This is a genomic window from Ochrobactrum sp. RH2CCR150 (genome assembly GCA_014138095.1).
In the GTDB taxonomy this organism is placed as follows: domain Bacteria; phylum Pseudomonadota; class Alphaproteobacteria; order Rhizobiales; family Rhizobiaceae; genus Brucella; species Brucella gambitense.
The window spans coordinates 230,687-273,588 of record JACGXE010000006.1; the positions used below are offsets into that span (position 1 = coordinate 230,687).

Consider the following 42,902-nt stretch of genomic DNA (forward strand, 5'->3'; position numbering starts at 1 on the left):
TCAAGTCGCACCACAATGTGGGTGGCCTGCCCGAGCGCATGAAGATGCAGCTCGTCGAGCCGCTGCGCGAATTGTTCAAGGACGAAGTGCGTATGCTCGGCAAGGAACTCGGCCTGCCGGACAGCTTCATCGGCCGTCACCCGTTCCCGGGTCCGGGCCTTGCCATCCGCTGCCCGGGCGGCATTACCCGCGACAAGCTGGAAATCCTGCGCGAAGCCGATGCGATCTATCTCGACGAAATCCGCAAGGCTGGCCTCTACGATGCCATCTGGCAGGCTTTCGCCGTTCTGCTGCCGGTTCAGACCGTTGGCGTGATGGGCGATGGCCGCACCTACGAATTCGTCTGCGCACTGCGCGCGGTGACCTCGGTCGACGGCATGACGGCTGATTTCTACCACTACGACATGAACTTCCTTGGCAATGCGGCCACCCGCATCATCAATGAAGTCCGCGGCATCAACCGCGTCGTCTACGACGTGACCTCGAAGCCGCCCGGCACCATTGAGTGGGAATAATTTGGCGTCTGGTAAAGACCAGCACCAAAGAGCATGAAATAGCAGCTAAGCCCGCGTAATTGCGGGCTTTTTTGTTTTTTGGTGCTGCATTGTCTGGCACTGTTTAGCACGTCCAAGAAGAAATTTTTCATGGCATGAAAAATGGTATTTCGCAGCCCGATGCCATGCTATCAGCAAAATACCATGACGACCAAATCCCTGGCATCATGGTATTGAAATTGACTAACACGCTGATATTAAACGAGATAAACGCTCTAATTTGCCGGTTTTCAATCATGGTATTTTCAGAGCGTTGAAAGGCCGTGTCGTGCTGACCGATACCAAGTTGCGCAACCTGAAACCGCAAGCCTCGCTCTACAAAGTGAATGACCGTGACGGGCTCTATGTTGCTGTAACTCCTGCGGGTTCAATCTCTTTTCGCTACAACTACGCTATCCACGGACGGCAGGAGACGGTCACTTTCGGGCGCTATGGCGCGAGCGGTATCACGCTGGCCGAGGCCAGAGAGCGGCTGAACGAAGCGAAGAAACTCATCGCGGCCGGGAAATCTCCGGCCAAAGAGAAAGCGCGAGATAAAGCACGTTTGCGCGGATCTGAGAGCTTTGCGGAATGGGCCGAGAAATGGCTACGCGGCTATCAGATGGCAGAATCGACGCGTGATATGCGCCGTTCGGTCTTTGAGCGCGATCTTAAGTCCAAATTCGGGAGCTGGAAGCTCGCAGAAATTACCCATGAAGACCTACGCAACCATCTCGATGCGATTGTAGAACGGGGAGCACCGGCGACAGCAGTCCACGCCCGCGAGGTTGTATCTCAGGTGTTCCGGTGGGCTATCGAGCGCGGCCAGAAAGTCGAGAACCCGGCCGATTTGGTTCGCCCAAATAGCATCGCCAAATTTGAGCCGAGGGACCGCGCACTAACACCGGAAGAGATCGGGCTGATGTACCAGTATCTTGAGCGGGTTGCGACGGGACCATCGTTCCGCGCTGCCGCCAAGCTTCTGCTGCTGACGATGGTGCGCAAAAGCGAGCTGACCAATGCCAACTGGAGCGAAATCAGCTTCAGTGATGCGCTTTGGACCATTCCCAAAGAACGCATGAAGCGCCGCAATCCGCATCTGGTTTTCCTTTCGCGGCAAGCGCTGGACATTTTCATTGCGCTTAAGACGTTCGCAGGTGGCTCCGATTACGTCTTGCCATCTCGATATGACACTGACGCCCCCATGAGCAGCGCCACGCTAAACCAAGTGCTTACGCTTACCTATAAGGCCGCACAGAAGGACGGAAAGCGGCTAGCAAAGTTTGGCCCTCACGACCTGCGCCGCACCGCCAGCACGTTGCTGCATGAGGCGGGTTACAACACGGATTGGATTGAAAAGTGTCTTGCTCACGAGCAGCGCGGCGTTCGTGCCGTTTACAACAAGGCTGAGTATCGGGAGCAGCGCACCGAAATGATGCAGGATTGGGCCGACATGATTGATGAATGGACAAGTAAAAATCGGAGCTGATCAGCAGCCGTGATTTGCTCATTCTGACAAATAACCCGCAATTTTCTCGCCGCATGGCTGACTCTAGGCGGCATTTTCGTGTCCGTAAAACCCCCGTTTTCCGGACAGTGGATAACTTTTGCACGCCTAAAATTAATCACCAATCAAAACAAATGCATGCATCGTTTTTTCTGTCCGGAAACTGACGTTTTACGGACAGAAGACATTGAAATAATTAGATAATTTTTGATGAAATGCCTGGCTTGTCCGGGCAGATGCGAGCAATAATCGAACCTCAAATATACGCATACGAGGTATTCGAAATGAAAAAGGTAAACAGAAACGGAGAAAAGACGCTTATTAATCGCAAGACCCTCCTCGATATAGTACCGCTATCCGACAGAACTATTTACAACATGGAGAAGCGCGGAGATTTTCCGCGTAGAATTGCTCTCACAAGCCGTAATGTTGTTTGGGTTTTAAGCGAGGTCGAGCAGTGGATCGAAGCTCGTAGAAATTCTGGTGCGCAAGCTCCCCGTCCGGGAATGGGAGTGTGATGCATGGCAATCAAGCCCGAAGGGCTTCGCCAGATTGATGCCTCGACTCTAATAGGCCGAATTGAGAGCGCTCGCCGTGCCAACGCGGCGCGCGGGCAATCCATTTCGCAGGGCGCTGAGGGAGCAGGCCAGCATGAGTTTGATAGTCACGCGACTATAAATTCTTCCAACATATCGACCGTTCATGAGCAGATGGCGCGGCTTAAAGAGCGTGACAAGGCGCTCTCTCTTGTTCGAAACGCACCAAAAGGTGACGATCAGGCTGACTTTTTTGTGCCTGGCTTATTTGATGTTGGCGGACGCGATAATCGTTCAATTATGGACGTAGCGCCATTTCGCCTTTCAAAGCGCGATAAGCGTGCAGGGGAGGTTATCCGCCATGAATTGCCAGACGGCTATGTTGAAGTAAAATCTGGTCCCGACGGAATGGCGTCCGTATGGGATTACGACATCGTTTTGATGACAATTTCTCATCTCACCGAAGCCGTGAACCGCTGGCGCGACTGTAAGGGTGAAAAGCCTTCCCGCACCTTCACGCCGCACGTTTCCGACATTCTGAAATTTGCCAGAAGGGGCGACGGAAGCCGTCAGGTTGAGGAACTGGAGGCCGCGTTAGACAGGCTTAAAGGGACTACCATCAAAACCGTTCGTGACCGTCAAACCAGTGACGGAAAAACTATGCGGGAGGTTGAAGCCGAAGGACTTATCAGCAGCTATCGGGTTGTGTCCCGGACGGACACTAAGAAGCTTAGTATCGTTGAGATCGAAGCTCCTAAGTGGATCTATCGCGAGATTGTAGAGGGTAAAAGCCCAGACGTGCTAACCGTTCACCCCGATTATTTTCTGATAGATCCGGGCATAGGCCGGTTCTTGTACAGGTTGGCTCGGCGGGCCGCAGGAAGGCGAAATGCTAAGTGGTCGTTCCGCACGCTATATGCGCGCAGTGGCAGCACCGGTAAGTTTAAGGATTTTTCTCGTCATCTCCGAAAAGTGATAGCTGCCAATGATTTACCTGAGTATCTCCTTCGTGAGGAGCCGGGGAAAAGCGGACCACAGGTCGTAATGATTTATCGTGAAATGCCCGACACCCAGCCGCCAAGCAGGAACGAGGGTGGTTAATAGACGGAAGATAACTGCGATTGATGTTCAGGTAGAGTTGATGACGGTCCTTCGGGGCCGTTTTGCATTTGGAAAAGATTATCAGTTTAAGTGGAGAGCGGTCTGTGGATAGTCCGTCTATTAACCACCCTGCCTCCGTCTATTAACCACCGAAACCCGTCTATTAGCCACCCGATGCCGTCTATTAACCACCGGCCTCTCTCGTAACCAATTGTATATAAATGGTAATTAGGCGATTATTTCGCCTAAATCTTTTAAAACTAATTAAAACTTATATTCTTAAAACCCGCTTGCATGTGGATAAGTCGTAGGCGCTAGACGCCGCATGGTTACTGGTTTATTCGGCCGCAACCTTTTTATGCGGTCTTATGTGACCGTGATATTGTCGAGAGATCCATCGTGGCACGGCCTCTTCAAGAGAGTACAAATGTTCGAAAAAAAGCATAACCGCCAGCGCCAACATCTTCTTTGCATGATTGCGGGCGCGCTCTGTGCTACATCTATGAATATCAAATCGGTCATAGCCGAGCCGATAGACATGACGGCGGAAAAGCTTTTGGATATCTGTTCTTCATCCACGGTGCAGATGGCAGGGACAAAGGGTGACGTTCTTGGCTGGCAGAAGATGACAGATGCCGAAAGAGACGAACTACGTAGTACTTTAGGGAATCCAAGCTCGACTGAAATTGTGGGCTGGCGCCGCAGCGGAACCGGCCGCCCTGAGTTCCTGTGGTTTGCCACCCATGCAGCTCATGTCATGACTTGCTGGTATACAAAGCCGGACGCTACAGGCTTACTCGACAGTTTATCTGAACACTTGGGTTCCCCTGATGAACTCGATAGAAACGATGCCGCAAATAGCATCACAGCATTATGGTTGCGAAACGAGCTCGAATATTCATTCGTCCAGTTCCGATCCTCGGCAATTGTCACGATAGGCTCACAACGCTAAAGCGATAAGCCGCAAGCCTAGGAGAAGGCCTTACGTGAAGAAATCAGCTATGTTGGCAGGAGAATGGCAAGCTCCACGTTTAGGCGGTGACGTCGTGGAGATGATCATATTCCTTAGTTGACGCAAATAAGTTGGCACCAAAGGAAAAGCAGGTGAAGCAGATCAGGACGATGACAGCGCTTGAGCAGGCTTTCGAGCGGAACGACAACAGCGAAGCATTAAGGCTTCTCAGTGAAGGATATCCAATCGTCTACAGGGAGCCAGAAACGCCCGCAGGTCATGTTATTCAGCGCTACCCAGACGGGAGACGCGAACTGGTGAGCTACGAAAGCGGCAAGCCGGTTGTAGTGGCCGAACTATCGCCCGATTCCCCGGAGCTTAAACCCGCGAAATACGATCCCAGAGACCTGATAAGCTGCGATGACGATTAAAGCGCCTGAGAGCTACGGAGAGCCGTTTTCAGGTCTAAGGCATGCGTTGGGTCGGGTGAGGACAGAAAAACCGCTTTGGAGCCGTACAGGCGCGAATTTGGCCCGTCTATTACCCACCGACACATTCAGGGATGACGCAGAGGCTTAACCGGAAACCCAAAAAACGCGTTTTTTCGCTTAAACGCAATGTGTTATCCGGGGACGGCCAAAACCCCGCGAGACCGCGCCACAGGCGGCGTGAGGCGGTGGGTAATAGACGGTATCGCTAATTTCAGGCACAAAAAACCCCGCGTGTGGCGGGGTAGGTTCACGGAATACGTTATTCTGCACCATTACCGCGACGATAAGCGGCCTGCATTTTCTCCGCCATTTTCGTATGAGCTGCGGTAGCGCTTTTGCTTCCGATAAGTGGAGCGCGGGTTAGAGTTGACGCACCACCGAGAAGTGACATTCCTATCCCAAAGCGAACAGCGTTGATCTTGTGTTCATTGGCTTCGAGATAGGCGTTTACCCTGTCCAGTTGGGGACCATATCCTGCTTTTAGCAAGACCAAACGCAAGCCCACCATACCGAAAACGAAAGCGATGCTGACTGCGGTAAAGATTGAAAATTTGATAATTGGGTCCATGGTCTGTCTCCTAGGTCGTTAGATGCACGGCTCGATGGCCGTATTGCTTATTTCTCTGGTTCCGGTTTTTCAGGATGAATAATGTTGCTGTTCTCACTTGCTGGGTCATTGCCGGTTTCTTCCTGCTCAGACGTGTCCTCAAAGCCGTTAGACGGCGCGGATGAAATGTTTCCAACCGAAGACGCGCTTTCCATGCCCGGGACGCTTAGAGCGACCATAGAACCAGCGGTTTTCATTGCAGCTCCAGCCAGCTTCCGTCCTTTCTCGCCGGATTGGCCGGATGTATTCGGAGCATTGGAAGGCGAGCCGCTTGAACGTGCCGGACTGCCACCGCCTCCGGTCATAGTCGAGGCTGGACTTGTGTCGGCATCGCTCTGAGGGGGGTGCGGAGCATTACCAGCAAGACTGGAGCCAAGACTTTTGGCTAGACTGCTAATACCGCCACCGGCCGAACTTGCGGCACCGCCTGCGAGCGCGCCTGCCCCTACGGCGAGGCCAGCAGCACCGGCTGCACCCGCCATTGCAAGCCCGCCGATTGCAGAGCCGCCGCCTAGTGATGTTCCGTTTATCATTCCAGCGATCAATTCCGGTATCGTCTTGGTCAGATAAGCGCAGATGATCGCCAGTCCCGCAATTGTCAGGGAGGATGCAGAATCCTGCGTGTAGGCCTCGACCCAAGCGTCGGCGCTGGCCGAGATCACAGAAACTATCAGCGTCAGAACAAACAGCTTTGCACCAACAGAGACGATGTATTTAAGCGGTGAAGTAGCAAACTCACGTGTCCAGGATGAGCCGCCGAAACCCATCAGAAAAACGCCTGCACAGATGATGATGTAGGATTCAACGAGCGTTACAAACATGAATGCCGCTATGAACGTGAAGCACAGGAGCACGATAACGGACATGAAGGAGTTGAAAACGGCCGTACCCGGAGACAGGGTGAAAATGCCATCAGCCACGGTATTAGACAGCGTTACGGCGATTGCCAACACGTCGCCGGGATAGAGCATTTTGCCCATCCCTCCCGCACGCCCTGCCGCTTCTCGGAAGCTATCGACCATCAGTCCGCCCCAACTTGGAAGGTACGTTATCATCATGGAGAAAAACGATGTGACCATGATTAAACGTAGAAGGTCGGCGATAACGCTGCCAAGCTCCAGATTGCTATCAAGCGCCTTTAATCCAAAGGTCCAGACCAGCTGGATGAGAGCGAGACTGAAAAGCAAATAGGTGGCATACTTGCCAAGTTCTCCAGTCCAGCTATTCGCCGTTTCGTGTAAGAGGTTGAGGAGCGAACTCGCTTCGGCGCTAGGGTCAGCCAATCCACTACCTTCTGCTGCAAAAGTGACCGTGCTCAACAGAAGTAAAGGCAGGATGAGAACAATCCAAAATGCGTTCTTCGTCATAATTAAAACCCTCGTTTAGGGCTGCGAATAGGTTCGCGAGAGAAGAATTCTTGGTCTGCTTTGGTGTCATTCATCGAAGCATCACAGGTTGCGACGCTCGCGCCTGAAATGACCGCTATCGCTCCACCCAAAAGGGCCGACGAGAGACACAGCAGTAAAAGAAATACCTTTGGAATAGTCATAGTCAGAACCCTACTTTTTCACTTCGTACAGGCTTCCGATCAAAATACTGCTCATCGGCTGCCGCCTTGGCAGTTTCCTTTTCCGTTGTCGCTGCGAGGTAGTTGCTTTGCAGCGTGATTTGCGTTGCGGTCAGATCTCGCAGCTTCTGGAGCTGTTGGACGTTCTGCGCTGCAATCTCGTTCCCCGCTTGAATGGCTTGCAGCCGTCCGGTGGCGTTCTGCGATTGCTGCACAACGCGATTGAGTGCACGATCTTCCTGCTCAAACGCGCCCACGTTCATTCCTGCTGCCCGCATGGCAGAAGTCGCATTTTCGAAGCCCTGCTCAGACCATTTGCGCTGGCGTTCGCTGATGTTGCCGCCGTCAAACTCACCGGCCGATTTCAGATAGGCGTCGTAATCCTTGAATTGTTCACGGAAGCGCTTGTCCAAATCGCTGATGTCGCGACCCAAGGTTTTCGTATTGGTGTAAACATCTGCTACGCGTCGAAGGTCGCCAGTGATGGACTGATAAAGGCTTTCAGGCAGCGCAATGCCCTGCTTAATCATGTCGTCGTACTGGCGCATTTGAGTTTGCAGTTGCTGCGCGGTGTTCAGCGCCGTCTCAACATCTTTCGCGTATTGCAGCGCCTGCTGCATGGTAGTTGAGCAGTTGGTGCAATAGACCGTGAATGCTTCTGCTTCCGGGGCGTAAAAAGCAGTAACTGGAATAAGAGTGGCAGTCAGCGAAACAGAGAATGCAGCGCCTGCTAAAAATCGAAGTGATGTTTTCATTTTGTTCTCCTGAGTATTGGGCCTGTCACTTGAGGCCGGGTCATAATGTTTTGGATTTTTCCTGACGCACGCGGCTCAGGTAAGTGCTCAGCTTGGCGGGCGTCATCTGGACGCCCCGTTTTGCGAGAATCTCGGTGATGGCTTTCAGGGGAAATCCCTTCGCCTGCAAGGATGATATTTCATCCTGCAACTCACGAATGACGTCCATCTGGCTCATCCATTGCGGGCCGGGTGTTGCATCCGCCGCTTCCCTGAGTTGGACTCTCAAACCCTCGATCACTTTGTTAGTGATACGCGGGGATATGCTCATATAAACTCACTCCTCGTAGATATGAATGTTATCAAAAATCATGAAATAATCTTACAGAATTGAATATAAAAATCGACTTGTGTGGCGTAAAGTTATGTAAATCCAAATATTGGATTGTGCAATCCAATATAATTTTCTTTTTTCAAAATATTAATTACGCGATTATTTGCGATTAAATGCAATTATCCGCGATGATGCGCGATTTGATGCGATCATATGCAACGATGCGCGAATAAATGCGATTTAACGGTTTTTCGGTACTAAAAATGGAAAGTCGGTTGCGCATCGCGTAAAATCGCACGCAGAATGATGGCAAGATGTGTATTGTACCGGTACAAGCTGCGCCTTTCCCTGTCCAATACCGTGCCTTACTCGCCTGCGGCTCGACGGAATCTTGCTCTGCGAGGCTGGCAGTCGCTACCGCACAATGACAAATCTGACAATTTGGAGGCTCTATGAAGAATGTGGCTGACCCTGAACAGGCACCGGTCGGAGCTAGAGGTGGCCGCCCGCGTAACCGGCGCATTGAGGTTTGGTTGACACCAAACGAGGAAGCGAAATTGGCGGAAAGAGCCAATGTAACCGGACATTCGCGCTCGGCATACCTTCGCAATGTTGGCCTTAACCACCCGATACGATCCGTAGTCGATTTGAAGGCTGTCGCAGACCTAGCCAAAGTGAATGGAGACTTGGGCCGCGTCGCGGGCCTGCTCAAGCTCTGGTTGGCCGAGAAGCGCGGACAGGGAGCGAGGTCAATAGAAGTCGAAACGATGATGCAAGATTTTCGGAAGCTCCAAGAACAAGTTCATCAGATTATGGGGCAAATCGTTCGCGAAAAATAAAATGCGATGAACGCATTCACTATACAAGCTGAGCATAGAACTTGGGGACGGTACCGCGATCTGGGGCAGGATCACGACGAAGGTCTTACTATACGGTTAGCAAACTCAAAAAGCGCGAAAGCGGCGGAAGATGTGAGTTGGAAAACTTGTGAGTGCACGACGATTGCCAATGAAGTGTCTGCGGTTTACAAGTACCATTGGGCCAGCAGGCGTTTGCTTGAGTTCAACCGCGCGCAGCCTCTGTGTGTCGTGCTAGGAGAATGCGGCGTTGATGTTTGGTTAACCAGGCGTTGATAATTTCAAGCTGAGCGAGGCTAAAGCAAATGGCGCGTAGTGATCTCTTGTTGTCTATTGTCCGTGCGGGAGCGGAAGGCGACCAGACCACGTTGCGTGCGTCCGTTGAAGCGCTTGTTGCCGACGAGAAAGCCAAAAATCATAATGTACTTGCAGACCGTCTAGAGCGCGTGCTGAATTCGGTTGCGGTATCAAGCCGCCTTGAGCAGAAGCAGCTATCCGCTCCCGGTCGAGAAATCGTCATCGAAACTAACCCGCAGCGTCAGTTGTCAGAGCTAATCCTTCCCCTGCCGGTGACAGCGCAAGTTCGTAATCTTATTGAAGAGCAGTCACGGGCTGACTTGTTAAGAGCCCATGGCGTTCAGCCGCGTCACAAGCTTCTTCTCTCTGGGCCTCCAGGTAACGGTAAGACATCTGTGGCGGAAGCAATAGCTGAGGCGCTAGCGCTGCCTTTGTTTACTGTTCGTTATGATGCCCTGGTGGGTTCTTTTCTAGGTGAAACGAATACGCGGCTTCGTAAGCTATTCGATTACGTTAGAACCAACGCCTGTGTGCTCTTTTTTGATGAGTTTGATGCTATTGGTAAGGAGAGGGGAGACACCCACGAGACAGGAGAGATCAAGCGTGTTGTATCTTTTCTGCTCATGCAGATAGATCAGCTTCCTAGCTACGTAGTCGCTGTCGCAGCAACCAATCACCATGAGCTATTGGACCGTGCTGTATGGCGTAGATTTCAGATGCGGCTAAATGTGCCGCAACCTGATTGGCGGCAGGTGGCCGTTTTGTTATCGCGATACTTCGATGCATGGGACGAAAATATAGCGTTATCGCCAGAGAGCCTAGCCAAGCAACTAGAGCCCGTGAGTTTCGCGGAGGCGGTTGAGTTTTGTCAAACCATTAGGCGCAGGCAGATACTTTCTTTGGGGGCGCTGTCCATGGAGCAAATAATTAGGGAGGAGCTTCGGCATTGGTCGGAGCAAGTGGGGGACGTTAGTGCAAGCCGATCTGACAAAGCCGATATTGAAACTCGACGAGGCGCAGCCAAGCGCAAGGCAACCGGGGCACGGTAACGCCACGCCGTCGCGTGTGATTGAACGAGACGTTCAAGGTCAAAGACTCGGACCGAAGCTCCAGCGTCTTCAAGATTTCTTGGCGGCTGGACCTCAAGCAGTGCAAAATCAAGCCGACGGGTTGGCGCCAGAGCGTCTCCTCGTGTTCGAGGTTACGGGATCAGTAACGGACTTCGCGAAAGCCGTAAGCAAGGTAGAAGGCTTAGCTTTTGCGGGCGAGGATTTGCTCGATCCTGATGAGTTGGACGACGATCCACAAGTCTACCTGCTGGTGCCTAACCTCGCTGCGTTGAGACAAATAGTAAATCTTTGGCAAAACTGGCAGAGGGGTGTTGATTTACCCCATGGTTTTGCCCCGTGGAAACATCTCTTTTCTCGCCTGCGCGACATTCGTCCGTGGGGACCGCGTGACCGTGTGCGCCCCATGGATCAATCTCTTTTGCTGGATGCTGTAGGAGCTATCGAGCCCGGAGCGATGCTTCGTCTAGAATGTGAATTGGTTTACCGTGCTTCGGCCGGTACGGCTCAGGCTGCTCGTAATGCCGTCGCAATTGCGGTGGAGAGTGCAGGCGGACAGGTTGTCAGTTCTGCGAGGCATGAGGCGTTTTCATACGACGCTCTATTGATAGACATGCCTCGTGAAGAGGTTGTCAAGATCGCAGAGCTGCGCGACGACACCTTAGCCGGACTAGATCCGATAATGTCGATCATGCCGCAGAGCATGAGCACGACTGTCGAAGAAGGGGAGACGGAAACAATTGGAGTGCCGGATGCCCACACTCCGTTTGAAGAGCCGATAGCTGCGATTTTCGACGCGGTGCCTCTGTCATCGCATCCTTGGCTAGCTGATTGGCTCACCGTATCAGATCCTCACAATCTTGAGGTACTTTCGGTTGGCCCTCGTGTTCATGGTACAGCCATGGCTTCGATAGTTGTGCATGGGGATAAGAATGATGCCTCGACGCCTATTGGTCACAAGCTATATTTTAGGAATGTCATGTATGCGCCTCCTCCGGGTCCGTTCGGACCAATGCAGGAGCGATTTCAGGATAACCGCCTAATTATCGACTTAATGGTAGAGGCCGTTTTGACAATGCGGCAGGAGGGGTTTGCGAACGTCGTTATCGTAAATCTATCACTGGGTGATGCAAATAAGCAGTATAGCGATCGGATGTCGGCTTGGGCGCGAGCGATAGACTATCTCTCATATCAGTATGGAGTGCTGTTTATAGTATCCGGCGGAAATGTTGCTTCTCCATTGATGCTTAGTGCTTACGTCCATCCGGATGATTTTCATGCTGCGGATGATATTGGAAAAAAATCTGCAATCTTGAATGCGATTGATGCGGTGAAGGCCGATAGACGCATCCTCGCTCCGGCTGAAAGCATTAATGCACTAACCGTAGGGGCTTGGCACGAAGATGGTCTCGCTGCGCTGCCGCTACCCCATGGGAGATACCATGCCTTTCCTAATTGTAGCATGCCGAACGTCTCATCGGCATTAGGGCATGGCCATAAGGGTGCGATTAAGCCTGACATCCTTCTGCCGGGAGGACGAGAGCATCTTATTCTCTCCCCCGGGTCTCCTCCAGCCTCTGTTCGCCCACAAGGACAGGGAACTCGTTTCGGAGGCATCCGCGTAGCAGCACCTCCCGTACCGGGCCAGCCGCAGGACCTGTCTGCCTGGATTTTGGGCTCTAGTCCAGCAGCTGCCTACGCAAGCCATACCGCGCACCACGTTTATGAGACGCTTGAGCGAGAGTACGGCGTTCTGTTTACTGGTCTTCCAAACCAGCAAAAAGCCACGCTCTTGAAGGCTCTTGTAGCTCATCCCGCATCCTGGCAAGGCGCAGACGAGTTCATCACTGCAACTAAGTTCCCTCTTCCCGCAAGTTGGGACCAGATGCGTCGAGAAGTCGCTCGTCATGTCGGATACGGTTTCGTATCCCCTGCAGATGCTATGAGCTGCGCTTCAGATCGGGCGACGCTTTGGGCTGCTGGCCGTTTGCTGCCTAAGCAGGCAATTTTGTTTAGCGTGCCGGTGCCAGACGATTTTAGTAGGACTGCTGATGTTAGAGCCGTAAAGGCCACCCTAGCTTGGCTGTCACCAACTCGGCCGGGGCATCAGGCTTATAGGGCATCCAAGCTGCGCATTATACCTTTATCAGACAATACTAAAAACGCACTCGGTGTGGCGCCCATAGTTGAACCCCCTTGGACGCAGACCGAAGCGGGAACGCTAATTCACCGCCAGTGGTCAGGGCAGGCATTCGGTCATTTGGCAGCGGGTGGCACGCTATCCATTCAAGTCCAGAGGGAAAAGGATCAGGGGCCGCCTCTTGATGACGCCATTCCATTTGGGCTCGTGATCTCTGTCGTGATGAACAACAATGCTAGCATCTATGATGAGGTCTTGGCTCGGGTCGCTGTGAAACCTCGGAGCCGTATTGCGGTTTCTTAAGGCGCTCTTCGCTGTGGCGCCTTGTTCATCTCTCCCACTTAGTTTCGCGCCACTCTCAGTTCGGGTCCCTTACGCGGTGCGATTTGCCTGTTCTGGTATTTTGAATGGAATTCATCGACAACATTGTGTCTAACTAAATGAAATAAAGAGGAAATTTATATCAATCGATAATTGAGTGGGAATGATCCTGCAATAGTCCAAAACAAAACCGCCGGAGTTCAAAACTCCGGCGGTTTTGTTTTGTGGGGTTCACAACAACTGATCAGGGGTATTGCGCGCCGGTTACGGTGAGATACACCGCGTAAAGCGACTTCGTGGCGGCGATGAACAGGCGGTTGCGACGCGGACCGCCGAAGGTCAGATTAGCGACCGTCTGCGGCGTCTTGATCTTGCCGAGAAGCGTGCCTTCCGGCGAGAAGCAATGCACGCCATCGCCCGCGCTGGTCCACAGATTGCCATCCGTATCGAAGCGGAAGCCGTCCGGCAGGCCCTTGTCGATGGTGCAGAACACACTGCCGCCCGACAGGCGCTTGCCACCATCCACAACGTCGAAGACGCGGATATGGCGCGGCGCATTCTCGTCGTGGCTATAGGCACTGTCGGCAACATAGAGCTTGGTTTCGTCCGGCGAAAAGGCCAGTCCGTTCGGCTGGTGGAAGTCGGTGACGACGGCATCGATTTCACCGGTCTTCGGGTCGAGACGATAGACATTCCGCGATGGCTGTTCCGGGTCTGCCTTGTAGCCTTCATAATCCGCCAGGATGCCGTAGGTAGGGTCGGTGAACCACACGGTTCCATCCGAGCGCACGATGACATCGTTTGGCGCATTCAGCTTTTTGCCCTGATAGCTGTCGACCAACACGGTGATGCTGCCATCATGCTCCGTGCGGGTGACGCGACGGCCGCCATGCTCGCAGGTGACGAGACGCCCTTCGCGGTCACGCGTATTGCCATTGGAGAAATTGGACGGGTTGCGGAAAACGGAAACACCGCCGCCAACTTCGCCTTCAATTTCGCTTCCCGGCACCCAGCGCAGGATGCGCTGGTTCGGGATATCGCTCCACAGAAGGCAGTTCAGGTCGTTGAACCAGACCGGACCTTCCGCCCAGCGGCAGCCGTTGTAAAGTTCGTCCAGATCGGCGCTCGGCACGATCATCTGCTTGAAACGTTCGTCGTGGATTTCGTAGATCGAAACAGTCTGAGACAAGGAAAATCACTCCAGAAAAACTATCGTTCGGCCCGTCGGCTGCTGGCGAGGAAGATCACCGCGATGATGGTGACGCCAGTCAGCACGAGACGAACACCGGCGCCGAAGCCGTAGGTGTTGAGCATCGAGACTATGAGGAACATGAAGAGTGCGGCACCCCAAATACCGGGGATGTTGGAATCGCCGCCTGCAACCGCCGTGCCGCCAATGATGACGACCGCAATCGACATCAGGAGATATTCCGCGCCCATGTTCAGCGCTGCGCCGCCAGAGAAACAGGCCAGCAGGAAGCCACAGAGCGAGGCCAGTACCGCGCAGAGCAGATAGGTGACGAAGCGGGTGCCATCGACCGGAACGCCTGCCATGCGGGCTGCGAAGGGGTTCTGGCCGATTGCCGAGATCCAGCGTCCATAGATGCTCTTTTTCAAAAGCACCCAGCCGATCAGCGACAGGATCAGCGCCACGATGGCGACATTGGGAATGCCGAGCGTGGAGGCGGTGGTGAATTGCGAAAGGCTTTCCGGCGGTTTCACGCGCAGGCCGCGATTGCTCCAGATGGCGGTCGACTGGATCAGGAAGCTCATCGACAGGGTGGCGATGATGGGCGGAATGCGCAGGAGCTTGATCAGCGCGTAATTGCAGATGCCGATGGCAAGGCCGATCAGTATGGCGACGGCAAGCCCTGCCAGCACCATGCCGTCCTGCGTATCCATGAGCTTCAGCGCCAGTGTGGCGGCGAGCGTCATGTTGGCCGGGACCGACAGGTCGATATTGCCGGGGCCGAGCGTGATGACGAACATCTGGCCCAGCCCGACGATCACCGAAAAGGATGCGAAAGTGAAGGCTGCATGGGAAAGCCCGTGCGCGCCGGCACCTCCGGTGAACAGGATGGTGATGATCCACACTGCGGCGGTCGCGATAAACGACCATATCCACGGACGGCTGGTGAGTACAGACATGGCGTTCATTGCTTTTTCTCCCTCTTTTCGAGGCGGTTGAGGAAGAGGCGCAATGCCAGCACCACGATGAGAATGCCGCCCTGCGCGCCGATCTGCCAGTCCGGCGAAATGCGCATGAAGGAGAGGAACGAACCTGCAAGCGTCAGCGTCAGCGCGCCGATGACGGCACCGATGGGGGAAACGCGTCCGCCGACGAATTCACCGCCGCCCAGAATGACGCCCGCGATGGACAGAAGCGTATAACGCAATGCGATATTGGCATCCGCCGAGGTGGTGAGGCCAACCAGTGCGATCCCGGCCAGCACGGCGAAGAAGGCGGCCAGCGCATAGGTTGCGGCGCGGATGGCGGTGACGGACCAGCCTGCGCGCTCGATGGAGCGGGTATTGCCGCCCGCGCCGCGCATCAGCACGCCGAATGTCGAGCGCATGACGATGAAATGCGTGACGATGGCAATCACGATGCTGGCAACGATCGCCATCGGGATGAAAGGTGGCTTGGCCGTCATGATCCAGCGCGCCCAGTCCGGCGCCTGTCCACCCGGCGAGGGCAACAGCAACACGGCCAGGCCGCCCCAGACGAAGCTCATGCCCAGTGTGACGACGATGGAAGGCAGATTGCGCAGATGGATGATTGCGCCGAGCGCTGCATAAGCGGCGATTGCGGCTGCGAGGATCAGCACACCGATAAGGGGAGCCGTGTTGAGCCAGGTCGCTGCAACGCAGACGACAAAGCTCACAAAGGTTCCCATCGAAAGGTCGAGATCGTTGACGGCCATGATGAGCATCTGGGAGATGGTCGCCAGAGCGATAGGCACGGCCAGATTGAACAGCAGGTTCAGCCCCGTATAGCTCATGGCGCGCGGCTGCATGTAGAAGACGGCGGCAAGCAGCAGGACCAGCGAGAATACCGGCGTCAGCAGGCGGATGGAGGAAGAGGAAAGGCGCATTATTCGTGACCTCCCTCGAAAGATGCTGCAAGCACGTTCTTTTCCGTAATGTCTTCGCCGGTCAGTTCCGCAACGATAGCGCCGTCGCGGAAAACATAGACGCGGTCACAAAGTTCTATTTCGTCCATTTCGGTGGAGTACCAGACGAAGGTGCGTCCGTTTTCGGCTTCATGGCGCAGGATTTCATAGACTTCCTGCTTGGTGCCGACATCGACGCCGCGCATCGGATCGTCCATCAAAATGGCGTTGGCGCTGGTCGCCAGCGCGCGGGCAAAAAGCACCTTCTGCTGGTTGCCGCCTGAAAGCGACAGGATGCGGTTGCCCATATCCGGTGTGCGGATCTGGATGCGGTCTTTCCACTGGCTGCCGAGCGCGTCTTCGCGCTTCTGGTCGACGAGCTTTGCCGACGACAGCCGGTCCAGCGAGCCGATGGTGAGATTGTGCAGAATGCTCCACAGCGGGAAAGTACCGTTGAGGCTGCGGTCGCCTGCCACGAATGCGATTTCGCATGTGCGGGCCGGAACCCAGTTGGGTCGCCGTGCATAGTAAAGATCGAGCAGCATCTTGGTCTGCCCGTGTCCGGCAAGACCGGCGAGGCCGATGACTTCGCCTTTGAATGCCTGAAACGGCTTGACGTCGCTGGTGCGCTTGGCAAAGGACAGAACGGGCGTGCCGCTCGCATCGGTCTTTGCAACCCGGCGCGCAGCCTTTTCACGTTCGACGCTGCCCATGGCTTCAACGAGGCTGCGATTGGTGAAGTCGCTGGCCGCGCGATTGGCGACGACCTTGCCGTCCTTCATCACGACGATGCGGTCGGAGGTCGTGAGAATTTCGCCCAGCATATGCGAAATCAGGATAACGGAGCCGCCAGTGCCGACGAAACGGCGCACATAGGCCATCAGCTGCGCAGCAATGCCAGCGTCGAGCGAGGAGGTCGGCTCATCGAGAATGACGAGCTTTGGCGCAGTGCCGGGCGCGGTGAAGTTGATGGCGATTTCGACCATCTGGCGCTCGGCGATGGAAAGCTCATCGATGGTGGAAGTGCAGTCGATCTTGTGGCCGGGGAAAATCTCGTCGAGCTTTTTTGCAATCAGTTCTATGGCCTTGCCGCGCCAGCTCGCGCCGGTCAGGTCGCGCTGCATGATGCGGACATTCTCGGCAATGGTGAGGTTTGGAAACAGCGACAATTCCTGAAACACGCAGCGCACGCCGTGCTTGCGTGCCATCGTCACGCCATGTCCCGCTTCGCCATGATAGGAAATGCTGCCCTCATGCGGGGAAAGCCCGCCATTGATGACATTGACGATGGTGGATTTGCCAGCGCCATTATGGCCGACCAGTCCCACACATTCGCCTTCGCGGATCACGAGTTCGGCGCCATCCAGTGCTTTCACCGCACCGAACTGCACGCGAATATTGCGCGCGGCGACGACCTCCTGTTTCTCTGCTGTTTCTGTCATACACTCAACTAACGATTGGACGTTTCCGGCGAAGCCAGCAAAGGGCCAGGCCGTCGGAAAGGCGTCAAAGTAAAGGGATAAAGAAGGGGCGAGGATCAGCTCGCCCCTCATGTTTTGGGTCGATCCGCTTATTTCGCGGCGTCGATAACCTTCTGCGCATCTTCAAGCGCATATTCGACATTGGCAACGCCACCCTTCTGGGTGTTGGCCAGATCCTTGTCGAGCGATTCCTGGCTGACGCTGAGGAACGGAACGACGAGGTCCTTCTTCACTTCCTTGCCGTCGAGAATCTGCTGTGCGACCCAGAAAGCCAGCGTGGACACGCCCGGTGCAATCGAAACCGACATGGTTTCGTAGCCGTTGGCGTCTTTCTGCTGCTTCCACCACTGCAGTTCGTCTTCACGGTTGCCCATGATGATGGTTGGCGTTTCGCGCTTGGCGGCAGCAAAGGCTTGTGCAGCGCCATAGCCGTCGCCGCCCTGCGTTACCACAGCATCGACTTTCGGCAGGCTCGGCAGGATACCGGCAACGGCGCGCTGCGCAACGTCGGCAGCCCAGTCACCGTTGACCGAACCGACGACCTTGAACTTCGGATGCTTCTTCACGCCTTCTTCGATACCGGCATGAATATTGTCATCGACCGAAACACCGGCGAGACCGCGGATTTCAAGCAGGTTGCCACCATCGGGGTAACGCTTTGCAAGATAGTCGATCTGGCCTTCGCCCATGGCCTTGAAATCGACTGCGATGCGCCATGCGCAAGGCTCGGTGACAATACCGTCGAAGGAAACGACGGTGATGCCGGCATCGCAGGCTTCCTTGACTGCGCCGTTCAGCGCGGTCGGCGAAGCGGCGTTGATGACGATGGCGTCATAGCCCTGCAGGATCATGTTCTGGATCTGGGCGGCCTGTTCGGTCGCCTGATTTTCGGCGGTCGTGAACGGGTCGGCGGCAGCCACCACGCCAGCCTTTACGGCTTCCTTGGTGATCTTGTCCCAGCTTTCCAGCATGGCCTGACGCCAGGAATTACCTGCGTAATTGTTCGAGAATGCAATCTTCTTCGATGAAGTGTCGGCGAGCGCGCTGCCTGCCGCAAAAACGCCTGCCAGTGCTACAGACGCAAAAAGGATTTTCCCAAGCTTCATTCTTTCCTCCCGGTTGCAAATATTCCGCCCCGCAGCGCCCCGGCGCTTCGGTTCGTTGAAATTGAGTATGGTGCGAAGCCTCCCGCACCGCCGCTCCTCAACGGCACCAACCGCAATTGACGTGATTTCACTCTTGTCTTGCGGGCAATTTTCTGGTGAAGCGAAGATGGAAGAAGCGGCGCGGTCTGTGAAGGCCGAATGCAGCAACAGAGCTGCGGGTTCCCGCAGCAAAATTGCGGGTTCCCGCAAGACGCGCCGAGGAGGGCGCGGCGTATTATAAGTCTCATGACGATATGAGTGTAACTTGCGTTTGGAGGAGAAACGCTTGGCCGAACGCGCGCCCAGACAGCAGGATAGCAAGCACGATCACGGGCAGGCTGAAAACCTCCTTGATCACTATTTGAACATTTCCCGGCTTCTGGCGGGGCAGCTCGATTTCGATTCCATCATTCAGGCGGTGGCGGCCGAGATTGCCTGCATCCTGCCTTATGACCATCTCGACGTCTGCATCAAGATGCTCGATGGCAAGTTCCACATTGCCTATGAGTCCGGTATTGCGACCGCCTGGAGTCGCAATCCGCCAGCGCTTCTGTCCGGCAGCCCGATCCGCACGCTGTTGTCGGGCGAGGCGGGGTATCTCCTGACTGACGATGCGCGCACCGATCCGCGCTTTCATTTCGAAGGGTCTTTTTCCAGCCCGATCATCGAGCATGATCTCAAGGGCCGCGTCCATGTTCCGCTCAAGGCGCAGGGCGATATCATCGGCGCACTGAGCTGTTCCAGCCTGACACCTGCCTGCTATTCCATGCGCGACGTGGAGAATGGGCAGTCGATCGCTGATCTTCTGGCGCCTTACTTTTTTGCCATTCGCGCTGCCGAGCAGGCCAAGCGTTCGGCCATCGTTGAAACGGAAGCCCGCGCCCGCGAGGAGGGCTTGCGGTCCGGCGCACTGAAACTAACCGAGGCATTGGAGACAGAACGGCACCGCATCGGCATGGATTTGCATGACCAGACGCTGGCCGATCTCACCCGGCTTGCTCGCCACGTCGAGCGGCTCACCCGCGCGCCGGATCTTTCCGGCGAACAGCTGGAGCCGCTGTTTCGCGGGCTCCAGCATTGCATGCGCGATTTGCGGCAGATCATTGAGGAGGCGAAGCCTTCGATTCTCCAGCTGTTCGGTTTCGTGCAGGCTACGGAAAACCATCTGGACCGTTCGGTGCGCGACAGCGATGCCGCGATTGAATGGACGCTGGATGACCAGAGCGACGGCATGGCCGACCGACTGGAAGAAACGGTGGCGACATCGCTGTTTCGCATCGTTCAGGAAGCGATCAACAATGTCATCCGCCATGCCCATGCCAGCGAATTGCTGGTGAAGCTCAGCGACCGCGGCGGGCGGCTTCTGGTGGAAGTGATCGATAACGGCATCGGGGCTGACCGGCCGGTCCAGCGTCCCGGAGCGACTTCGGAACTGAACCCCGAACTTACATTGGGTCACGGCACCGACAATATGCGCACGCGCGCGCGGCTGATTTCGGCGGGCTTCGCCATCCGGAAAAATGCGACAGGCCCGGGAACCAGTGTAACGGTGCTTTTGCCGCCGGAAATGTGCAAACCGATGAATGGAGAGAGCGATGCAGGTTCTGATCGTTGAGGATGACCCGCTGCATCGCACTTATCTGGGCGAGGCGGTACGGGCGGCGCTGCCGGAATGCAGCGACATTTTCGAAGCGGGAAACGGGTCGGCGGGCGAAAAACTGGCGCGCCAGCATCGCGACGCGCATATCGTGATGGACTTGCAGATGAACGGTCGCAACGGCATCGAGGCGGCACGCACCATCTGGAAGGAAAATCCCGAAACCCGCATCCTGTTCTGGTCGAACTATGCCGATGAGGCCTATGTGCGCGGTGTATCGCGCATCGTGCCGGAAGGTGCGGCCTATGGATATGTGCTGAAATCGGCCTCCGACGACAAGCTACGGCTGGCGCTGCGCAGCATTTTCGTCGAGGCGCAATGTGTCGTCGACCGGGAAGTTCGTGGCCTGCAGCAGAAGAGCCTCAGCCATGCCAGCGGATTTACCGAGAGCGAATATGAAATCCTGATCGATATCGCGCTGGGCCTGACGGACAAGATGATTGCGCGCCGTCGCAATCTGTCGTTGCGTAGTGTTCAAAACCGCCTGCAGCAGCTTTATGAAAAGCTCGGCGTCTATCAGGAAAAGAGCGATACCGACGAGGGGCGGTTCAATTTTCGCGCCCGCGCCGTGACCGTGGCGCTGTTGCGCAAACTGTTGAATTACAGCGCGCTGGAGCGCGCGGAAGCCGAGCTCAACGATTGGCTGAGCCGGCAAGTTTCCTAGCTTGGATCACGTCCAGAAATAACGCACGAAGTGAAAGAACACCGGCGCTGAAAAGACAAGGCTGTCGGCGCGGTCGAGCATGCCGCCATGGCCTTCGATCATGTGGCCCCAATCCTTGACGCCCCGGTCGCGCTTGATGGCCGAAGCCACCAGCCCGCCAAAAAAGCCCATGACGCAAGAGACCGCCGCCAGCGCGCCCGCCTGAAGCGGTGAGAAAGGCGTAAGCCAGGCAAGCCCTGCGCCCAGCAGCGATGCGCTGGCCACGCCGCCGACAAAGCCTTCCCAGGTCTTGGATGGCGAGATATTTGGCGCGATGCGATGCTTGCCGAACAGTTTGCCGAACACATATTGCAGCACGTCGCTGCCCTGCACAGTTGCGACCAGAAAGGCGATCAGCAGCAGCTTTTCGCTGTCATAGCCGGGAATATCCAGCGTCATCAGCGCCGGAACATGGCTGATGCAATAGACCGACAGCATGATGCCCCATTGCTGTTCGCTGATGCGTTCGAGAAAGCGCGATGTATCGCCGGAAAGCGCGGTCAGCACGGGCATTGCAAGGAAGCAATAGACCGGAATGAAGATCGAATAGAGGCCGTACCATTCGATCCAGATCAGATAATATTGCACCGGAATGACCAGCAGGAACATGCCGAGCAGGATGCGGTGGTCGCTGCGGCGGGTCTGGGTCAGCGTCACATATTCGCGCAGCGATGCGAAGGATACGAGCGCGAACAGAATGATCACGCCGCCTTTGCCAAACAGGAAGGCAATGCACATGGCCGCGACCATGATCCACCATGCCTTGATACGGGCATTGAGGTTGACCAGTGTGGATGAAAGCGGCTTCGGCGCGCGCCAGGACAGAACGGCGGCGACGAGGCTTGCTGTTCCCAGAACGCCCATAAGGCCGATGAATAATTGGGTTGTTTCGCTCATGGGCGGTTCCCGTTTCTGGGCTGTATATCGAGAAGTTGCTGGCGGGCTCGCGTCAGAAATTCTTTGCGGTCTTCGCCGTCACCAAGCTGCACCGGCGCACCGAACACGACGCGGCACAGCAAAGGCACCGGCAGGGCGGCGCCTTTCGGCAACACGCGCGACATGTTCTCGATCCAGCAGGGGACGAGTTCGACATCGGGCCGCGCCAGCGCGAGATTGTAGAGACCGGAGCGAAAACGCAGCAGCGGTTCGTCCGTCATGTTGCGTGTGCCTTCCGGGAAGATGATCAGCGAATGCCCATCGGCCAGCGCGGTCAGCATCACTTCCATCGGGTCTTGCGTGCGTTCCACCCAGTTCCGTTCAACCAGAACCGTGCGCAGCAGCACTTCGGCCATGAATTGCCGCACGCGATTGGCGCGCCAATAGTCTGCGCCCGCCACGGCGCGGGTGCGCGCCCGTTCTTCCTGATTGAGACAGGAGGCGAGCAGGATGAAATCGCCATGGCTGGTGTGGTTGGCATAATAGATGCGCTGGTTACGCGAGGGGCCCGTGCCGCTCCAGATCGGTCGCACACCGGTGATGCCGCGTGACAGGATGGCGAGCAACGAGCCGAACAAAGATTGCACCTGATGACGAATGATGGTGCGCATGTCAGAACTCCGCGCCCGGCGGCAAAAGCGCCAGCAGGCTGAACAGGACGATAGCCAGTCCGAGAAAAAGATTGAGACGCCGGGCAATGCGGCGCGATCCCGCAATGCGGTTCGACAGCGGGCGCAGGGTCGGTTGTTTTGCGCGCAGGCCCATTCGTTCCAGAATGGAATCGACCTCCGCAAGGGCCGCCTTTTCATCCTCACCAGCGGCGATCATCCGAAACAAGGCGGCGTCGAACAGAAGATGCGCGGCAAGGCCCAGCGCAATCAGGGTGCTTGCCAGTAGCACAGGCCAGATCAGCCAGAAGGCAAGGTCGTGCTGCGCGCGCAGGAACGGCGCGATACCGATCAGAACAATCGCGACGCCAAGCCCGATAAAGGCGTGGCTGCGCAAGGCTTTGGCACTATGTGCGGCTGGAGAGATCATTCCCGCACCTCATGAGTGTGCGGGCGGAGCGGCCAGCCCTTGGCGCGGATGAGGTTTTCGGCCTCACGGGCGCTCGTCGCATGCCCGGCTTGCACCAGCCAGTCGACGGCGACGGTTGCGCTTCGCTGGAAACCAAGCGCGCAGCAAATCAGGACCGGGCCTGTATGACGGGCGGCTTCGACAGCATCGGCGGCGAGCCGAAGCTTTTCCGGCGACGGCGGCAGCAGGTCCATGGAGCAGAAGCTCTTCCAGTTTTCCACACCGGACGGCGCGACCATTTCGGCGGTGAGATCGATGACGGTCGTGAAGGCGCGGGCTTCGCTTTTCGAGGGGAAGCGACCGAGGAATACAGTGTCGGTCAAAGCAACATTGGGCGGCAGTTTCCGCGTCCAGAAACCGATATTGAGGCGTGCAAACAGCCGGTAGGGCGCGAGCAGCCAGCGGCTTGCGAGGCTGACAGTGCCGTCTGTCCGCTTCTGGAAAACGTTCGGACCTGCCCCAAAATAGCCTGCCGCGACGATGGCGAGAGCAAGGGCTGGCCAGAACCAGAAAATCGCATAGCCGGTCAGGCTCAGGCCATGAATGCCAAGCGCGAGTAACAAAAGCGCGCCCGCCAGATAATAACTGCCGAGACGCCGCGCTTTTGCATTGTCAGTCGGATGAAACCCGGCGAGCGGCGATGGGCCGGTACGCGGAAACAGCCAGAGCACGAAAAAACCAAGCAGTGCCCCCGCCGGAATATCGATCGCATGGTGCTGATAGGTTGTCAGCACTGACAGGCCGATCAGCACGCACCAGATATGCCAGACGATACGGACACCGCTGCTCATGACGCGGCGCATCTGGTCCCAGATGACAATCAACAGTGCAATATGCAGCGAAGGCGCCTGATTGAACGGCTTGTCGAAACCGCCCAGCACATCAAACATGAAGCCCGGCAGCCCTGACGTCTCAGGCTTCACAAAAGTCGCGGTCAGCGGAAAGGCGACGAAGCAGATGACGGCAATGATCTGCGCTGTCAGATAGCGTTTTGCCAGACGGTCCACCTGATCCGGGCTTTCATTGACGAAAAGCGCAATGGCGTAGAACAGGTTGACCGACCAGTAGGGCACGATGCTCCAGGCGATGAACGGCACGCGGCTTTCCCAGCCAAGCACCAGATTGGGAACGTCGCCACGCAGCGAAGCGAGCCAGTTGGCTGTGCCATAGGTCAGGTAGAAAAAGGGACCGAGAAACAACAGCCATAGAACGGCGCGCCGGATGACCGGCCGCCGCGATGAACCGTCGATTCCCCCCAATGCTGCTGTCACGCGTCCGGCTCTCCAATGCGCTCGGCAATTGAAACAGAGAAAATGCCCCATTGGTCGATGCGCTGTTCCAGCTTGCGATAACCGGCCTTTTCCACCAGCTGATCCATTTCGCCCTGCGTGCGGCGGCGCATGATCCATGCCTCGCCGCCGCGATGCGACGTCAGGGCGCGGGCGATCATTTCAAGCTGCGGATGCCATGGCTGGTTGGTGTAAATCAGCAGCGAGCCGGGCTTTTGCGCACACGCCAGTCCCGATAGCGAACGATTAATCAGCGCATTGTCGGCAAAAAGCTCATAGAGGCCCGACACGATTGCCAGATTTGGCCGGGGGTCGACGGTGGCGAGGCTTTCCGCATCGAAGGCGTCGCCTTCTTCCATATGGGCAATGGCTTCCAGCCCGCGATCTGCAATCAGCTTGCGTCCGGCAACCACATTGATCGGCGAATAATCGCGCAGATGAATGCTGTCGGGCATGATGCCCGCACGTGCCACCGCATCGATGACATAGCGGCCATGGCCACAGGCAATATCCAGGATATTGGTGGGGCGGCCTTCGCTTTTCAGGCGGGTCAGCGCCTTGCCGATCAGCTCTTCCAGATGCACCTTGCGCTGGCGGATGCCGCGCCAGCCAATGGCGTCGAGGAACTGCCTGTCGATCAGTTTGCCGCCGGGGCCGAACCCGCGTGTCTCGTTTTCATAGACATAATCGAGTGTGGAACCGGAATCGAAACCGGTGCGTTGCCCCACTTTCAGCCCTTCGGAGAAAAGCGCGCCAAAGGCGATGGAGGAGCGGGTGGAAGCCCAGTAAAGCCCGCGCGGCGACAGCAGCGGCAACGGGCTGGAAAGCCGGTCGGCTTCATCGCGCGTATAGCCAGCAATATGCGCTTCGGTCTGGTCGGCGCGCTGCGGCTCTTCGGCAAAGCGCTGTTCGATGAAGGTCCTGATCTTGTCGATGGCCTGCTTGCGATGTTTCTCGCCCAGCGTATCGTGATAGAAGCCTTTCAGCACATGCCGCTCCTTGATGCGGCTGCCGAGATTTTCAAAAAAGCGATGCTGGGGCGTGGGGCGCACCACGAAATCGCTGCCGGAAATCAGAAGCTGCGTCGGCACGGTGATGGCGCGTGCGTCGTCCACCACGCGCTTTGCCGCTTCATAAAGTTGCAGCAGAATATGCGAGGCGATGGGGCGGGTGATCAGCGGGTCGGTGCGATAGGATTCGATCCGCTCGGGATCATGGGTCAAAAACTGCGGCTTGACGTAGGAGTTGACGTAGAACGTGCCCCTCAGCTTCTGCCAGAGCGCAATGCCTTCCTTGGCGAACGGCACATAAAGCTTGATATCGAAGGCGGGCGAGGCCAGCACCAGCGCGCGGATATTCGGCGCATAGTCATGCACCCATGCGGCGGCAAGCACCGCGCCCACGCTCTGCGCGACAATCGCGACATCTTCAATGGCAGCGCCGGTTTCTTCGCGTATATGCGCGACAAAGCTCTCGAGATCGCGGATTGAAGCGCCGAATGACGGCGAGAAGCCGCGTTCGCCGGGCGAACGTCCGTGGCCGCGCGCATCCCATGCATAGAAGGCGAAATCATCGAGGCCGAGTTCATCGACCAGATGCGCGACGCGCCCGCTATGTTCGTGGCCGCGATGCAGCAGGACGATCACGCCTTTCGGGCTGGCCGAGGCGGCTGGCCAGACGCGATAAAACAGCGATGTACCGTCATGGGTTGTAAACTGGGTTTCTGTCGCTTCGCGATGTGCCGTCTTGTGCGTCGGCATTTCAGCGTGCTGGCTCATCCGGTTCCTCCCCAATTGCCTAGAGCACTTTTTTGATCTGATTAGATCAGATCGGCGCTCTAGTTCCTTATTTTAACGCGCATCTTTTCCGAAAACCGTTTCACACTTTTCGGGATGCGCTCTAAGCTGCCCGCACTTAATTAACCCCAATTAGTATTGAGTGCAGTAGAATGTTTGAATAAACGAGCAAATGCGAACCGCAAATAGCTGTTTGTCCGATATTGTCCATTTCCCAAGAGATTCTCGATGTCCGTCTATCAGCTTAAGTCACAATTCCAGAATTTACTGAGGCCTGTTGTGGTGCGACTTGCTCGTGCCGGAGTAACGGCCAATCAAGTCACGATAGGCGCGGCGTTGGGGTCGGTCATACTTGGCGCACTGCTTTTCTGGGGCGGCAGCGTGGTCTGGTTCGCGCTGGTGCCGGTCTGGCTTTTCCTGCGCATGGCGCTCAATGCGGTGGACGGAATGCTGGCGCGGGAGCACAACCAGAAGAGTACACTCGGCGCTTATCTGAACGAGGTTGGCGATGTCGTTTCCGATGCGGCACTCTATGCGCCATTCGCCATTATTGCGCCTTTCTCCGGCGCATGGATGTTCGCTATCGTCATGCTAGCAGTTCTGACAGAATTCGTCGGCGTCACAGGCGCTTCACTGGGCGCGAGCAGACGCTATGACGGGCCGATGGGCAAGAGTGACCGTGCGGTGGTCTTCGGCGTTCTTGGCGCATGGATCGCCATTGACGGCGGATTGCCCGGCTGGGCCTTCTGGGTTCAGCCGCTGCTGTGCCTGCTTCTGGCGGTGACAGTCATAAAGCGCGTTCGCGGCGGTCTTGGCGAAGTGGCTTCCAAGGTCTAAGCGCCCGTGCGCTCAAAGCGTTTGAGCACACCCAGCAGCACCAGCGGCACAAATGTCGTAATCACGATGGCGATGAAGGCCATTGCCATGCCCAGCCCAACCGAACCCTGTTCGAACTGACGCCAGATGAAGATGGATATGGTCTGCATGCCGACAGGCGCGACCAGAACCGAGGCGACCAGTTCACGGGTTGCAACGGCAAATACCAGCAGCATGGCGGTGATCAGGCTTGGCGCGATCAGCGGCAGCATGATGCGGCGGAAAGCCGTGAAGCTGTTTGCGCCGCAAACACGGGCGGCGGCTTCCAGATTATCGCCGATCTGGTGAAAGGCAGCGGTTGCATAGCGGATCGGCTGCGGCAGCAGAATGCAGCAATAGGCGAGCAGCAGGATGAGCGGCGTATTATAGGGCGAGATCGGCAGAGACGGCTGGTTCCACGCCAGAATGAGGCCGACCGCCACGACAACGCCGGGCAGGGCGTTGGGCAAAACCGTCAGCACATCGAGCCAGAAGCGGCCACGAAACCGCATCTTCACCACAGTATAGGCGGCGACAGCACCGAGGAACCCGGTCAAAAGCGCGCTGCCAAGACCAAGCGACAGACTGTTGAACAAGGCGCGCATGCCGCCAGCACTGTTTTCGGCTATGGCTGCGAAATTGTCGAAGCCGAGATTTGTGGGCGTCAGTCCGCCGGATACGGTTTTGGACAGCGCCGTTGCGAGGATCGCCAGCAGCGGAACACCGGTGGCCGCAAAAGCGACCAGCGCAAACAGTGCTACCACTGGCGCGGTCATTGCGCCAAGCGCGCGCTTGTCCTTCGATTGCGGCTTGCCGCCCGTCGTCACATAGGAACGGCGGGTCAAAATCCAGCGCTGGATCAGAAAGGCCGCCAGCGATAGGCAGACTAGTGTCAGCGAAAAGACCGAAGCCCCGGCCAGATCAATCGGCCAGTCGGAAATGCGCAGATCGATTTCCGTCACCAGCACTTCAAAGCCCGAGCGGCGTCCAAGCGCTGCGGGCGTGCCATATTCCTCGATTGCTGCGGCGAAAACGAGAAGCAGGCTTGCCGCCAGTCCCGGCGTGGCGAGTGGCAGGGTGATGCGGAAGAAGGACCGCCATGGCGATGCGCCGAAGACGCGGCCCACATCGGAATAGCGTGCCCCGACCGCTTCGATGGTGCGCGATACGGCGAAATAGACCAGCGGGAAGGTGTTGAGCGCCATCACGAAGGTCATGCCTGCGAGCGAGAACAGAAATGGTGCGAGATGAAATCCGGTCAGCTGTTCGAGATAGCCGCGCGGCTGCAAGGTCATGATCCAGCCAAGCGTCGCGATATAGGGTGGGATCATGAAGGGAACGAGCATCAGCACGTCCCAGACGACCGCAAAGGGAACCTTGTAAAGCGCACGAAACACTGCGAGCGGCACGGCGATCAATGCTGACAGCACGACCACGCAAAGGCCGAGCAGCACCGTATTGGCGCTCATGCGCAAAAGCTTCGGATCACCGAACAAGGCCGGAAGATGCAGGAAGGGCTCGGCCAGCGAGCCCTGTCCCAGTTTTGGAAAGACAGCCTGAAGCACGATGAAGACAAAAGGAACGGCCACGACCAGCGCCAGTCCGGCGGTGGCGACAAGTCCGAGCGGGTTTGCGCCAGCGCTGCTATTTGTCTTCATGACGATGCTTCTTAATTGCCGGCTGCGAAAATCGCGCCGAATTCCTTCAGCGTTTCAGTGCGCTTGCCATAGACTTCCTTGGCGTCGATGGTCAGGACCTTGAGGTCATTGATCAGCGGACGATTGGCAGGGATGTCGGTGCGCGATGGCATCAGATAGGTTGCAGCAACCAGTTTCTGGCCTTCGTCGGACAGCATGTAATCGATGAACTGCTTGGCTTCGTCCTGGTTCTTCGACCATTTCAGGATCATGGCCGGGCGCGGCGCAACAACCGTGCCGGAAGCCGGGAAGATCACATCGATCGATTCACCCTTGGCCTTGCCCGCAAGCGAGATGTAATCGACCGCGCCGAATACGGCAGCCTTGGCGCCCTGAAGCACCGGGTTCAGCGCTTCGGCATTGGCGCCAGCAACGGTTGCACCATTGGCGCGCAGGTTCTTGAACAGATCCCAGCCCTGCGTTGACTGAAGCGCGGCGACCAGCTCAAAGCTTGCGCCCGACTGTGCCGGATCGGGCAGGTTCACCAGATCCTTATATTCAGGCTTGGCAAGATCGGCCCATTCGGTCGGCTTCGGGGTCTTGCTGGCCGGGTTCCATGCGATACCAAGCGCCGAAACGCCCTGTGCGACGGCGGTTTCGTTCTTGAGGAAATCCGGCACTTTTTCGGCATTGGGGCTGGTATAGGCCACCAGCCAGTCGCGCTTGGCGAAATCCGTCGCCGTGTCCCAGGAAGCGGAGATCAGCACGTCCACCACCGGATTGGCGGCTTCGGCCTCGATGCGGGCCATGATCTTGCCGGTCGTTGCCTGGAAGACATTGACCTTCGCACCGGTCTTGGCGGTAAAGCCCGTGGCGAGCTTTTCAATCAGGCTGCCGGGACCGGCGGAATAAACGGTGATATCGGCATAAGCCGCCGTGCTCGCGAAGAGTGCGGTCATGAGCGCAAAGCCTGCCGCGACTTTGGCACCGAGGATCGATTTCTTCATCTGTAGCTCCTGAGATGTTGCCTGTAGTGGTCTTACTTCGAGAACCAGCGCAGCTGGCCCGGATCAATGGCGATGCCGACGGGAACACCCGGCGACAGGCGAATACCGTCGAGATAGGTCAGTTCATGTCCGGCATCTTCCACGCCGATCCGAACCGTCGTCAGATGTCCGTCGCCGCGAAACTGGCTGCGCAAGACGGTGGCGGGGATCGCCTGGTCATTGAGCGGCACGCTGCGCACCGACCGCGATGGCAAAAGCACATGTGTGGCCGCATTCTGGGCTGCATCCGCTCCCGTATTGTGCGCGATGCGGATATCGGTGCGGGTGATGCGATAGGCGTCGTTATGATGTTCGACCGGCACGACACATCCCAAACGCAGAAAGTCTGCGACCTCAGGCGTCTTCGGCTGGGCAACCAGCTGCTCGGGCGCAGCCAACTGCTCGATCACACCGCCGCGCATGACGGCAACCTGATCGGCCAGCGAAAAAGCCTCGCTCTGGTCGTGAGTGACATAGATGGCCGTCAGGCCGAGATTGGAAACCAGCTGGCCAATTTCCGTGACCATGTTTTCGCGCAATTCGCGGTCGAGATTGGACAGAGGTTCGTCGAACAGAACCAGTCCCGGCTCCGCGACGATGGCGCGGGCAATCGCTACACGCTGCTGCTGCCCGCCGGACATGTCACTGATGGAGCGATTGCCAAAGCCCGAAAGGCCCACACGATCCAGCGCGGCGGCGACGCGTTTTTCACGGTCGGCGCGATTAATGCCGCGCATTTCAAGCGGAAAGGAGACATTACCGAAGACCGTCATATGAGGCCAGAGCGCATAATCCTGAAACACCATGCCGAGATGGCGCTTTTCCGGCGGAATGAAGCTGCGGCTGTCGGCATCCGCAACGGTGACGCCATTGATGGTGACAGAGCCCTTGGTCGGTTCGAGCAGACCTGCAACGAGACGCAGAAGCGTCGTCTTTCCGCAACCGGACGGCCCGAGCAACGCAAGGGTCTGGCCCTTGGGAAGCGAGAGGCTGATGTCGTTCAGAATGGTCGCCGGACCATAGGCGAGGCTGAGGCCAGCTGTCTGAACGGCGATATCTGCGGATACTGGATGGCTGTTTAACATCTGCCTGCAATCTGAACGGTTTCGCCGCTTCTATTCGGATTGCATGACGTGTGTATGACAGGAAGTTGACAGAAAATCGGGCCTGTGGCCGACCGGAATTGCCAGAATTATTCGCCGGGTAAAAGCCTGAAATGGCCCATCGAAGTTAGCCGGATCAGGAGACCTTACCGGGGCGCGACGTGGCGCGCGAGAAAGCGATCCATCTCTTTTTGCAACGGGGCTTTGCCGGTGAAGGCCGCCACATAATGCGGAATGCGCGCCAGTCTCAACGCGGTGTCTTCCTGCGTGCGCATCGAGATATAGCCGATCTGCACCAGATAAAGCGTGCGGGCGCGAACATCGGCAACCACCGGCTCAAAACCAAACCGCTCGAACAGATGTGCCAGACCGGTCAGACGGCTCGCATCGGCGGCGCGCACTTCCTCTTCCACCTGCACCGATTGCAGCGCCCAGCTGCGCACTGCAAATTCGAAAGCTGGATCAAAGATATCCCGGTCGAGCCAGCAGTCGAAAACATTGAGAACCGCTTCCTCAAGCGTCTCTGCATAGGCTTCCGTCTGCTTGAGAAGCGCGCCGGTGTTCTTGTCGCGCCAGCGGCTGACCAGCGCATCGAGCAGCTCTTCGCGGTCCTTGAAGAACCAGTAGAAACTGGTGCGTGACAGATCGAGCCGCTTGGCCAGCGGCAAAATGCGCACGGCCTCCACGCCGCTTTCGATCAGCGCATCATAAGCCGCTTCAAGCCAAAGGTCGGGCGATCCGCGCCATCCTGTTTCGTTTGTCACCGGTTGTTCCATGGTGTCAGTTCTACCAGACAGTCGGCATTTGGCAAGAAGACTAAACAGCTTTGTACGGCAAGATGGCACTTATGATTATTAAATTGACAGTCATGTACATTTCTAGCTAGCCTTGCCGAAAACAACAAATGGGAACGATCGAAATGTCAGCCGATCCGCTGTTGCAGCCGCTTACCATCAAGCATCTGACGCTTCGTAACCGCATCATGCTCACCTCGCATGAGCCAGCCTATGCCGATGACGGCATGCCGAAGGAGCGCTATCGCGCCTATCACGTCGAGCGGGCCAAGGCCGGTATCGCACTGACGATGACCGCGGGCTCCGCCTCGGTGTCGAAGGACAGTCCACCTGCTTTCAACAATGTGCTGGCATACAAGGACGAGGTTGTGCCCTGGTTGCGAATGTTGGCCGACGAATGCCATGAGCACGGCGCGGCGGTGATGATCCAGCTTACCCATCTCGGTCGCCGCACCCGTTGGGACAAGGGCGACTGGCTGCCCTCCGTCTCGTCAACGGCAAAGCACGAACCGGCCCATCGCGCTTACCCCAAGCGGGCCGAGGAGTGGGATATCGAGCGTATCATCCGCGATTATGCCGATGCGGCGGAGCGAATGAAAGCTGCCGGTCTCGACGGTCTGGAACTGGAGGCCTATGGCCACCTGCTCGACCAGTTCTGGTCGCCGCTGACCAATGAGCTTGATGGAGATTACGGCGGTTCGCTCGACAACCGGCTGCGGTTTTCCTTTCAGGTTTTGAGCGCCATTCGCGAGCGGGTCGGCCCGGATTTTCTGGTCGGCATCCGTTATGTCGCCGATGAGACGTTGGAAGGCGGCCTGACGCGCGCGGATGGGCTGGAGATTTCCCGCAGGCTGAAGGACAGCGGTCTGGTCGATTTTCTCAATGTCATTCGCGGCCATATTGAAACCGATGCCGGTCTGACCGACGTCATTCCCATTCAGGGCATGCCGAGTGCGCCGCATCTGGATTTCGCGGGCGAAATCCGGTCCAGCACCGGAATGGCGACGTTCCATGCCTCCAAGATTCAGGATGTGGCAACAGCGCGTCATGCCATCGCATCCGGCAAGCTCGACATGGTCGGTATGACGCGGGCCCATATGACTGATCCGCATATCGTGCGCAAAATCCTTGAAAGGCGGGAAGAGGAAATCCGCCCCTGTGTCGGCGCGAATTACTGCCTCGACCGGATTTATCAGGGCGGTGCAGCCTATTGCATCCATAATCCCGCCACGGGTCGCGAGATTTCCATGCCGCATGTGGTCACCAAGGCTGAACAAAGCCGTCGCATCGTGGTGGTCGGTGCTGGTCCTGCCGGGCTGGAAGTCGCGCGCGTCAGCGCCGAGCGCGGCCATAAGGTTGTGGTCTTCGAGGCGGCGAGCCAGCCGGGCGGTCAGGTGCGGCTGACAGCGCAAAGCCCGCGCCGTCGCGAGATGATGGGTGTCATCGACTGGCGCATGGCGCAGTGCGAAAAACTTGGCGTCGATTTTCGCTTCAATGCCTGGGCCGAGGCCGACACGGTAACGGCGGAAGCGCCGGATGTGGCGATCATCGCGACCGGCGGCATGCCGGAAATGAGCCTGCTTGGTGCGGGCAACGAGCTTGCCGTTTCCGCCTGGGATATCATTTCCGGCGATGTGCGCCCGGGAACCAATGCGCTGGTCTTTGACGAGGCTGGGGATCATGCCGGGCTACAGGCGGCGGAATTTATCGCCAATGCGGGCGGCAAGGTCGAGATCATGACCGCCGACCGCACATTCGCACCGGAAGTTATGGGGATGAATCTCGTGCCCTATATGCGCAGCCTGCAAAAGAAGGACGTCACCTTCACTGTCGGCTATCGTCTGGAAGGCATTCACCGCGACGGCAACCGGCTAATTGCGCGGATTGGCAGCGATTATGGCGTGCCCGTCAGCGAGCGCGAGTTTGACCAGATCGTCATCAATGACGGTACAAGGCCGATGGATGCGCTGTATTTCGAGCTGAAGCCCCAGTCCCGCAACCTCGGCGCGGTGGATTATGACGCCCTGATCGAGGGGCGCAGGCAGGCCGTTGTCAGAAATGAGCAAGGCGCTTTCGAGCTTTACCGGATTGGCGATGCCGTTGCGGCCCGTAACACCCATGCGGCCATTTATGACGGGTTGCGGCTGGGCAAGGATCTGTAGTCAGAGGCATGACCTCATAACTAAGAGTTATGAAGTCGTAGACATTTTTTGCCTTTGTAATCTTTCCAGCGGTCACTATCGTGATGAAGATAAAGGGAACGTCGGCGGCATAATAAATAATCAAGGTTCCGCCAGAACGAGCATAGATCCAGCGTGTCTTGCAGGCATTTCCGGCCCGCATCCGCGTAAAGATGGGACTGTCGCGATGAATGATAAAAAAGGGGAGTGCGGTTATTGAACGCAATGCGACCGACTTTGGTGTCAGGGTCTGCTGGCGTGGAAAATGCGCCTGCCTCCGTATCGAAACTCATACGCCTTGAGGGGTTGAGCAAGCATTTCGGGGCGCATCTCGTCCTTGAGAATATCGATCTGGAAGTTGCGCAAGGCGAAGTGCTGGCAATCATCGGTCCCAGCGGCTCGGGCAAGAGCACGCTTCTGCGCTGCATCAATTATCTGGAAAGGCCGGATGGCGGTCTCCTGACGGTCGGCAAGGTGAAGCTCGACGCCACTCAGGCGCCGCGTACTGCGCAGCTGAAGGAATTGCGCAATACGGTTGGCATGGTGTTCCAGTCGTTCAATCTGTTCCCGCATATGAGCGTTTTGCGCAATGTCAGCCTGCCGCAGGAACGTGTTCTGGGCCGCAGCCGGGCGGAAGCGGAGGAGCGTGCGATCCAGCTCCTCGAACGCGTCGGTCTTGCTGACAAGGCGACACAATATCCAGGCCGCTGCTCCGGCGGTCAGCAGCAGCGCATCGCCATCGCGCGCTCGCTGGCGCTCAATCCGCAGGTGATGCTGTTCGACGAGCCGACCTCGGCGCTTGATCCTGAACTGGGGCTCGAAGTGCTTGCCGTCATGCGCGAGCTTGCCGAAAGCGGCATGACCATGCTCGTGGTCACCCATGAAATGGGCTTCGCGGAAAATGTCTCCGATACGGTCATGATCATGGCCGATGGGCGCATCATCGAGAAGGGCGCATCGAAGGATGTCATGCGCAATCCGCAAGAGGAACGCACGAAGCGGTTTCTTCGTGCGGTGCATGACCGATGACAGCGGACAATGTTCTCCTCATCCTGAGCGGCCTGCCATGGACCATAGCGCTGACGCTGGGTTCCTTCGCAATTGGCTGCATTCTTGGCGTCCCGCTTCTCGCCGCACGTCAGGCGCGTCTCGCGCCGGTACGGTGGATCGCTGCTGTGCTGATCCAGATCGTGCGCGCCCTGCCGCCGATCCTCTGGCTGTTCATCATCTTCTTCGGCATTGGCATGGGCATTATGCCGATCAATCCTTTCATTGCTGCGCTGATCGGTCTGGGGCTGATCGCATCGGCCAATATGGCTGAAATCTATCGCGGCGCGCTGGCCTCCCTTCACCATGGCCAGTGGGAAGCCGCGACGGCGCTGAATTTCGGCACGCGCCACACGCTGGTCGATGTGGTCGCGCCGCAAGCCTTTCGCGTCGCGCTGCCATCGGCGGCGAGCTATCTGATCGGGCTGATGAAGGAAACCGCCGTTGCCTCGACCATCGGTGTCGCGGATCTCGCCTTCAGGGGCAATCAGGTGTCGCAGCTTACCTTCAAGGGCATCGAGGTCTTCGCGCTGGTCGGCCTCTTCTACATCTTCCTGAGCCTCCCCGTCGCGTGGCTGTCGCGCTCTGCCGACAGCTATCTGAGAGCAAAGGTGGCGCGCTGATGTTCCCGACCTCTGAAGAATTCTACGAATGGATGCCCGCGCTGCTCGGCGGGTTGCAAGTCAGCTTGCAGGTGGCGGCGCTGAGCCTCGCCATCGGCATTCCGCTCGGGCTGTTGCTGGCGCTGGGCGTCGGTGCAAAATCGCGCTTCAATCGCTATCTGAGCCTGTTTCTGGTTGAAATCGGGCGCGGGGCTCCGGCGCTGGTGCTGTTGCAGTTCATGTATTTCGGCCTGCCTGCGACCGGTCTGACGATGACCTCGTTTTCGGCTGCCGTGGTGGCACTGGCCTGGAATACGGGGGCTTACACGAGCGAGATCATCCGCGCGAGCTTGCAATCGATCCATCACGGCCAGCGCGAGGCGGCGCAGGCGATGGGCTTCAATGCGCTTGACGAACTGCGCTTCGTCCTGCTGCCGCAGGCTCTGCGCGTGGCGCTTCCAGCGCTACTGGGCTTCGCGATCCTGATTTTTCAGGGTACGTCGCTCTGCTTCACGATCGCCCTGCCGGAACTCGTCAGCAATGCCTACGAAATCGGGTCCAACACATTCCGCTATATGCCTGCCTTGCTGCTGGCCGGATTGCTCTATGCCACGATCTGCATTCCGGCGGCATGGATCGTTTCCTATGTGGAGAAGCGCTCATCCGCTTACGCCACCCGATAAAACCCAACGCAACAATAAATGCCCACAACAATAAAGGGGAGTAGCAGATGAAAAATGGGATGATACGTAAAGGTGTTCTCGGCGCCGCATTGCTTATGGGCCTGTCTTCGGCAGCGTTCGCAGAGGATTGCAAGCCGAAGCATGAGTTCAAGACCATCACGCCGGGCACGCTGACGATTGCCGTCACCACCTATGCACCGCATTCCTTCATGGATGAAAGCGGCAAGCTGAAGGGTCTGGATGGCGATATCGCAACCGAATTCGCCAAGCGTGAATGCCTGACCGTCAAGCCGGTCGCCGTCGATCCGGCTGCGGCCATCCAGTATGTGCTGGCGGGGCAGGCCGATATCACCACCGGCGACTGGTATCGCACCGCCGAGCGCGCCAAGGTGATGAACCTTTCCTATCCGCTCTATAAGGACCAGATGGGGCTTTATTCCAAGGATGGCGCCAAGACTGTCGAGGAACTGGTCGGCAAGAATGTCGGCACCGTTCAGGGCTATCTCTGGGTCACCGATGCCAAGAAGCTGCTGGGTGCGAAACTGCGCCTGTATCCGAACTCCGTGAACATGCATCAGGATCTTGCATCCGGGCGCATCGACATCGGCATCGATGGCTATTCAACCGGCGCTTATGCGGCCAAGAATGGTACGCTCAAGGATATCAAGGTCGAGGTTGCGCAGCCCGATCCGCGCATCCGCGCCACCAAGGAAGCAGCGCAGGCAAGCCTGCCTTATGCCAAGAGCGCGACGGACTTCGGTGCTGCACTCGACGCCAATATCGAGGAAATGCACAAGGACGGCACGATTGCCAAAATCCTGAAGTCCTACGGTCTCGATGAAAGCGCCGGTGACACTGGTGCGCCGAAGCTCATCGAGTAATCTCATCATCACGACAGGATGCGGTGGCTGACCGCCGCATCCGCAACAACCTGCATTTTGGCATATTGCGGAGGTGCCGCCATGGCGCTCGATCATTATTTCCTTCTCGGTCGTTCCGGTCTTCGTGTCAGCCGTCTGGCGCTCGGCACGATGACATTCGGCAATGCCGGGATCAGAGGGATCGGCGGGTCGTGGGGCACCGACGAGGGCAATGCGCGGGCCATTTTCGACCGCTATCTGGAAGCGGGCGGTAATTTCATCGACACGGCGGATTCCTATGGCGCGGGTCTCAGCGAGACATTGGTCGGCAAGTTTGTCGAGGAAGCGGGCGCGCGCGATCGTGTGGTGATTGCAACCAAATATTCGAACAATCTGCATCCGGGCAATCCCAATGCCGGCGGCAATGGCCGCAAGAATATGATGCGGGCGGTCGACCAGTCGCTGAAACGGCTGAAGACCGATTATATCGACCTCTATATGGTGCATACCTGGGACGGAATGACCCCTGTGGAAGAGGTCATGCGCGGCTTCGATGATTTGATCCGTGCGGGTAAAATCCGCTATTGCGGCCTTTCCGACGTGCCTGCCTGGTATGCGGCGCGGGCGCAAACCTGGGCGGAAGCGCATGCGCTTTCGCAGCCGATCAGCCTTCAACTGCCCTATTCGCTGGTCGAGCGCAGCATCGAGCAGGAATTCGTGCCGCTCGGTCAAAATCTTGGCCTTGGCATCACGGCATGGAGCCCGCTGGCCATGGGGCTTCTGTCGGGCAAATATCGCGCGGGCGGCGAAGGCCGCCTGAACCGCGACAATGCCGAAGGGCTGGGGCTGTTCACCGAACGCAACAGCCGCATCGTCACGGCGTTGGCCGAGGTTGCAGATGCTGTGGGCAAGCCGATGGCGCAGGTCGCCCTCAACTGGGTGGTGACACAGCCCGGCATTGCGGCGGCCATTATCGGTGCAAGCAAGCTTGCGCAGTTAGACGATAATCTGGGCGCGCTCGGATTTACAATTCCGGATGAGTTGCGTGCCAGACTGGAGGCCGCAAGCGCCCTTCAGCCCACTTATCCCTATTCGCTTTTCGCGCCGGATTATCAGGCGGGCATTCTCAACACCGGCGTTTCGATCGGTGACAAGCCTGCCGGTTATCAGCACCCGCATTTCGTGCCGAAGGTCGGTGAATACGCTTTCGGCAAGCCTCCCAAGAACGAATGATCAGCCTTAAGGAACCACCATGAACGACATGCCCGCGAAGGTACGCTCCGTCGCCGCCGTCGAACCAACCATTTTTGTCCTCACGCTCGATTGCGATGACAAGCCCGGCATCGTGGCGGCCATCACCACGGAACTGGCGGCCATCGGTGGCAATATCGTGGAAAGCAATCAGTTTCGCGACAGGCTGACCAACCGCTTTTTCATGCGCATTGCTTTCAGCGCGCCGCTTGGCATGTCGCGTGAGGCGGTCGAGCACGCACTGAAACCGGCAGGCGAGCGGTTCGGCATGAAATTCGCGGTGGCCGATGCCAGCCGCAAGCCGAAGATCGTGCTCATGGTGTCCAAATTCGATCACGCCATGCTGCATCTTCTCTATCAGATCCGTGTTGGCTGGCTGAATGCCGAGGTTGTCGCCATCGTCTCCAATCATGAAGACAGCCGCGAGACGGCGGAAAGTGCGGGCGTTCCCTATCATGCCTGGGGCGTGAACAAGGAAAACAAGGCCGAGCAGGAGGCCCGCCTGATTGATCTGGTGCGCGAGACGCAGGCCGATCTGGTGGTCCTCGCACGCTATATGCAGGTGCTATCGGATAATCTGTCCAACCGCCTGTTCGGCAAGATTATCAACATCCACCATTCGTTCCTGCCATCCTTCAAGGGTGCAAAGCCCTATCATCAGGCGTTCGAGCGCGGCGTGAAGCTGATCGGTGCAACGGCGCATTATGTGACGCCGGACCTCGACGAAGGCCCGATCATCGAGCAGGAAACCGAGCGCGTCACGCATTCCATGAGCGCGGAAGATTTTGTCGCCACCGGGCGCGATATCGAAAGCCGGGTTCTTGCGCGGGCGGTGAAGATGCATCTGGAAAACCGCGTCATGCTCAATGGGCATAAGACGGTGGTTTTCGCGCAATAGGCCGAGGGCCTATATATCCAGTTCCGCGTCTGCGCCCTGTTCGAGAAGCCAGTCGCGGAACAGTTCAGCCCCCCGCTTTGGCGGGCGTTGAGCGGGCATGACCAGATGGATCGTATCGCCGGACCGATGAAAAATATGCGTGGCGGGCACAAGCCGTCCGGCCACGATATGATCATGGACGAGGTGTTTCCAGCCAAGCGCCACGCCTTGCCCCTGCACCGCAGCCTCGATGGAGCTGAGCGCGTCGGTGAAGACGAAATCCTGTTCAATGCGCGGGTTCTGCACGCCGGAACGTTCCAGCCATTCGCGCCAGCCAAGCCGCGAACGGTGGCGCTCCTCAAAATGCAGCAGCGTGTGGTTCAGAAGATCGCTCGCTTCCTCGATCTGTCCGCGCTCCTTGAGATATGAGGGGCTGCAAACCGGCCAGACTTCCTCCGTCACGAAGGGCCAGGCGAGGATGCCCGGCCATTTGCCTCTCCCCAGACGCGCCGAAACGTCGATATCTTCTTCGAGCAGATCCTGATCGTCGCGGCTGCTTTCTTCGATGCGCAGCGCCACATCCGGATGCTTTTCCTTGAACCCTTTCAGGCGTGGCAAAAGCCACAGCTGCACGAAGGATGCCGAGAACGACACGCGGATGATATCGCGCGAGTGTTTCTTGCGCATGGACGAGATGACCATGTGCAGATGGTCGAATGCTTCCTGCGTTTCGCGATAAAGCCGCTGGCCTTCCGCCGTCAGTTCCAGACGGCTGCGCTCGCGTCGGAAAAGCTTCAATCCGGTGGCTTCTTCCAGAAGCTTGATCGTCTTGCTCACCGCTGGCTGGCTGACATTCAGCTCTTCCGCTGCCGCGGTAAAGCTCAGCCGTCGGGCCGCCGCCTCAAACACGAAGAGGTAATTGGCCGAGGGGATGAGCGAACGGAGTCTATGCATAATCTGAAGTTATATCTTCGCGGATTTTTTATCAAGCTCACAGGGCGCAGAACCCTCTGTAATGTAACGCACAAAGGAGCCCGTATTGTCGCTGGGAGCGACGCTTCGGCAATCTCCAAATCATATATTGGAAGGGAACTTAGAATGCAGACTCATGCGCGCGCGGTTGTCATCGGGGGAGGTTGCGTCGGTGCCTCCATTCTTTACGGTCTGGCCAAGCGGGGCTGGTCGGATGTCGTTCTTCTGGAACGCACGCAGCTCACCGCCGGTTCCACATGGCACGCGGCAGGCCTGATCCCGTCCTATGCGCGCAGCATCAATATCGGCCGCATGATCAACAAATCCATCGAGATTTATGAAGGTCTGGAAGCCGAGACCGGCCAGCATGTCGGCTGGCACAAATGCGGCCAGCTGCGCATCGCCAATACGCGCGACCGGCTGGACGAGTACAAGAGCTATATGAGCGTCGCCGAAGTGCAGGGCCTGCGCGCCGAGCTGGTTTCCCCGGCACGCGCCCGTGAATTGTGGCCGCTGCTTGAGAACAATCATGACATGCTGGGCGCGCTTTATCACCCGGATGACGGTCATATCGCGCCTGCCGATGTCACCATGGCGCTGGCCAAGGGCGCACGCGACAGAGGCGCGAAGATTCATCTTAACACGCAGGTCAACGGTTTCGAGCGTCTGCCAAGCGGCGAGTGGAAGGTGAAGACCAATCAGGGCGACATCATCTGCGAGCATATCATCTCGGCCACGGGTAATTATGCCCGCCAGACCGGGGCGATGCTCGGCCTCGACATTCCGGCGATCCCGATTATCCATCAATACTGGATCACCGATGCAGTGCCGGAAGTGATCGAGCGCAAGCGTCAGGGCCTGCCGGAAATGCCAATCCTGCGCGATGAGGGCTTTGAGGGCTATCTGCGCGAGGAAGGCGATGGGCTGATGTTCGGCCCTTATGAGAAGACGGAACATCTGAAGCTCTTTGCTGAAAACGGCGTGCCGGAATGGTTCGGCGCCGATCTTCTGGAAGAGGATTTCGATTCCGTTTCGTGGAACTGGGAACAGGCCATCGAGATGGTTCCCGCACTCGGTCGCGTCGGCATCAAGGCCAATGTGCGCGGGCCGTTCCAGATGACGGCGGATGAACTGCCGCTGGTCGGTCCGGCCTGGGGGCTGGACAATGTCTGGCTGGCCGAAGGCGTTCCGGGCGGCATCCTGTGGGGCGGCGCTATCGGCTATTACCTCTCGGAGCGTATTGTGGAGGGCGGCAACAGTATCGACACATCCGAACTCGATCCGCGTCGTTTTGGCGATTACGCCAACAAGAACTGGACCCGCGAGAAGGTGCGCGAATCCTGGGGCACCCATGCCGAGCAGCATTATCCGGGACAGGACATGCCTGCTGCCCGCCCGCAGAAAACCGCGCCATCCTATGACCGCCTGACGGAATTGGGTGCTGTCTGGGGTTGCCTCAATGGTTGGGAAATGCCGAACTGGTTCGCGCCTAAGGGCGTCGAGGCCAAGGATCAGTACAGCTGGCGCTGGACGGAAAAGGGCAAATATGTCGGCGAGGAAGTCGAAGCGATCCGCAATGCGGTCGGCCTCGTCGAAATGACGCCGATGACCAAATTCGAGGTCAGCGGTCCCGGTGCCGAAGCGTGGCTCGACGGCATTCTCGCCAATCGCCTGCCGAAAATCGGCCGCGTCAACCTTGCACATCACCTGACCAAGAAGGGCGGCGTGCAGGCGGAATATGTGGTGTCGCGTCTCGATGACGGCACTTTCTATATGATCTCCACCCCGCGCGCCGAACGCTGGAATTTCGACGATCTGTCGAAGCTGCTGCCGAAGGACGGCAGCGTTACCCTGCGCAATGTGACCAATGATCGGGGTTGCTTCACCATCGTCGGGCCGAAGGCGCGTGACGTGTTGCAGTCGCTTACCGAAATCGATCTGTCGAACGAGGCGTTCCCGTGGTTCGGCATCAAGTCTGGAACGGTCGGCCTTGCCAGCGATGTGCGCCTGCTGCGCGTCAATTATGAAGGCGAACTGGGCTGGGAGCTTTATCATCCGCTGGCCTATCAGCGGCATCTGCTGGAAGCCCTGCTCGCATCCGGCAAGGAGCACGGCCTGCGTCTCATCGGCCTGCATGCGCTGGAATCGCTGCGCCTCGACAAGTCCTATCGCGCCATGTACCGCGACATGAACACCGAGCTGAGCGCCTGGGAAAGCGGCCTCGAACGCTTCATCCGTCTCGACAAGGGCGATTTCATCGGCAAGCAGGCGCTGGTTGAGGAAAAGGAACGCGGCATCAAGCGCCGCTCTGTCACGCTTGCGGTTGAAACCGATGGCGCCAGCACGCTGACCTGCGAGGGTGTCTACCATGATGGCAAGCTGGTGGGTCGCGTCACTTCGGGCAGCTATTCCTACACGTTCGGGCACGATATCGCGCTGGCGCTGCTGCCGGTCGAGTTAGGCGTGCCGGGCACGGAACTGGAAATCCCGGTTCTGGGTGAGATGCGCAAGGCCCGTGTGATCGAGGAATCACCATATGATCCGGAAGCCAAGCGCGCGCGCCTCTGATCGTCCGTCCAATAGTTAGTGCGAATCGGCTCCGATATATCGTTACGGCGATCCGGTTCGCTGCAAGGAAAGGTTAGCCTCATGAAGGCAGTTGTCGCAGTAAAACGTGTCGTCGATTACAACGTAAAGATCCGTGTCAAGGGCGACGGATCTGGCGTTGAGCTTTCGAATGTGAAGATGTCGATG

At 57.4% G+C, this 42,902-nt stretch carries 39 protein-coding genes and 1 pseudogene (1 of these 40 cut by a window edge); 21 read left to right on the top strand and 19 right to left on the bottom strand.

The window, feature by feature from the left end; all coding sequences use genetic code 11:
* From guaA to FHW03_RS15100, 6 genes are all read left to right on the top strand, one after another.
* Positions 1 to 515 carry the 3' portion of a glutamine-hydrolyzing GMP synthase gene (gene guaA, locus FHW03_RS15075; protein WP_078338405.1) on the top strand. It extends 1,048 nt beyond the left edge of the window, so 515 of the gene's 1,563 nt are visible here — the last part of the coding sequence; its start codon lies off the left edge, out of view; its stop codon occupies positions 513 to 515.
* A 307-nt stretch (positions 516 to 822) separates the two neighbouring features.
* Entirely contained in the window at positions 823 to 2,022 is a 1,200-nt protein-coding gene (locus FHW03_RS15080; RefSeq protein ID WP_182521358.1) for a site-specific integrase, read from the top strand.
* Positions 2,023 to 2,324: 302 nt separating this feature from the next.
* A complete protein-coding gene (locus tag FHW03_RS15085) occupies positions 2,325 to 2,558 on the top strand; it encodes an AlpA family phage regulatory protein (protein ID WP_182521359.1) in 234 nt (77 codons plus the stop codon).
* 3 nt (positions 2,559 to 2,561) lie between these two features.
* Positions 2,562 to 3,677, top strand: a complete 1,116-nt coding sequence (locus tag FHW03_RS15090; protein WP_182521360.1) for a replication initiator protein A — start codon at positions 2,562 to 2,564, stop codon at positions 3,675 to 3,677.
* A 427-nt stretch (positions 3,678 to 4,104) separates the two neighbouring features.
* Positions 4,105 to 4,629 carry a hypothetical protein gene (locus FHW03_RS15095; RefSeq protein WP_182521361.1) on the top strand — a complete coding sequence of 175 codons (525 nt, stop codon included), beginning with the start codon at positions 4,105 to 4,107 and terminating at the stop codon, positions 4,627 to 4,629.
* A 152-nt stretch (positions 4,630 to 4,781) separates the two neighbouring features.
* Positions 4,782 to 5,060, top strand: coding sequence for a hypothetical protein (locus FHW03_RS15100; protein WP_182521362.1), 279 nt, complete (start codon positions 4,782 to 4,784; stop codon positions 5,058 to 5,060).
* A 319-nt stretch (positions 5,061 to 5,379) separates the two neighbouring features.
* Here FHW03_RS15100 and FHW03_RS15105 read toward each other — a convergent pair whose 3' ends face one another.
* The 4 genes from FHW03_RS15105 to FHW03_RS15120 form a co-directional block, all read right to left on the bottom strand.
* The gene (locus FHW03_RS15105; RefSeq protein WP_182521363.1) at positions 5,380 to 5,688 is read right to left on the bottom strand and encodes a hypothetical protein; all 309 of its coding nucleotides are present in this window, start codon (positions 5,686 to 5,688) and stop codon (positions 5,380 to 5,382) included.
* 47 nt (positions 5,689 to 5,735) lie between these two features.
* On the bottom strand, positions 5,736 to 7,094 hold the full coding sequence (trbL, locus tag FHW03_RS15110) for a P-type conjugative transfer protein TrbL (protein WP_182521364.1): 1,359 nt from the start codon (positions 7,092 to 7,094) through the stop codon (positions 5,736 to 5,738).
* Positions 7,095 to 7,278: 184 nt separating this feature from the next.
* Positions 7,279 to 8,049 carry a P-type conjugative transfer protein TrbJ gene (gene trbJ / locus FHW03_RS15115; RefSeq protein ID WP_182521365.1) on the bottom strand — a complete coding sequence of 257 codons (771 nt, stop codon included), beginning with the start codon at positions 8,047 to 8,049 and terminating at the stop codon, positions 7,279 to 7,281.
* A gap of 40 nt (positions 8,050 to 8,089) precedes the next feature.
* Positions 8,090 to 8,359 (bottom strand): hypothetical protein, encoded by a 270-nt coding sequence (locus tag FHW03_RS15120; RefSeq protein ID WP_182521366.1) that lies wholly within the window; start codon positions 8,357 to 8,359, stop codon positions 8,090 to 8,092.
* Positions 8,360 to 8,814: 455 nt separating this feature from the next.
* Between FHW03_RS15120 and FHW03_RS15125 the strand changes: the two genes are divergently transcribed.
* The 3 genes from FHW03_RS15125 to FHW03_RS15135 all read left to right on the top strand — a co-directional run bounded on the left by FHW03_RS15125 (position 8,815) and on the right by FHW03_RS15135 (position 13,026).
* Positions 8,815 to 9,201 carry a plasmid mobilization protein gene (locus FHW03_RS15125; protein ID WP_182521367.1) on the top strand — a complete coding sequence of 129 codons (387 nt, stop codon included), beginning with the start codon at positions 8,815 to 8,817 and terminating at the stop codon, positions 9,199 to 9,201.
* A 323-nt stretch (positions 9,202 to 9,524) separates the two neighbouring features.
* Positions 9,525 to 10,565 (top strand): ATP-binding protein, encoded by a 1,041-nt coding sequence (locus FHW03_RS15130; RefSeq protein ID WP_182521368.1) that lies wholly within the window; start codon positions 9,525 to 9,527, stop codon positions 10,563 to 10,565.
* Entirely contained in the window at positions 10,489 to 13,026 is a 2,538-nt protein-coding gene (locus FHW03_RS15135) for a S8 family peptidase (RefSeq protein WP_182521369.1), read from the top strand. Before FHW03_RS15130 ends, FHW03_RS15135 begins: the two co-directional genes overlap by 77 nt.
* Positions 13,027 to 13,288: 262 nt before the next feature.
* On the opposite strand, the gene FHW03_RS15140 is transcribed toward FHW03_RS15135, so the two are convergent.
* The 5 genes from FHW03_RS15140 to FHW03_RS15160 all read right to left on the bottom strand — a co-directional run bounded on the left by FHW03_RS15140 (position 13,289) and on the right by FHW03_RS15160 (position 18,744).
* Positions 13,289 to 14,182 carry an SMP-30/gluconolactonase/LRE family protein gene (locus tag FHW03_RS15140; protein ID WP_182521406.1) on the bottom strand — a complete coding sequence of 298 codons (894 nt, stop codon included), beginning with the start codon at positions 14,180 to 14,182 and terminating at the stop codon, positions 13,289 to 13,291.
* A 71-nt stretch (positions 14,183 to 14,253) separates the two neighbouring features.
* Positions 14,254 to 15,201, bottom strand: coding sequence for an ABC transporter permease (locus tag FHW03_RS15145; RefSeq protein ID WP_182521370.1), 948 nt, complete (start codon positions 15,199 to 15,201; stop codon positions 14,254 to 14,256).
* Positions 15,198 to 16,139, bottom strand: coding sequence for an ABC transporter permease (locus FHW03_RS15150; RefSeq protein ID WP_182521371.1), 942 nt, complete (start codon positions 16,137 to 16,139; stop codon positions 15,198 to 15,200). The genes FHW03_RS15145 and FHW03_RS15150 overlap by 4 nt, the downstream gene beginning before the upstream one ends.
* Positions 16,139 to 17,599 carry a sugar ABC transporter ATP-binding protein gene (locus FHW03_RS15155; RefSeq protein ID WP_182521372.1) on the bottom strand — a complete coding sequence of 487 codons (1,461 nt, stop codon included), beginning with the start codon at positions 17,597 to 17,599 and terminating at the stop codon, positions 16,139 to 16,141. Before FHW03_RS15155 ends, FHW03_RS15150 begins: the two co-directional genes overlap by 1 nt.
* A gap of 128 nt (positions 17,600 to 17,727) precedes the next feature.
* The gene (locus FHW03_RS15160) at positions 17,728 to 18,744 is read right to left on the bottom strand and encodes an ABC transporter substrate-binding protein (protein WP_182521373.1); all 1,017 of its coding nucleotides are present in this window, start codon (positions 18,742 to 18,744) and stop codon (positions 17,728 to 17,730) included.
* A 325-nt stretch (positions 18,745 to 19,069) separates the two neighbouring features.
* On the opposite strand from FHW03_RS15160, the gene FHW03_RS15165 reads away from it, so the two are divergent.
* Both FHW03_RS15165 and FHW03_RS15170 read left to right on the top strand, forming a co-directional pair.
* On the top strand, positions 19,070 to 20,398 hold the full coding sequence (locus FHW03_RS15165) for a GAF domain-containing sensor histidine kinase (RefSeq protein WP_377514920.1): 1,329 nt from the start codon (positions 19,070 to 19,072) through the stop codon (positions 20,396 to 20,398).
* Entirely contained in the window at positions 20,379 to 21,104 is a 726-nt protein-coding gene (locus FHW03_RS15170) for a response regulator transcription factor (RefSeq protein ID WP_182521374.1), read from the top strand. Before FHW03_RS15165 ends, FHW03_RS15170 begins: the two co-directional genes overlap by 20 nt.
* Positions 21,105 to 21,110: 6 nt before the next feature.
* Here the strand turns inward: FHW03_RS15170 and FHW03_RS15175 are convergent, their stop codons facing one another.
* From FHW03_RS15175 to FHW03_RS15195, 5 genes are read right to left on the bottom strand one after another with little or no spacing between them, the layout of a single operon-like run.
* Positions 21,111 to 22,040, bottom strand: coding sequence for a phosphatidate cytidylyltransferase (locus FHW03_RS15175; RefSeq protein WP_078338151.1), 930 nt, complete (start codon positions 22,038 to 22,040; stop codon positions 21,111 to 21,113).
* Positions 22,037 to 22,690, bottom strand: a complete 654-nt coding sequence (locus FHW03_RS15180) for a lysophospholipid acyltransferase family protein (protein WP_109367920.1) — start codon at positions 22,688 to 22,690, stop codon at positions 22,037 to 22,039. The genes FHW03_RS15175 and FHW03_RS15180 overlap by 4 nt, the downstream gene beginning before the upstream one ends.
* 1 nt (position 22,691) lies before the next feature.
* Positions 22,692 to 23,117, bottom strand: a complete 426-nt coding sequence (locus FHW03_RS15185) for a hypothetical protein (protein ID WP_182521375.1) — start codon at positions 23,115 to 23,117, stop codon at positions 22,692 to 22,694.
* A complete protein-coding gene (locus FHW03_RS15190) occupies positions 23,114 to 24,427 on the bottom strand; it encodes a phosphatase PAP2/dual specificity phosphatase family protein (RefSeq protein ID WP_377514923.1) in 1,314 nt (437 codons plus the stop codon). Before FHW03_RS15190 ends, FHW03_RS15185 begins: the two co-directional genes overlap by 4 nt.
* Positions 24,424 to 26,205 carry a bifunctional alpha/beta hydrolase/class I SAM-dependent methyltransferase gene (locus tag FHW03_RS15195; protein WP_377514938.1) on the bottom strand — a complete coding sequence of 594 codons (1,782 nt, stop codon included), beginning with the start codon at positions 26,203 to 26,205 and terminating at the stop codon, positions 24,424 to 24,426. Before FHW03_RS15195 ends, FHW03_RS15190 begins: the two co-directional genes overlap by 4 nt.
* 264 nt (positions 26,206 to 26,469) lie before the next feature.
* Between FHW03_RS15195 and FHW03_RS15200 the strand changes: the two genes are divergently transcribed.
* Complete coding sequence (locus FHW03_RS15200) at positions 26,470 to 27,078, top strand: CDP-alcohol phosphatidyltransferase family protein (protein WP_182521378.1); 609 nt, start codon at positions 26,470 to 26,472, stop codon at positions 27,076 to 27,078.
* On the opposite strand, the gene FHW03_RS15205 is transcribed toward FHW03_RS15200, so the two are convergent.
* The 4 genes from FHW03_RS15205 to FHW03_RS15220 all read right to left on the bottom strand — a co-directional run bounded on the left by FHW03_RS15205 (position 27,075) and on the right by FHW03_RS15220 (position 31,658).
* The gene (locus tag FHW03_RS15205; RefSeq protein ID WP_182521379.1) at positions 27,075 to 28,754 is read right to left on the bottom strand and encodes an iron ABC transporter permease; all 1,680 of its coding nucleotides are present in this window, start codon (positions 28,752 to 28,754) and stop codon (positions 27,075 to 27,077) included. The two genes, FHW03_RS15200 and FHW03_RS15205, sit on opposite strands and share 4 nt — an antisense overlap.
* An 11-nt stretch (positions 28,755 to 28,765) precedes the next feature.
* The gene (locus FHW03_RS15210) at positions 28,766 to 29,740 is read right to left on the bottom strand and encodes an ABC transporter substrate-binding protein (protein WP_182521380.1); all 975 of its coding nucleotides are present in this window, start codon (positions 29,738 to 29,740) and stop codon (positions 28,766 to 28,768) included.
* A gap of 32 nt (positions 29,741 to 29,772) precedes the next feature.
* Positions 29,773 to 30,864, bottom strand: coding sequence for an ABC transporter ATP-binding protein (locus FHW03_RS15215; protein WP_182521381.1), 1,092 nt, complete (start codon positions 30,862 to 30,864; stop codon positions 29,773 to 29,775).
* 164 nt (positions 30,865 to 31,028) lie between these two features.
* Positions 31,029 to 31,658, bottom strand: coding sequence for a TetR/AcrR family transcriptional regulator (locus FHW03_RS15220; RefSeq protein ID WP_182521382.1), 630 nt, complete (start codon positions 31,656 to 31,658; stop codon positions 31,029 to 31,031).
* Positions 31,659 to 31,801: 143 nt separating this feature from the next.
* Here FHW03_RS15220 and FHW03_RS15225 point away from each other — a divergent pair, with 143 nt between their 5' ends.
* From FHW03_RS15225 to purU, 7 genes are all read left to right on the top strand, one after another.
* On the top strand, positions 31,802 to 33,838 hold the full coding sequence (locus tag FHW03_RS15225) for an NADH:flavin oxidoreductase (protein ID WP_182521408.1): 2,037 nt from the start codon (positions 31,802 to 31,804) through the stop codon (positions 33,836 to 33,838).
* Between the two features lie 243 nt (positions 33,839 to 34,081).
* A complete protein-coding gene (locus FHW03_RS15230; RefSeq protein WP_377514927.1) occupies positions 34,082 to 34,885 on the top strand; it encodes an amino acid ABC transporter ATP-binding protein in 804 nt (267 codons plus the stop codon).
* On the top strand, positions 34,882 to 35,526 hold the full coding sequence (locus FHW03_RS15235) for an amino acid ABC transporter permease (RefSeq protein ID WP_182521383.1): 645 nt from the start codon (positions 34,882 to 34,884) through the stop codon (positions 35,524 to 35,526). The genes FHW03_RS15230 and FHW03_RS15235 overlap by 4 nt, the downstream gene beginning before the upstream one ends.
* A complete protein-coding gene (locus FHW03_RS15240; RefSeq protein ID WP_182521384.1) occupies positions 35,526 to 36,188 on the top strand; it encodes an amino acid ABC transporter permease in 663 nt (220 codons plus the stop codon). Before FHW03_RS15235 ends, FHW03_RS15240 begins: the two co-directional genes overlap by 1 nt.
* A gap of 59 nt (positions 36,189 to 36,247) precedes the next feature.
* Entirely contained in the window at positions 36,248 to 37,069 is an 822-nt protein-coding gene (locus FHW03_RS15245; RefSeq protein WP_377514930.1) for a transporter substrate-binding domain-containing protein, read from the top strand.
* A gap of 81 nt (positions 37,070 to 37,150) precedes the next feature.
* Entirely contained in the window at positions 37,151 to 38,281 is a 1,131-nt protein-coding gene (locus tag FHW03_RS15250; protein ID WP_182521386.1) for an aldo/keto reductase, read from the top strand.
* Positions 38,282 to 38,300: 19 nt separating this feature from the next.
* The gene (purU, locus tag FHW03_RS15255) at positions 38,301 to 39,197 is read left to right on the top strand and encodes a formyltetrahydrofolate deformylase (RefSeq protein ID WP_182521387.1); all 897 of its coding nucleotides are present in this window, start codon (positions 38,301 to 38,303) and stop codon (positions 39,195 to 39,197) included.
* 9 nt (positions 39,198 to 39,206) lie between these two features.
* Here the strand turns inward: purU and FHW03_RS15260 are convergent, their stop codons facing one another.
* Positions 39,207 to 40,130, bottom strand: coding sequence for a LysR substrate-binding domain-containing protein (locus tag FHW03_RS15260; protein ID WP_182521388.1), 924 nt, complete (start codon positions 40,128 to 40,130; stop codon positions 39,207 to 39,209).
* Positions 40,131 to 40,274: 144 nt separating this feature from the next.
* Between FHW03_RS15260 and FHW03_RS15265 the strand changes: the two genes are divergently transcribed.
* Both FHW03_RS15265 and FHW03_RS15270 read left to right on the top strand, forming a co-directional pair.
* Positions 40,275 to 42,716, top strand: coding sequence for an FAD-dependent oxidoreductase (locus FHW03_RS15265; RefSeq protein WP_182521389.1), 2,442 nt, complete (start codon positions 40,275 to 40,277; stop codon positions 42,714 to 42,716).
* Between the two features lie 81 nt (positions 42,717 to 42,797).
* A pseudogene (locus FHW03_RS15270) lies at positions 42,798 to 42,902 on the top strand (electron transfer flavoprotein subunit beta/FixA family protein); the annotation flags it as partial.

Coding starts and splice junctions, on each gene's coding strand:
- FHW03_RS15240 (WP_182521384.1), top strand. CDS start 35,526: ATGTTCCCGACCTCTGAAGAATTCTACGAATGGATGCCCGCGCTGCTC.
- FHW03_RS15150 (WP_182521371.1), bottom strand. CDS start 16,139: ATGCGCCTTTCCTCTTCCTCCATCCGCCTGCTGACGCCGGTATTCTCG.
- FHW03_RS15260 (WP_182521388.1), bottom strand. CDS start 40,130: ATGCATAGACTCCGTTCGCTCATCCCCTCGGCCAATTACCTCTTCGTG.
- FHW03_RS15230 (WP_377514927.1), top strand. CDS start 34,082: ATGCGACCGACTTTGGTGTCAGGGTCTGCTGGCGTGGAAAATGCGCCT.
- FHW03_RS15085 (WP_182521359.1), top strand. CDS start 2,325: ATGAAAAAGGTAAACAGAAACGGAGAAAAGACGCTTATTAATCGCAAG.
- FHW03_RS15140 (WP_182521406.1), bottom strand. CDS start 14,182: ATGATCGTGCCGAGCGCCGATCTGGACGAACTTTACAACGGCTGCCGC.
- FHW03_RS15090 (WP_182521360.1), top strand. CDS start 2,562: ATGGCAATCAAGCCCGAAGGGCTTCGCCAGATTGATGCCTCGACTCTA.
- FHW03_RS15215 (WP_182521381.1), bottom strand. CDS start 30,864: ATGTTAAACAGCCATCCAGTATCCGCAGATATCGCCGTTCAGACAGCT.
- FHW03_RS15125 (WP_182521367.1), top strand. CDS start 8,815: ATGAAGAATGTGGCTGACCCTGAACAGGCACCGGTCGGAGCTAGAGGT.
- purU (WP_182521387.1), top strand. CDS start 38,301: ATGAACGACATGCCCGCGAAGGTACGCTCCGTCGCCGCCGTCGAACCA.
- FHW03_RS15235 (WP_182521383.1), top strand. CDS start 34,882: ATGACAGCGGACAATGTTCTCCTCATCCTGAGCGGCCTGCCATGGACC.
- FHW03_RS15225 (WP_182521408.1), top strand. CDS start 31,802: ATGTCAGCCGATCCGCTGTTGCAGCCGCTTACCATCAAGCATCTGACG.
- FHW03_RS15220 (WP_182521382.1), bottom strand. CDS start 31,658: ATGGAACAACCGGTGACAAACGAAACAGGATGGCGCGGATCGCCCGAC.
- trbL (WP_182521364.1), bottom strand. CDS start 7,094: ATGACGAAGAACGCATTTTGGATTGTTCTCATCCTGCCTTTACTTCTG.
- FHW03_RS15210 (WP_182521380.1), bottom strand. CDS start 29,740: ATGAAGAAATCGATCCTCGGTGCCAAAGTCGCGGCAGGCTTTGCGCTC.
- FHW03_RS15250 (WP_182521386.1), top strand. CDS start 37,151: ATGGCGCTCGATCATTATTTCCTTCTCGGTCGTTCCGGTCTTCGTGTC.
- FHW03_RS15180 (WP_109367920.1), bottom strand. CDS start 22,690: ATGCGCACCATCATTCGTCATCAGGTGCAATCTTTGTTCGGCTCGTTG.
- FHW03_RS15155 (WP_182521372.1), bottom strand. CDS start 17,599: ATGACAGAAACAGCAGAGAAACAGGAGGTCGTCGCCGCGCGCAATATT.
- FHW03_RS15200 (WP_182521378.1), top strand. CDS start 26,470: ATGTCCGTCTATCAGCTTAAGTCACAATTCCAGAATTTACTGAGGCCT.
- FHW03_RS15175 (WP_078338151.1), bottom strand. CDS start 22,040: ATGAGCGAAACAACCCAATTATTCATCGGCCTTATGGGCGTTCTGGGA.
- FHW03_RS15130 (WP_182521368.1), top strand. CDS start 9,525: ATGGCGCGTAGTGATCTCTTGTTGTCTATTGTCCGTGCGGGAGCGGAA.
- FHW03_RS15185 (WP_182521375.1), bottom strand. CDS start 23,117: ATGATCTCTCCAGCCGCACATAGTGCCAAAGCCTTGCGCAGCCACGCC.
- FHW03_RS15205 (WP_182521379.1), bottom strand. CDS start 28,754: ATGAAGACAAATAGCAGCGCTGGCGCAAACCCGCTCGGACTTGTCGCC.
- FHW03_RS15095 (WP_182521361.1), top strand. CDS start 4,105: ATGTTCGAAAAAAAGCATAACCGCCAGCGCCAACATCTTCTTTGCATG.
- FHW03_RS15170 (WP_182521374.1), top strand. CDS start 20,379: ATGCAGGTTCTGATCGTTGAGGATGACCCGCTGCATCGCACTTATCTG.
- FHW03_RS15105 (WP_182521363.1), bottom strand. CDS start 5,688: ATGGACCCAATTATCAAATTTTCAATCTTTACCGCAGTCAGCATCGCT.
- FHW03_RS15145 (WP_182521370.1), bottom strand. CDS start 15,201: ATGAACGCCATGTCTGTACTCACCAGCCGTCCGTGGATATGGTCGTTT.
- trbJ (WP_182521365.1), bottom strand. CDS start 8,049: ATGAAAACATCACTTCGATTTTTAGCAGGCGCTGCATTCTCTGTTTCG.
- FHW03_RS15265 (WP_182521389.1), top strand. CDS start 40,275: ATGCAGACTCATGCGCGCGCGGTTGTCATCGGGGGAGGTTGCGTCGGT.
- FHW03_RS15245 (WP_377514930.1), top strand. CDS start 36,248: ATGATACGTAAAGGTGTTCTCGGCGCCGCATTGCTTATGGGCCTGTCT.
- FHW03_RS15195 (WP_377514938.1), bottom strand. CDS start 26,205: ATGCCGACGCACAAGACGGCACATCGCGAAGCGACAGAAACCCAGTTT.
- FHW03_RS15120 (WP_182521366.1), bottom strand. CDS start 8,359: ATGAGCATATCCCCGCGTATCACTAACAAAGTGATCGAGGGTTTGAGA.
- FHW03_RS15160 (WP_182521373.1), bottom strand. CDS start 18,744: ATGAAGCTTGGGAAAATCCTTTTTGCGTCTGTAGCACTGGCAGGCGTT.